This window comes from Achromobacter sp. GD03932, from assembly GCF_029839485.1.
Taxonomy (GTDB): Bacteria; Pseudomonadota; Gammaproteobacteria; order Burkholderiales; family Burkholderiaceae_B; genus Achromobacter; species Achromobacter bronchisepticus_A.
Genome location: NZ_JAOCAT010000012.1, coordinates 54,244 through 111,914, shown reverse-complemented (window position 1 = coordinate 111,914; position 57,671 = coordinate 54,244). Strand labels below are relative to the sequence as shown.

General features: G+C 67.4%; 23 protein-coding genes (2 of these 23 only partly in view). 13 read left to right on the top strand and 10 right to left on the bottom strand.

Annotated features, from left to right (window positions below; all coding sequences use genetic code 11):
• The 6 genes from N5C88_RS13510 to N5C88_RS13485 form a co-directional block, all read left to right on the top strand.
• Positions 1 to 371, top strand: partial view of a TolC family outer membrane protein gene (locus N5C88_RS13510; RefSeq protein ID WP_280015479.1) — the 3' portion only. The gene continues 1,291 nt to the left of window position 1, outside the view; 371 of the gene's 1,662 nt are visible here — the last part of the coding sequence; its start codon lies off the left edge, out of view; the stop codon is at positions 369 to 371.
• A gap of 147 nt (positions 372 to 518) precedes the next feature.
• Entirely contained in the window at positions 519 to 32,417 is a 31,899-nt protein-coding gene (locus tag N5C88_RS13505) for a DUF4347 domain-containing protein (RefSeq protein WP_280015478.1), read from the top strand.
• Positions 32,410 to 34,233, top strand: a complete 1,824-nt coding sequence (locus N5C88_RS13500) for an HlyD family efflux transporter periplasmic adaptor subunit (RefSeq protein WP_280015477.1) — start codon at positions 32,410 to 32,412, stop codon at positions 34,231 to 34,233. Before N5C88_RS13505 ends, N5C88_RS13500 begins: the two co-directional genes overlap by 8 nt.
• A gap of 10 nt (positions 34,234 to 34,243) precedes the next feature.
• Positions 34,244 to 36,397 (top strand): efflux RND transporter periplasmic adaptor subunit, encoded by a 2,154-nt coding sequence (locus N5C88_RS13495; RefSeq protein WP_059379580.1) that lies wholly within the window; start codon positions 34,244 to 34,246, stop codon positions 36,395 to 36,397.
• Position 36,398: 1 nt separating this feature from the next.
• Entirely contained in the window at positions 36,399 to 38,381 is a 1,983-nt protein-coding gene (locus tag N5C88_RS13490; protein ID WP_280015476.1) for a preprotein translocase subunit SecA, read from the top strand.
• 1 nt (position 38,382) lies between these two features.
• Positions 38,383 to 39,195 carry an efflux RND transporter periplasmic adaptor subunit gene (locus N5C88_RS13485; protein WP_280015475.1) on the top strand — a complete coding sequence of 271 codons (813 nt, stop codon included), beginning with the start codon at positions 38,383 to 38,385 and terminating at the stop codon, positions 39,193 to 39,195.
• Positions 39,196 to 39,201: 6 nt separating this feature from the next.
• Here N5C88_RS13485 and N5C88_RS13480 read toward each other — a convergent pair whose 3' ends face one another.
• The 10 genes from N5C88_RS13480 to N5C88_RS13435 form a co-directional block, all read right to left on the bottom strand.
• On the bottom strand, positions 39,202 to 41,643 hold the full coding sequence (locus tag N5C88_RS13480; protein WP_280015474.1) for a TonB-dependent siderophore receptor: 2,442 nt from the start codon (positions 41,641 to 41,643) through the stop codon (positions 39,202 to 39,204).
• A gap of 74 nt (positions 41,644 to 41,717) precedes the next feature.
• A complete protein-coding gene (locus N5C88_RS13475; protein ID WP_280015473.1) occupies positions 41,718 to 42,713 on the bottom strand; it encodes a FecR domain-containing protein in 996 nt (331 codons plus the stop codon).
• A gap of 24 nt (positions 42,714 to 42,737) precedes the next feature.
• Positions 42,738 to 43,241, bottom strand: a complete 504-nt coding sequence (locus N5C88_RS13470) for a sigma-70 family RNA polymerase sigma factor (RefSeq protein WP_251881185.1) — start codon at positions 43,239 to 43,241, stop codon at positions 42,738 to 42,740.
• A 109-nt stretch (positions 43,242 to 43,350) separates the two neighbouring features.
• Positions 43,351 to 44,001, bottom strand: coding sequence for an HD domain-containing protein (locus tag N5C88_RS13465; protein WP_280015472.1), 651 nt, complete (start codon positions 43,999 to 44,001; stop codon positions 43,351 to 43,353).
• Positions 44,002 to 44,091: 90 nt separating this feature from the next.
• Positions 44,092 to 45,423: an allantoin permease gene (locus tag N5C88_RS13460; RefSeq protein ID WP_280015471.1), complete on the bottom strand. Its 1,332-nt coding sequence runs from the start codon at positions 45,421 to 45,423 to the stop codon at positions 44,092 to 44,094.
• Positions 45,424 to 45,558: 135 nt separating this feature from the next.
• Positions 45,559 to 46,548 (bottom strand): biotin-dependent carboxyltransferase family protein, encoded by a 990-nt coding sequence (locus N5C88_RS13455; RefSeq protein WP_059379576.1) that lies wholly within the window; start codon positions 46,546 to 46,548, stop codon positions 45,559 to 45,561.
• Positions 46,541 to 47,413: a carboxyltransferase domain-containing protein gene (locus tag N5C88_RS13450; protein ID WP_118933711.1), complete on the bottom strand. Its 873-nt coding sequence runs from the start codon at positions 47,411 to 47,413 to the stop codon at positions 46,541 to 46,543. Before N5C88_RS13450 ends, N5C88_RS13455 begins: the two co-directional genes overlap by 8 nt.
• Positions 47,410 to 48,810, bottom strand: coding sequence for an acetyl-CoA carboxylase biotin carboxylase subunit (locus N5C88_RS13445; protein ID WP_280015470.1), 1,401 nt, complete (start codon positions 48,808 to 48,810; stop codon positions 47,410 to 47,412). The genes N5C88_RS13450 and N5C88_RS13445 overlap by 4 nt, the downstream gene beginning before the upstream one ends.
• An 8-nt stretch (positions 48,811 to 48,818) precedes the next feature.
• Positions 48,819 to 49,061 (bottom strand): acetyl-CoA carboxylase, encoded by a 243-nt coding sequence (locus N5C88_RS13440; RefSeq protein WP_013395528.1) that lies wholly within the window; start codon positions 49,059 to 49,061, stop codon positions 48,819 to 48,821.
• A gap of 38 nt (positions 49,062 to 49,099) precedes the next feature.
• A complete protein-coding gene (locus N5C88_RS13435; protein WP_280015469.1) occupies positions 49,100 to 49,876 on the bottom strand; it encodes a 5-oxoprolinase subunit PxpA in 777 nt (258 codons plus the stop codon).
• 262 nt (positions 49,877 to 50,138) lie between these two features.
• Here N5C88_RS13435 and N5C88_RS13430 point away from each other — a divergent pair, with 262 nt between their 5' ends.
• The 7 genes from N5C88_RS13430 to N5C88_RS13400 form a co-directional block, all read left to right on the top strand.
• Complete coding sequence (locus N5C88_RS13430; RefSeq protein ID WP_118933714.1) at positions 50,139 to 51,050, top strand: LysR family transcriptional regulator; 912 nt, start codon at positions 50,139 to 50,141, stop codon at positions 51,048 to 51,050.
• A 254-nt stretch (positions 51,051 to 51,304) separates the two neighbouring features.
• Positions 51,305 to 52,243 carry a VOC family protein gene (locus tag N5C88_RS13425; protein ID WP_280015468.1) on the top strand — a complete coding sequence of 313 codons (939 nt, stop codon included), beginning with the start codon at positions 51,305 to 51,307 and terminating at the stop codon, positions 52,241 to 52,243.
• A gap of 63 nt (positions 52,244 to 52,306) precedes the next feature.
• Positions 52,307 to 53,404 carry an ABC transporter substrate-binding protein gene (locus N5C88_RS13420; RefSeq protein WP_118933716.1) on the top strand — a complete coding sequence of 366 codons (1,098 nt, stop codon included), beginning with the start codon at positions 52,307 to 52,309 and terminating at the stop codon, positions 53,402 to 53,404.
• 18 nt (positions 53,405 to 53,422) lie between these two features.
• Complete coding sequence (locus tag N5C88_RS13415; protein ID WP_251881197.1) at positions 53,423 to 54,256, top strand: ABC transporter ATP-binding protein; 834 nt, start codon at positions 53,423 to 53,425, stop codon at positions 54,254 to 54,256.
• An 11-nt stretch (positions 54,257 to 54,267) separates the two neighbouring features.
• Positions 54,268 to 55,050 carry an ABC transporter permease gene (locus N5C88_RS13410; RefSeq protein WP_118933718.1) on the top strand — a complete coding sequence of 261 codons (783 nt, stop codon included), beginning with the start codon at positions 54,268 to 54,270 and terminating at the stop codon, positions 55,048 to 55,050.
• Positions 55,051 to 55,070: 20 nt separating this feature from the next.
• Positions 55,071 to 56,168, top strand: coding sequence for a M14 family metallopeptidase (locus N5C88_RS13405; protein ID WP_059379567.1), 1,098 nt, complete (start codon positions 55,071 to 55,073; stop codon positions 56,166 to 56,168).
• Positions 56,165 to 57,671, top strand: partial view of a class I adenylate-forming enzyme family protein gene (locus tag N5C88_RS13400; protein ID WP_280015467.1) — the 5' portion only. Its footprint extends 38 nt past the window's final position; only the first 1,507 of its 1,545 coding nucleotides appear in the window; it begins with the start codon at positions 56,165 to 56,167; the stop codon falls past the right edge of the window. Before N5C88_RS13405 ends, N5C88_RS13400 begins: the two co-directional genes overlap by 4 nt.

The following is a 57,671-nucleotide window of genomic DNA, read 5'->3' as shown; positions in this document are numbered from 1 at the left end:
CCTACGGCATGAGTCACGCGGCGGCCAGCCGCCTGAGCGCGGCCTCGTCCGACCTGAGCCTGACGCGGCGCAAGGTGCAGCGCCAGGTGTTCTCGTCGTTCCAGAACATCGTGATCGGCATGGACCGGATCAAGGCGCTGAACAGCTCGGTGGAGTCGTTCGAACTGGCATTGAAGCTCAAGGAAGAGGGCTTCCAGGCAGGGCTGAACGACATCGTCAGCGTGCTGGACGCGACGCGCAACCTGTACAACGCCAAGCGCCAGCAGGCCGAGGCTGGATACAACTTTTTGCTGGACGGCCTGAAGCTCAAGCAGGCCGCCGGCACGCTGAACGCGGCGGACATCGCGGCGATCAGCCAGCAGATGCTGTAGGACCGGAGGGGGCCTGCGCCACGACGCGCAGGCCGGGCAGTACGCAGGCAAGACCACAGCGGAGCTATCCGGCGATCAGCCGGATGGCTCGGAATCGTTTAAATCAGGGCGTTTCCAGCGCCCGCACAAGAAATGTCGAGCGACGATATGAGCATGAAGAAACTGGCGCGCAAACTCTGGACCGGCCGTTCCTCCCGCGAGGTGCAGCAGTCCCTGTTCCGCAGGCGGCCGCTCTTCGAGGCGCTGGAGCGCCGTTATCTCATGTCGGCCGAACTGCTGGTGCCGCCGCCGCCGCCCGCAAGCGATCAGGCTCCCGTGGTGGCGCCCGCCGATCCCGCCGCCGGTGCTCAAGGCAAGAAGCCCAGCGCGCCCGGCTCGCATCCGTACCTGGTGGAACGGGCGGCCTTCAAGGCCGTCACGCAGCACAGCGAGATGCTGACGCTGGAGCAGTACGCCAAGGCCAGCGCCACGCGCCAGGGCGACGCCAAGGCCTGGCTGCCCGGGCAGGAAGCCAGCCAGCCCAAGCCCGTCGCCAACATCCCCGGCTACACCACAAACTCTGAACAGACGCCGGTGCGCCAGATCATCTTCGTGGATCCGGCGGTGGACAATGCCGAGCAGATCGTCCAGGGCCTGTATGGCTTGATCAGCGGCAAGACCGAAGGCCTGGACGGGTTGGCCAGGCCCACAGGCGACGGCCCGCAATTGCAGGTGCTGCGCAGCCACGACACCGAGATCATTGTGCTGGACGGCCGCTACGACGGCGTGGACCAGATTACGCAGGTGCTGGGCCAGCACCAGGACCTGGCGGCGGTGCAGATCATGAGCCACGGCAGCGTGGGATCCCTGAAGCTGGGCACGGCCACCCTGGGTTCGGGCCAGCTGGATGCTTACAAGGACCAGCTGCGCGCCTGGGGCGACGCCATGTCGGAAGACGGCGACATCCTGCTCTATGGCTGCAACGTGGCGGCCGGCCGTGGCGGCATCGCCTTCGTCGATAGCCTCGCGGCGATTACGCGCGCCGACGTGGCGGCGGCCACCCATACCGTGGGCAGCGCCGCGCTGGGCGGCGACTGGGTGCTGGACTACCGTCAAGGCGCGATCGAGGCCGGCACGGTGACGGTCGCCAGCTGGAACGGCGTGATGGCCAGCGCCACCGGCCTGCAAAGCGGCGGTTCGACCCTGCAGGGCGTGGCGGTCAATGATCATTTGATCGGCTACGGCAGCAATAACACGTTTGTGTTCGACAACAATTCGACCGCGGCGGTGACGACGATCGAAGTGCGCCAGGGCATGAAGCTGGATAACGGCGTCTGGGTGCGCAACGAGGACGACGACAACAGCAACAACACGCTGGATTTCTCGGGCATCCGCGGCAACGTCACGGCCATCATCAGCAACAACGACGCCTATCAGATCACGTACTCGACGGTGGACGCCGGCAACAACTGGACCCAGCGCGTCGTCAACGTGGTGTTCAAGTCCGCCGACGGCTCGCAAAGCCTGAAGATCGGCGACAAGACCTTCAACCTGATCGGCACGGCGCAAAGCGGCAAGACCATACTGGACTACAGCGGCTACGCCACCGGCGTGACGGTGGACCTGTCCGGCCCCACGGCGGACGCCAATGGCGAAGAGATTCCGCCGCCGCCGCCGACCGGGTTCGGCTATGTGCGGGCGATCAGCGGCGTCAAGGGTTCCACGCAGGGCGGCAACAGGATCACGGTGGTGGGCGACACCACGGTCACGATCAACAGCTCGCAAGACATCATCAAGGGCAGCGGCGGCGGCAACACCTACATCGCCGCCGCCGGCACCCTCGGTTTCAACCTGACCCAGCAGGCCGGCCAGAGCGGCAACACACTGGACCTTTCCCAATTCGGCGCAGACGTCACGGCCCGCGTGCAGACAGGCGGGGGCATCAGCGTCTACATGGGCGCGGGCGTGGCGGCCGACGGCAGCATCAACGGCCTGGCGGCCGCGCTGGTCAGCAATCTCGACGTGCAGATGTTCTTCGGCGTGGCGGGCAGAACCACGCTGGATTACTCGGCCTATGAAGACAACGTCACCGTCAACCTGAACTTCCAGGACGGCAATACCGGCCTTTACGATGCCAGCGGCTTGGGCGGAGTGCTGAACATCAGCAACGTCATCGGCGCGGGCGGCGATTATGGCAACGACATCGTCGGCAGCCTGGGCGACAACATCATCACCGTGGCCAATAGCCGCGGACAGAACCGCATCAGCGGCGGCGGCGGCAACGATCTGGTGATCGGCAACCTGGCCGCGGGCGGCGCAACCGAATACATCGCGGGCGTGGAAAGCAACGCCTCGCTCAGTGGCGACAAGACCTCGGCCACGTTGACGAACACGCCTCTGGGCGCGGGCGCCGCAAGCACGGTGACCCTGCGCGGCGTGAACGCCGTGACCTTGCAGGACTATCGCACCATCGACGCCGCCGCTGCGGCGGGCAGCGCCTATCACGCCGCCACCAGCGTCATGCTGGACGGCACGAATTACCGCGGCGACCTGACCTTGATTGGCAGCGCGGGCGCCAACGTCCTGCTGGGCGGCCTGGGCCACAATACCTTTACCGGCTACCAGGGCGCGAACCAGCTGTGGGCGCAGGCGGGCGCGCAGAGCAACACGCTGGACGAAAACGGCCAGTGGAATTTCACGCTCACCAACAATCAGCTGTCGGCAAGCTACGCCTCCGACGGCACCCCCCTGGGCACCGGCGTGCCGGTCCCGACCCTGAGCAACACGCTCAATGGCGCTTTCAGCGACGCGCGCCTGAACGGCGGCCTGGGTTCCACCCTGATCGACGCCTCGGCCTTCAGCGGCAACACGGTGCTGGTCAGCGGGCTGATGGCGGGCGGCGTGATCCGCGCGGGCTCGGGCGACAACACCCGGCACCAGATCATGCTGCTGGGAGGCCGCTACAACCTCCATGGCGGCACGGGCGCCAATGCGGCCACCGAACTGGTGGTGGCGGCCGACGGCCTGACCGGCACGGACGGCGCAGGCTACCAGTCGCAGATGGCGGCCAGCGGCGGCGTGGGCTATGTGTCATTCCAGCAGACGGGCGCCACGGGCTGGATCCAGCGCACGGCCAACGAGACCCAGGCCACCGCTTCCACCTATGCCGGCATCTCCAGCGTGCGCGTGATCAGCGGCGAGTATGGCAACTGGATCGATACCTCTCGCTTTGCCGGGACGGCGGTGCTGGACGGCATTGCCGGCCTGTCCAACTATTTCATCATCAGCAATGCCTATGCCACCCAGGTGATCGGGTCCGCCGGGTCGAACACGATAGAGCTGTCCACGGGCGGCAAGAGCGTGGCGCTGGATAACAGCCAGGTGAAGATCGGTTCGGGCGGGGCGCAGATCAGCAGCGTCCACACCAACGTCAAGGACTTCCGCTTCGTGGTGGAGGGCAGCAGCGCCAATACCGTGGATACCACGGCCTACACGGGCGTGACCACGCGGACCTATCTGTCGGATCTGACCTCGGGCTACACGCCGGCGGAAGGGCCTGCGCTGGCGTTCGTGTTTCCCAATCACGGCAATGCGCGGGTCGATGTTGGCCTGGAAGGCGTGCGCACCATCCAGGATCTGCTGGACGCCATCGGCGCCGGCATCATGGTCAATGCGGCGGGCGAGCCGCTGCGCATTGCGGTCGGCGGCCCCAATGCCGGCAAGCTGATTCCGGCCAGCGACAGCACCACGCCCTGGGATTATCTCTATGCGTTGACGGCGAGCCTGGACGCGCAGGGCCGCCTGCAGATCCGGTACAGCCAGGACGCGATCGCGGCGGGCTATTCCGGCGCGTTCTCGCTGGCGCCCGGCATGCAGGCGGCGCTGAACGCCGACGGCACGGTGTCGAACTCCACGGTCAGCCTGTCGGATGCGGCCTATAAACTCGGCCTGATCGCGGCCGGACAGGTGCAAAGCAGCTCTGATGGCGCGGGCGTGCTGACCGGCGCGGCGCTGGCGATCGGCCATCAGACGCAGTTCGTGCTGGCGGGGTCCAACTCGACGATCCGCTCCGGCGGCGGCGACAACACCTTCGTCGTGAATTACGGCCAGGGCGGGCTGAACACCGGTGCAGGCAACAGCATCGCCGCGCAGGCCGGCGCGCGCAACAGCCTGGTGGTCAACACCAGCGTCGGCGCAGTGCTGTCGAATACCAACGTCCACTTCGTCAGCGGCGGCTCGGCCGCAAGCCAGGTGGCGCTCAACGGCGGCGTGTTCGCGGACGCCACCGTCATCTCCACCAGCTCCACCGGCGCGACCACGCTGGATGCCAGCGCCTGGACCCAGGCCGTCACCCTGGGCAGCAGCGGTGGTTACGACACGCTCAAGGGCAACACCAACAACGTTTCCTTCATGGTGACGCAACCGGCGGACACCGCCGGCGGCACCGTGACCGTAACGCTGGCGTCCAATAGCGGCAGCGGCAACAGCCTGCAGGTGATGGCGCTGGGCGGCAGCGCCGCCTTGTCCAACCTGATCTCCACCACCGGCACGATCGCCGGGGTGACGCTGGGCGCGAATACGAACAAGCTGGACTATGTGCTGGACATCGGCAGCGGCGCACTCGATCAGGCGTTGACGGTCAGCGGCCGCAACGTGATCATCCGCGGCCAGTCGTATTCGGTGCTGCACAACATCACGCTGGATGCGGGCTACGCCCTGCGTCTGGAAGGCGAGAAGATCACCGTCGGCGCCACGAGCGGCGCCAACATCGTGCTGGCCGCGGGAGCGGTCGAGCTGGCGGCGCAGCGCTACCGTCCGTGGCGTAGCGCGGTGGCCCAGATCTACAAGCTGGACGCCGCCATCACGATCAACAACGCGACCCTGTGGGCCAAGGACACGGGCGGATCCGGCGTCAGCCTGAGCAGCAAGATCGACAGCAAGGACTACGACCTGGATCCGCTGATCAAGAACGGCGCGAACCAGGGCGGCGTGCTGGGCACGCTGGCGGGCGGCGTGAACTCGGCCTTCGACGCCTTGATGAAGTTCCTGGACGGCGCCGGCGCCATGGCGGCCTGGGCCGGCATCGAATACAACTCGTCGATCAAGGTCGGCGCGCAGGCGCGCCTGGTGTCCAACGGCGACGTGACCATCACGTCCACCACGTCGGCCACGGTCAAGCTCAGTCCGCTGGTAGCCAAGATCGCCGGCATCGCCGTGGGCGTGCTGCAGAACAAGTCCACTATCGACGTGCAGGGCACGGTGATCGCGTCCCGCTCGATCACGATCAAGTCCGACCTCACCAACGAGATGGAGATCGCGTTGCTGCCGGGCCAAATTGGCGCGGTGCCGGCGGTGATAGGCGTGGGCGTGGCGGTGGTGATCAGCGAATCCAGCGTGCACATAGGCACGGGCGCGAGGCTGGAAACGGGGCTGCTGCATACCGCCAATCCGGATACCGGCACCGTCAGCGGCGTGGGCGGCGACGTCACGATCCAGGCGCTGACCAGCCACAAGAGCACGATTTCGATATCGGCCGCGGGCGCCATGGCCGAAAGCGACGACACCAAGCCGGTGACCGGGGCCGACGGCAAGATCGATCCGTCCAAGGAGACGGGCAAGTACAAGGCTGGCTACGCCAAGGTCGGCGTGGCGGTGGGATTCGCGTACAACCAGCTGACCACCGAGGCCTATATGGACGGCACGGTGGTGACGCGCAATGCGGGCAAGGTGACGGTCGAGGCAAAGGCGCAGGACGCCGGCAGCGCCATTGCCGTCAAGACCATCCTGGGCGGCCGCGCGGCTACCGGCAGCGATTTCTTGACGTCGGCGCAGACCGAAGCCAAGAACGCGGCCATCGCCAAGACCGTCAGCCCCATCGTGGGCGGCGCCCTGGGCGGCCTGGGGACGGGCGTTCAGTACGTCAAGAGTTTCTTCAGCGCGCTGGTGTCGGAAAGCCGGGGCGGCAAGTTCGGCGCCAAGATCAAGGAAATCAAGCAAGAGAAGGATTTCGAGGATCGCGCCAAGTACGATTCGGACATCCAGAAGGAAATCGACAATCCCTCCACCGAGTTCCAGGTGGGCGCGGCGCTGGGCATGGCGATGAACAACATCACCACGACCGCCCGCATCGGCAACGGCGTGGTGGCGGCCACGGTCAACACCGCGGGCGGCGACGTCACCGTCAAGGCACAGACGCAATACAACACCCGGCTCACCATCATGAGCGGGGTGGACGATCAGGCGATTGCGGACAAGCAGGCGTTCCTGAACAAGAAGAACAACCTGACGACCAATCAGCCCGAGCGCGCGCCCGGACCGGACGGTTCCGATTTTGGCGCGGCGGCGGCCGTGGTCATTGGCATCGACGACGTTGCGACGCGAGCGACCGTCAGCCAGCTGGCCGCGATCAACACCCAGGGCGGCGACGTGGCGGTTACCGCCAGCACCCTAAACCAGATCGACCCGATGAAGCTGTGGCTGGTCAATCTGTACGCGCCCTTCGACGGCATCAACGCCAAGTGGAATGACGCCGACGGCACCAAGGCCAAGGCCGAGGTTGCCGGCAAGGCGGCCGCGTCCTTCCTCAACAATCTGCAGGCCACGCTGACCAGCACGGGCGGCATCTCGTCCAGCTTCAGCAGCTGGGCCAGCGCCACGGCCAAGAGCAAGAAACTGGCCCTGTCGGGCGCATTCACGGTGCTGGTGCAGGACACCAAGACGCAGGCGCAGGTGGCGGGCAAGATCAATACGACCTTGTCCGGCGGCACGGCGGGCGATGTGACCGTCCAGGCGGAGAACTCCTCGCAGCGCCTGAACCTGGTGGGCAACATCATCCTGCCGTCGATTTCCCTGGGCGGCGCCAAGTCGCTCCAGCAGGCCGCGCCGCGCGGCGCGGCCGAGAGCCGCTACAGCTATGGCAAGGACCGGGTCAAGGGATTCCTGACGCCGAAATTCCAGGGCTTCGACTACGGCAGCAGCTCCAAGGAAGGCTCGGCCATCGGCGTGTCGGTGTACGTGAACGCGGCCAAGCACGATACGCGCGCCGTGGTCAGCGACACCGCCGAGATCAACTCGGGCAAGCTGACGGTCGATGCGGACAATGAACTGATCTCGGTCACGCTGGGCGCATCGGGCGGCCAGGCCAAGAGCCTGGCGCTCAACGGCGTGGTGCTGGTCAACTCCACCAGCGCGACCACCCTGGCCCAGGTCGGCCGGGGCGCGCGGATCGCGGCCGCGGGCGCGGCGGACATCCAGGCGACGGACGCGACCTGGGTCGGCACGGTGGCGGGCGCCGCCGCCGGATCGCAGGCGGTGGGCGTGGGCATGAGCGTGTCCATCAATGACGTCAACCGCTGGACGCAGGCGCTGATCGGCGACACGCTGCGCGTGGCCGATGGCGCACCCACCGGCTTGCCGGTAGGCTCGTTCTCGGCCGCTTCCTTGACGATCCGCGCAGAGAACAAGGGCTTCGTCGGCAATCTGGCCGTGGCGGGTTCGCGCGTGTCCAGCCCGGTGGCGGGCGCGGGCGGCGGCACCGGCGCGGGCGCCGGCGGCACGGGCGGCGCGGGAGGCACGGGCACCAGCATCGATGACATCAAGCTGCCCACCGGCCAGGGCGACGCGGCTCCGGGGGCGAACGATCCCGCGCCTGCGCCGGCCACGAGCCTGGGCTCCAAGCTGGAAGGCCTGAGCGGCCAAGCCACGCAACTGACCCAGGACGCGGGCGCGGCGCCAGGCAGTCCGGCTCCGGCAGGCGGCGCCAGCCAGCAGTCCAAGGCGGGCGTGGCGATTTCCGGCGCGGTGGCCGTGAACATGGTCAATGACTTCGCGCAGGGCTACATCAACGCGGCCGGCATGAATATCACGATCGGCGGCGACGCCAAGATCGAGGCGTTGAACGGCACCCACAGCCTGGCGCTGTCGGGCTCGGCCGCGCTGGCGCAATCGGATACGGCCAAGTCGAATGTGGCCGTGGCGGGCGCCTACAGCATGAACATGATGGGCGGCGAGGCGCGCGCCCAGGTGCTGGCCGTGGGCGAGCTGGTGGTGGCTGCGGATCTTGCGCTGGCGGCGCGGCGCACCGGCGTGGCCGTGACCATCGCCGCCGGCATGGCCGGCGCCAAGGGGCAGAAGGGCGTGGCGGTGGCCGGTTCGGCCGCCGTCGGCGTGGCGGACTACGCCAACATTGCCTTGCTGGGCAATGCGGCCAAGGTGAGCGCGCGCGACGTGACGCTGGAGGCCCGCGACCTGAGCGTGCTGGCCACCGTGGCGGGCGCGGTCGCCAGTTCCGACGGCAAGGCGGGGGTGGGCGCGGCGGTCGCGGTCAATGTCAGCAGCAGCAAGGTCGAGGCGGGCATCCGCCAGGTGACCGAGCTGCTGTATACGGGCCGTGTCGACGTGTCGGCGGAATCCACCCAGGTCGCGGTGGGCTTCGCGGGCGCGCTGGGCGCGGCGCGCGATGGGACGGGCGCAGGCGGATCGGTATCCGTCAATGTCATGTCCAACCGCATCGAAAGCTATCTGGTCAACAGCAAGATCGTCTACAACGGCGCCGCCAGCGGTAGCCACGACGTGACTGTGCGGGCGCAGGACAAGACCACGCTGGTTGCGGTGACCGGCGCCGCGGGCGTAGGCAAGAAGGCGGGCGTGGGCATCGCCGTCAGCTACAACGAGATCGGCAACGCCGTCATGGCCGGCATCCAGGGTTCGACCGTGGATACCGGCGGGCATGGCGCGGTCAAGGTCAGCGCCAAAGATACCTCGTCCCTGGGCGGCGGGGCGGTCGGCGTGGGCGTGGGCATGGGCGAGGCGAAGTTCGCGGGCGCGGGCTCGGTGCAGGTCAACCGCGTCGGCTCCGCGGTGGCGGCCTATGTGCTGCCCAGCCGCGACGGCAACGGCGCGGTCACGGCGCGCAGCCGCATCGACGCCACGTCGCTGACGGTCGAGGCGACAGAGAACAATACGCTGGTCGCGGTGACGGGCGGCGTCGCGGTTACGGCGGGCGGTTCGGTGGCCGTGGGCGCGTCGGTCAGCGTCAACGAATTCAGCTCGCGCACCAGCGCGCTGATCGAGTACGCGGATGTGGACGTTAGCGGCAAGGTGGACGTGTCGGCGCATTCGTCGCCGCTGCTGGTGTCGGTGGGGGCGGCGGGCGCGCTGTCCAAGAAGTTCGCGCTGGCCGGCGCGGTCAATGTCAACATGATGCGCGCGGCCACCGAGGCCCGCATCAGCGACAGCACCGTCAAGGCGGGCAGCCGGGCAGGCTTCACGGGCGACGCCGTGCGCGTCAATGCCTCGGACGCCTCGGCGCTCTATGCCATTACGGTGGCGGGCGCGATCGCGACCCAGGGCGCGGCGGTAGGACTGGCCGTGGCCGTCAACATCATGGGCGGCAACACGGCTTTCGACCGCAATCTGCTGGCCTTCGACAACACCACGCTGGCCGATTCGGGCGCGGCCGTCACCACGGTGGGCGTGGCCGACAACGGCGGCGCGGCCGCCAATCCCAAGGTCGCGGCTGCCATCCTGCGCAGCGACGTGCATGCGGTGCAGGGCAACGTCAACGTATTTGCCGGCCTGGTGGACCCGATGGCCGCGGGCGGCAATGCCCAGCTCAACGGCGGCAGCCAGTTGCCGGTGGGCGATGGCGACATCCGCGTGGACCAGGGCGGCAGCACGCTGACCTTCACGGGCGATGCGGCGGCTGTCATCAACGGCGCCAAGGACGACAGCGGCAACGCCGGCATGCCGGCGCAAACCGGCGCCGCGGGCGGCGAGTTTTCAGGCTGGCAGACCGGCGACGGCGTCTACCTGAGCTCGGGCGCGGGCAACATCACGCTGGCCGACGGCTCCGCCCTGCGCAACGACCGCGTGTATTACGTGATCCGGCGCGCGGCCCCCGACGGCCAGGCCATCATCCAGCTGGCGGATACCCAGGAAGACGCGCTGCGCGGCAAGGCGCTGCAATTCGGCAGCGTCGCCAACCTGGCGGCCATCGGCTTTGCGCATGTGCGCATGCAGGAGGCCACCAGCGTCAACCTGCAGCCCTTCCACGGCGTGGACGCCGGCGTGACGGTGAATGCCGCCACCCATACGCTGACCCTGACGCAGCCGTTCGCGGGCGTGCAGGAGGGCTCGGCCATCGTCTACAGCGGCTCTGTCGGCGGCAACGGCCAGATCGAGGACGTGCTGGCCAACCGCATCCTGGCCCAAGGCAAGGACGTGCTGAAGGTCGGCGTCACCTATTACGTGTTCAACCTGAGCGCCGACCAGCGCTCGTTCCAGCTGCGCGACGGCCAGGGCAATCTGGTCGACTTCAGCGGCGCGGCCGTGGGCGGCGCCTTGCAGCGCTTCAGCGTCAACAATCCCGCAGGCGCAGCCCTGAACCCGGACGGCAGCCTGACGCTGCCCAAGGCCCATGGCCTGGCCACGGGCGACAAGGTGGTCGTCAATCTGGCGGCAAACGGCGTGCTGACTGGCTTGTCCAATGACCACGTCTATGTGGTTGAAGTGGTCAACAGCACCACGCTGCGCTTCAAGGACGTGAACGGCACGCCGGTGGCGCTGGGGACGCTGGGCTACGTGTCGGAGTTCAATGCGGGCACCAAGCGCTACGAGTACTTCCTGGCGGACGCCAACGGCGTCAAGCTGCTGGACGCGCAGAACAAGCCGATCTCGGTCAACCCGGACGCGATGATCGCGTTCACGCAGGTTGCCTTGGTGCGCCAGACTTCGCAGACCTCGACCAGCACGGGCAGCGACGGCACCCAGAACACCAGCATCACCCAGGGTACGCCGACCGATGCGACGCTGTCGGCTTCGTCGGCCCAGAGCCAGGTCATCGGCGAAAACAGCTTCTCCTTCGCCAGCGATGCTGGCCTGGCGACGGGCGACGTGGTCATCTACCGCAGCCAGGGCGCGAACATCGCCGGCCTGGTGGACGGCCAGCGCTACTACGTGATCAACGCCTCGCAAGGCGGCGCCTTCCGCTACCAGCTGGCGAGCTCGCTGGACAACGCCCGCGACGGCATCGCCATGAAGCTGGGCGCGGCCACGGGTACGGGTGGCATCAGCCTGCAGAAGGCGGTGGACCGCATTACGTCCGGAGGGCTGATCTCGCTGGATATCGGTACGCTGACGCAAGGCCATGCGCTGAGCAACAGCATGTTGAGCATCACGGTGGCGGGCGCGGGCGGCAAGTCGCTGGGCGGCGCGGGCGCCGTCGGCGTGAATATCTCGCGTTCCGAGGTCAGCGCCATCATCGACAACACGAGTGCGGCGGCGGGACAGAAAGTGCGCGCCGAGGCCGGCGCGGTGTCGGTATCGGCACAGGATGCCAGCCGCATCGTGACGGCCACGGGGGCGCTGGGCATCTCCACTACCCAGGGCGCATCGGCCGCCATTGGCGCGTCCGTGAGCGTGGCGGACATGCGCAACGACGTGCGCGCGGCGATCGCGCAAGCGACCGTGGAGGCCCAGGCCGTGCAAGTGCGCGCCGAGGAGCGCGCCAGCATCTACAACGTGTCGGTCGGCCTGGCCGGCGGCGCGGGCGTGGCGGTGAGCGGATCGCTGGCCGTCAACACGATCAAGAACACGGTGCATGCGCAGATCCGCGATTCGTCGGTGACGGCGACCTCGGGCGATATCCGCATCGCCGCGCGCGACGTGGCCAGCATCGCGGCCTTGGCCGGCAATGTGGCGGTCTCCGTGGGCGGCCGCGTGGCCGCGGGCATGGCATTCGCGGTCAACCAGATATTCGACACGGTGTACGCGGGCGCATTGCGTTCGTCCCTGTCCGCCACGGGCGATATCGTGGTGCTGGCCAGTTTTGCCAAGCCCGATGACCTGTCGCCGGGGTTGAACGCGCAGATTTCGGCCATGGCGGTCAGCGGCGCGGTCGCGGCCGGCGGGTCTGGGGCCAATGTGGGCTTTGGTGGATCGGCAGTCCTGAACTGGATCGCCAACAGCATCAAGGCCGAGATCGGCGAGACCGCGGCCGGGCAGGACGTGACGGCGGGCGGCGATATCGTGGTCCGGGCCAGCGATGAATCCACGATCAACAGCCTGGCGGGCGCGGTGGCGCTGGGGCTGGGATCGCAGGGCGCGAGCGTCGCGGTGGGCGCCAGCCTGTCCTATAACTACCTGGGCGGCGCGCCCGCGGGCAACGCGCGCGAACACTCGATCTCGGCGCAGATCCGCGATACGCAGGGCGCCGTGCGCGGCGCGCACGTGCAGGTGGCTTCGCTCTTCAAGGGGCAGATTCATAACGTGACCGTGGCGGGCAGCGTGGCCGTGGGCACGGCGGCGGTGTCGGTGGGCGGTGCGGTGTCGGTGAACCGGCTGAACAGCAAGAACGAGGCCGGCATCCGCAACGCGCGCCTGGTCGAGGCGCTGTCGGCGGGCGGCGCGCCGGGCGTGGCCGTGCAGGCGCGCGACGACGGCTACGTGCTGGCCGTGGCGGGCGGGCTGGGTGTGGCGGTGTCGCCGGGCAGCGGTGCGGGCATTGCGGCCGGCGTGTCGGCCACCCACAACACCGTCAACAACCAGACCCGGGCCTATATCGACGGCAGCAGCGCCAGCAATGGCAGCCTGCGTACGGAGATCGGTTCGGCTAATGGCCTGGCGGTGGACGCGATCAATGACTCGCGCATCGTGTCGGTATCGATCGGCGTGGCGGCGGCGGTCGCGGTGGGGCAGGGCTTTGCCGGCGCGGGCGCCGGCGCGGGCAGCGGCAACACCATAGGCGGGTCGGTGGAAGCCACGTTGAAGAACGTGTCGCCGCTGAACAATGGCTATCTGGACGGCGATGTGCGCGTCAACGCCGAGAACACGGGAACCATCGTGACCGTGGCGGGCGCGCTGGCGGTGGCGGTATCCGCGGGCGGCATGGGCGCCGGCGCCTCGGTGGGCGTATCGGTGGCCATCAGCGAAATCAGCACGACGGTGCGCGCGCGGGTCGACGATTCCATCCTCCGCACGCGTGGCGGCAGCCAGGGCGTGACGGTGTCGGCGTCGGATCGCGCCGCCATTACCGCCATTGCGGTCGGCGGCGCGGTCAGCGTGCAGGCCGGCAGCGCCGGCGTGGCGATCGCGGTCGGCACCAGCGTCGCGGTCAACAAGGTTTTCAACACGGTGCAGGCCGAGATCCGGGGCGGGCGCATCGAGACTGGCGGCGCCAGGCTGTCGGTCAGCGCGATCCAGCAGGCCGACATCCTGTCGGTGGTGCTGGGCGCTTCGGTGGCGGTGTCGGTGGGCGATAGCGCCAACGCCGCCATTGGTGGCGGCGGCGCGCTGGCGCGCAACGTCATATCGGCCAGCGTGAAGGCGGGTATTGCCGATGCCGTCATCGATACGCGGGACGCGGGCGGGGCGCGCGGCGCGCTCGATGTGCGGGCGCTGGGCTTGTCGCAGATCGATGCGGTGGTGTTGGGCATGTCGGCGTCGGTCTCTGTCAGCCATTACGCGGCCGCTTCGGCATCCGTGGGCGTGGCCATGGCCGAGAACGTCATCGGCTACGACGTCAATAGCGCCGGCCAGGTGGTTGCGCTGGGCGCGGGCAGGCCGGTCAACGAGATCGCGGCGTCGATCGACCGCAGCGCCGTCATCGCGGGCGCGGTCACGGTGGATGCGAGCAATGTGAAATTCAAGGCCGACGGCAGCGTCGACCGGCAGCAAAGCATAGACGCCGTGGTGGTGGCGGGCACGGTGGCGGTGTCGGTGGCCTATGCGCCGCCCATCGTCGACGGCGCCAGCCTGGCGGTCTCGGGCGCCGGCGCCGGCGCCAGGGCGGTCAACAAGATCAAGACCTCCATCACCGCCAGCATTACGGACCAGGGCCAGGCACATGCCTGGGATGCGGGCAGCGTGTCCGTTACGGCGACAGACCAGTCACGCATAGACAGCACGATCGCCGCCGTGGCGATCTCGGTGGCGGTGTCGCTGGGTGCGACCGCGTCGCTGTCGGTGGCCGTATCGCTGGCGCAGAACGAAGTCGCCAACGACACGCTGGCCAAGGTGGATGGCGTGAACTTCACCGGTGCGCCGGTCATAACCGTCAAGGCCGACAGCAAGGCCGACATTCACACCGTGGCGGTGGCGGTGTCGATCGCGGCGGGCGTCAGCCTGGGCGGGGTTTCGCTGGCGGGCGGAGGCGCCGATGCGCGCAACGTGATCGGCTCGTCCGCGGTGGCGATCATGGAAAACTCGCGCGTCAGCGGCAACGGCGCCAACGCGCTGACGATAGACGCCGACATGAGCGGCACCATCAAGGCCACGGTAGTGGTCGCCAGCGTGGCCTTCACGGCCGCGGGCGGCTCGCTGGCCATCGGCGCCTCGCTGGCCGACAACGAGATTACGCAGGCGGCGGGCGCGCGCGCCAGCCTCGCCAATACGCAGGTGTCCAACCTGGGCGCCATCAACGTCACCGCCGATACCGTGCAGACGCTGGAAGCGGTGGTGGTGGCGGGCGCGGTGGGCATCGCCTACCAGGGGCTGGCGCTGGCGGCCGCCGGGTCGTCGGCCTACAACACCTCGCGCGCCGTCACGCGCGCCGAGGTCAACGGCCTGACGCAGATCGACCCCAATGTGCGGGGCGCGGCCAGCCTGAACATCAAGGCGTCGAATAAGTCCACGCTCAAGGCGACCGCCGCGGGCGCGAGTCTGGCGGGTACCTCCCAGGGGCTGGCGCTGTCGGTCGGCGTGGCCCTGGCCAGCAACAAGGCGCTGGGCGCGGTCGAGGCGGCGCTGTCGAACTCGGTGTTGAGCGCCGGCGCAGGCGTGCAGATGACGCGGGCGACGGTTACGGCCGAAGACACGACGACGCTGGAGGCCAAGGCCATCGGCGCGTCGCTGGCGTTCGCAATGCAGGGCGGATCCCTGTCCGTGGGCGCGTCGGTGGCGCGCAACGTGGCAGCCATGAGCGTGCAGTCGTCCGTGACCGGATCGACGCTGAACGTGTCGGACGCCGTGGCGGTGTCGGCCAAGGAAACCGCGACGCTGGACGGCGTGTCGGTCGCGGCCTCGGTTGCCGCGGGCTTTGGGGGCGTGGCGGTGTCGGGAGCGGGGGCGGAGAGCACGCAGACTGTCGCCAACGACGTGGGCGGCTACATCAGCGGCTCGACGGTCACGGCGGGTACCGGCGTGTCGGTCAAGGCGGACAATACCTCCAGCATCTCGGCCGTGGCTGGCGCGGTGTCGGTCAGCGCCACGGGCGCGGGCCTGGGCGCCAGCATTGGCGTGACAATCGCCAAGAACACGTTCGGCGTCCATTCGGACGACGGCGTCAACCGCGCCAACCGGGCGCTGGCCTATATCGACAACAGCACGATCTCGGTCGCCAAGGGCAATGTGGACGTGCTGGCCACGTCCAGCGAAACGCTTACCAGCGTCAACTTCGCCGGCAGCGTGGCGGTGGCGGGCTTCGGCGGGTCGGCCGCCGGATCCGGAGTGCAGGTCAACAACCGTTTTGCGACGGCCACCTCCGCCTACATCCAGGGCTCGGAAGCCATCGCCGGCATCATCGGCGGGGCGGGCTCGGTGAACGTGCGCGCCCAGGACAGCAGCACCATCCTGAAGTCCGGCGCCTATGGCGTGGCCGTGGCGGCGTCGCTGCCCGTGCCGGGGAATTTTGGATTGAATCTGGCCCTGGCCGTGACGCTGGTGGATAGCGTGGCGGCCAACGAGGTCAGCGCCTATATCAATACGGCCAACGGCAAGAACGTCGGCGCGCAGGATGCAGTCTCGGTCGTGGCGGTCGAGAAAACCGAATTCAAGGGTCTGGACGCGGTCACCGCCTCCGTGGCGGTCGGCGGCGGTATCGCGGCGTCGGGCGCGGGAGTGCGCGTGACCAACAACACCCGCAATGCCGTCAGCGCCCGGGTCTCGGGCGCGGGCAAGGTGGGGGCGCTGGGCAAGGTAGAGGTCAAGGCCGATACCCAGGTCCGCGCCGATATAGACCTGACGCAAGTCAGCGTGGCGGTGGGCATGGTGGGCGCGGCGATCGGCGTGGGCATTGCCGAAAACATCGCGCGCGACACGACCACGGCGACCGTGGACGCCACGACCGTCAGCGCGCCGCTGGTGGACCTGAACGCGCTGGTCAGCGTGGACTTCAGCCAGACCCAGACGGCCGGCGTAGCGGCCACCACCGGGCTGGCCGTCAACGTGAACAAGGCGCTGGTGGACATTGCCACGACGACGCTGGCCGAAGCGCGCAACGGCGCGGTCTTGCAGGGCCTGTCGGTTACCACGCCGGGCCTGGGCGAAACCCCGGGCATGGTCAATATCAATGCCCAGGGCACGTACTACGGCCGGGCCTATTCGAAGGCGATCACCGGCGGCGTGATCGGCGTGGGCGTGATGAACGCCGAAACCCGCCTGGGCGGCTCGCTCAAGGCGTCGGTGGACAACGCGACGCTGCAGGGCGCCATCATCGGCGTGACCGCGAAGGGAACCACGGAGCGCAATGGCGAGGCCGGCCTGCTGGCCGAGGCCCGTTCGCTGGAAGTGGGCGGCGTGACGGTATCGATAGATAGCGCCTCGCTGACGACCTCGCTGGACACGCGCGTACAGATCGGCAACAGCGCCCGCATCGACGGCACCCTGCTGAGCATCACGGCGGACCAGGTGCAGTCCGTGGACGTCAAGATGGACGCCGGCACGATCGCGCTGGTGGCGGGACGGCAAGGCAAGATAGACGTCGATCTGGGCGGCAAGTCCGCCATCGAGATCGGCGGCGGCGCGCACGTGATCGGGAACAAGCTGGATATCCGCAGCAACAATACCGTGCGCGGCACCTCTACCCTGAGCGGCTATTCGGTCAGGGTGGCGGGCGCCGACGTCAGCAAGCACACGGTCACGATCAAGCCGGAGTCGAGCATCACCGTTACCGGCGCGCGGCAGGCCAACAGCACCCTCGATACGGCCGGCATGACCGTGGTGCAGGCGCGGGGCAATTTCGATACGCCGGGCATGCTGGACCTGGTCGCGACCAACGACATCATCTACACCCAGCGCAATAAGATCACCGGCGTGGCGGGCGTGTCGGTGACGCTGTCGACCAACAAGCTCAGCACCGACGGCGCGCTGGCCCAGGTCAAGGTGAACGGCGCGTTCCTGCGCAATGCCTTCGGCGACGTGGTCATGGCCGCCAACACGCGCGGCGTGACGACCACGATCAGCGATCTGCTGGTGGTTTCCGTGTCGAGCTTCAGCAAGTCGGACAGCAACAACAACCTGACGGTGCGCAACGCCATCCAGATCGACAACGCCTCGATCGAAGGCGACAACATCCTGGCGCTGGCGGGCAACGGCAAGGCGACCGATCCTTTGTCGACCGGTTATCTGCTGGCCAACGACAACGTGTCGTTCACCCTGGTGGGCATCGCCCAGGTGCCGGCGGTGGACAGCGGCGCCAAGGCGCGCCAGATCAACACCGTGCTGATCGACGGTGTGGCGGCCAACGGTTCGGTGCTCAAGGCGCAGCGCAACGTGCGGCTGGAGACCAATCCGTCGAAGCTGGACCAGGCGCGCGTGAACGGTTCGGTGCAGGTGATCGGCCTGAACCTGAATCCCACGGTCAAGCTGGCCGAGGGCGTGGTGGATACCACGTCGAGCAAGGTGGCCACGGGCGCCGCCACGCGCATCATCGCGGGCGTGAACAATGCGGCCAACCTGTTCGTCATCCCGGCCGAACTGCTGGAGGAACTGGGCTACACCAGCGCCACGCTGCCCGCTGCGGGAGCGCCGCTGCGGTTCGACTCGAACTCACCCGCGGTCAGGGCGATCCTGGAGAAGCTGCTGGGCGCGGGCAAGACCAGCCTGGACGGAGCGCCAGGCACGGTCAACATCGACGTGCGCTATGAACTGACCGCGTTCAGCGCCAGCGACATCAAGGTCAACGTCACGGCCGGGATGATCATTGAGCACAACGGCAGCTACTACCGCTACAACAGTCCCAACAGCCGCGACCTGGACCTGGCGGCGGAGGACTACGCCAACAGCAGCTATTGGATGTACTTGAGCAATCCGACGGCCGCCCAGGTCGGCGATGCCATGAAGTCGAACTTCGGGAGCTTTGCCGCCGGCAACGTCGGCAAGCTGTACTTCGTACTGAAGACGGTGGACATTGCCCAGCCTACGCTGCGCTATGCCAGCCAGCAGAACGTCATCAGCGAGCAGATCCGCACGTTGACGCGGATGCAGGCCGAGCATGCGTCGAATCCGCAGGCCGTGGCGCGCTATCAGGCCAATATCGCCGCCTTGCAGCAGCAGCTGCAAAGCATCCAGATGGGCGTGAAGCTGCAGAATGGCCAGATCCGCTACCTGGATTCCTTCAGTACCTTCTTCATCGACATGCCGGACATGTACGCGTCCGGCGGCTCGGTCTATGTGAACGCGACCGATACCGGCGGCGTGTACCGGTCGGGCATCGATGCCCGCGCCAACACCCAGATCAATATCGTCAACGATTCGCCGATGCTGATGAACGTCCGGGACGCGGTGGTGCTGGACGGCACCATCATCCGCCCGGGATCCGACGGCCAGCTCAAGGTCTTCAAGACCGGACACCTGTACGTCAACGACGTGTCCGTGAAGGGCGCGTCGGGCGCCGACACGGCCGAGGTCAGCATCAGCCAGATCAAGAACGGCTGGGCCGCGGACCCGTTCGGCGGCGCCTTGAACGACCCAGACGATCCGACCAACAGCGTGGCGAAGATGATTGCGAACGCGCCGGTCGACCTGAGCCTGATGGGCGCGGTGGTCAACCCGCTGGGCAAGGTGTCGGTGATCAACGCGCTGGGCAGCATCAATGTGTCGGGAACCATCCAGGCGCTCAGCCTGGACATCGTGGCCAAGGGCAACTTCAGCCTGCAGAGCGAGGGCTGGTACAACTCGGGCGCCGATCCCACCTTCCTGAACGACAAGTGGCAGAACGTCATCAACGCGCTGAAGAACAGCGGCGCCAGCACCGGCATCGACGACACGATGCAGAACGTGCTGCTGAAGTGGGGCTATACCAAGCTCGAGCCTTTCTCGAAGTATTTGAACGACAACCCGGCGGCGCGGGATTCGCGCATTTTCGCCCTGGGCGCGATCAGCATTTCGGCCTTGACGCTGAACATCGACGGCAAGATCCAGAGCGGTGTCACGGATGCCTACATCAAGATCGACAGCTCTTTCCGCGGCGATCAGGACAAGGCCTTGCAGGATGGCAACGGCTACGCCATCAACGGCGTGTCGTTCAGCGCGGACGGTTCCCTGAACCGCTATGGCGCCATCACGGGCCGTTTCGATTACGCCACGCAGACCATCATCCTGGATCCGGTCAGGCTGGCGGGCGGCAGCATTTCGCTGACCGGGCAGATCGTGTCGGTGGGCAACGGCAACCTGGTCGTGGCCAACGGCTACGCCTCGGTCCATATCGACAACCAGACCACCTACGCGCTGGTGACGCACGATATCGACGTCAGCACCTATCGCCGCGGCCGCATCGAAATCATCGATACGTCGCGCGGGCAGAAGGACTTGTATGAACTGCAGGGCCTGAACAATGTCGTGCACACGGTCTGGAACAAGTTCGTGCAGGTCACGCCGGACCCGGCGGATCCGCTGGCGCTGAGCTGGATCTGGGTCTACGAGAACGCCGCCGGCCAGCGCGATGCTGGCGGATTGAGCAATTCCGCCGGCACGCTGCAGGACGGCCGCACGCTGACCCTTTCATACAAGCCGCAGACCGGCCAGATGATGGTGTGGGTCATGGGCTGGACCTCGGGAGAGACCACCACCACGGTCTACACCACCAAGCGCTTCAACCTGTTCGGGGATTGGGATCCGCTGGGCTGGCTGACCGACAACGACACCACCAAGTCCGGCCCCGTGACGGTCTACGAGACGCCGCGCCCGGTGCTGGTGTCCACGGTGCTTGCCTACGACGGCATCAATTCGGTGCCGGACGCGCTCAAGCAGCAGCTGGCGGCCAGCGGCAAGCTGAACGAAGCGCTGCTGCCGTCCACGATCGAGGGCAGCGGCACGCAGAGCCTGGTCGAGGACGCCAACGGCGACATAGTCGGCCCCGACGGCAAGCACTACCGCCTGGAATCGTCGGGCGGCACGGCGCTGGACACGTCCGCGTTCAGCGTGGCCTACCGCAAGTTCAATACCGGCGTGATCGTGCGCAACGACGGCCCGCACACCAGCGGGGGCGGCTGGCTGCGCACCAAGACCACCACGCTCACGCAAGTGGTCGAGAAGAAGCAGCAGGAACTGTTCACCTTCTATGTGCCGGCATCGCAGGAGATCACGCTGAGCTTCATGGGCTCCAGCAACAGCGATAACGCCATCTACATCCGCAGCAACGGCAACGTGACGCTGGCTGGCAACCTGATCGTCGGCAATGGCAAGACCGTGCGTATCGAGGCCGTGTCGGCCTCCACGCCGACCTCCATCACGATGCAGGGCGAGGTCGGCATCATGGCGCGCGATGCCAACGGCCAGATGCCGTCCGGCGCATCCGCCGTGGTCAATGTCGACGCCATCGCGCTGGGTGGCGCGATCAACCTGAACATCATGGGTTCCAGCGGCTACACCCGGGCCGAGGCGCGCAACGACATCCGCCTGAACTACTTCTCGGATGGCGGCGCCAGCTCCTGGGCTTCCTTGAAGAAGGTCGCCTCGTCCGCTGGCACGGTCTACATCGAAGCGCTCAACGGCATCTTCAGCCACGCGTCCGCGGGCAACGACACGGTGGTCTCGGGCAACCGGATCGAGCTGAACGCCGGCTACGGCGCCATTGGCACGGCGTCCAAGGCGCTGGTCATCCATGCGCGCCAGGGCTTCGCGGCCCAGGCGGGCCTGGCGGGCGGACCCGCCGGCGCCGACAAGAGCATCTATCTGGCGCAGAACGTCCTGAACGCCGACCTGACCCTGGTCAAGCCGGTGAACTGGAGCAACCCGCAGGCCGCCGTGTACGCGGAATTGGGCGGCGTGCACATCAGCCTGAACGGCGGTTCGCTGCTGGACGGTGAACTGGCCGACACGCGCACCGCGACGGAAAAGGCCTACCCCACGGTCACGGCCAAGATCCTGGCCGAACTGAGCGCGCAACTGGCGCAGTACGACAGTTATTGGTCGGGAGTGCGCTCGCTGCAAACCGCCACCGTGACGCTGGGCGGCGCGGGCACCTACCTGAGCACGCAGGCCGAGGGCGGCCAGTACCTGGCGATCGGCATGACGGCCGATGAGTATGCCGCGGTCTTGCAGGCGGCGGTCGACGGCCATCGCCTGGTGCGCCTGGCGTACAACAACAGCCTGAACGGCAACGCCCGCACCGAGATCCTGGGATATCTGGGGCTGGTGGCGGGTAGCGGCGCGAATGGCGTCTATCGGTTCAGCTTCACGCTGTACGATCCGTCCAACCCGGGCGCGGGCCCGGTGTCGCTGGCCTCGCTGGGCTATACCGCCGGCAGCCAGGGCGTGCTGTACGGACCGTCGTATGCGCTTGCGGGCGCAACGGAGCAGTCCAACGCCAATCTGCCGATCAGCTTCACGCTGCCCACGGGCGCCCTGACCACGCAGCAGGGTTCCGATACGCTGCGCCTGCAGCTCACCGCCGATCAGATGACGCAGTTCGCCGCCAAGGCGGATCCGTCCATCGTCGACTACGCCCAGCGCGTGCTGGCGGGAATGCGCAGCTACACCAGCATACTGGTGGGCGGGCAGGTGCTGGCGATCGATCAGATCCTGCCCACGGAATCGTGGTGGGGGTCGAACAGCTTCGATACCGTCCTCATCCGGCTCAAGTCGCCGTATGTGGGCGATCTGACCACCGCCGATCCCAATGGCCATCGCGAACTGAACATCGTGCTGAGCAATGGCGCCGATACGGCCGGGGCCGCCAGTTACACCGGAACCACCGACACGGTGCGGCCCGCTGTGCCGGCCGCGGGCGCCGTGGGCACGCCGCAAGCGGGCGATCAGGACATCAGCTCGGCCATCGTCAACGCGATCCTGCAGCACAACCTGGCGAACCCGAACGACCAGATCGCCACGGGCGCGGGCTCGCTGTACGCGAACCTGACCTCCACCGCGCCGAATAGCGCATGGTCCGTCATCGAACGCTCCGTTGTCTCCAATCAGCTGCTGCTTTCCGGCACGCAGCTGGGCTGGAGCATGCCAGGCGGCGTCTCCTCGGTGGCAGCCTACAACCAGTGGATGAACAATGCCGGCAACGGGCTGATCGGCAGCGAGATCACCTTCACGATAGACGGCGTGAGCTACACGCGCCGCATCGAGTCCCTGAGCCTGGTCCAGGCGGACGGCTCGCCCGCCACCAGCCTGTACAACTCGCAGAACCACGTGTCCGTGACTTTCTCGGGCGCGGCGGTGGAGACGAAGAACTATTACATCCGCAACGGCGCGGGTACGGTGGTTTCGACCCGCTTGCCGACGGAACTGGCATACGGCTTGACCGGCCTGGGCAAGGGCGCGAGTTCGGGCGCGGCTACGCTGGCCGTGGCCTACACGGTGCAGCGCGGCTTCGGCGCGTCGGCGCTCAAGCAGGGCGTGCTGACGTCGGATACCCCCACGTCCTACTGGGGCTGGTACGGCAGCAACCTGTTGCCCTTCCACACCTACACGGAGAAGTCGGGCGTCGGCGCGGGCTACGCCGAGTACGTGGACATGGGCAACAGCTTCAGCTGGGATCTGACCGGCGCGGGCTTGAGCGACAGCGCGCGCACGCAGCTGGCCAACAGCATCAAGGCGCTGTTGCAGAGCGGGCAATCGATCTCGCTGGCGGGCCTGGAGCTGTACATGACGAACCAGAACGGCGCCTTGCAGGGCCATGAGCTGGGCGTCTACGACAACGGCACGCTGCACATCCTGACCATCGTCGATGCCAACGGCAATCCGCTGACGGCCGCCAGCTCCGACAGCGACTGGCTGACCGGCCGCATCACCTTCAGCGGCAAGGTCTACGCGCAGAAGTCGCAATTGATGGACCTGGACGTCTACAAGAACACCAACGTCCACGACCCGGTTGCCACCGGCGCCTATACGCCGACCTTGCAGGGCAAGACCGTCAACGCCGGCATCCGCCTGGTCGACTCGGGCTTCGCGCAACAGTCCCTGACGCAGTTCGGCGTGGCCACGCTGACATTGCCGGGCACCGACCGCCTGGTGCAGGGCCAGCGCATCGAGCTGAGCTTCGCGAATTCGACGCAGACGGTCATCTATTACGTGCAAAGCGTGAACGGCCGCGTGGTGACCCTGTCCGACAGCGTGGACGGCGCCTTCAATGGCGGCGACCCCGTCACCGTCGGCAAAATCCTTGCGCTCGCGGGCAATTCTCCTGGAGCGGTCACCGTCAGGCTGCTGGACGCAGCCGCCAGCGGCGCTTCGGTACAGGCCGACAACGTCATTACGCTGACCGACATGAACATCGTGCCGGTCACTGACGCAAGCGGCCAGGTGACGGGCTATCGCGCCTTGCAGGACTTCGACCGCGTGTACCTGAACGACGTGCGCCTGCAGACGGGCAAGGTGTCCAGCCTGCAGACCAACGTGGCCTACTACGTGCTGGTCGGCGCCAACAATACGATCCAGCTGTTCGCCTCCAAGGAACAGGCGGTGCTGTACCAGCAGATCCAGGCGCTGAACCAGACGGCGGAGGGACAGGCGCTGGCCAAGGCGCTGTTCACGGATGCCGGCATCACCGGCGAACTGCTGCGCGGCTTCGCGGCGGCGGACGTGCGCGGCATGTTCACCGTCTCCACGCACCTGTTCCAGACGCAGGCGGCGGGCTCCACCGAAGGCTTGAGCGCCCAGCTGCAAGCGTTGCATGAACAGTTGCGCAACCAGGGCTTCGACCCCAACTACCTGCCAGCCGCGCTGAACATCGCCGCGGCCAAGGACCTGGTCAAGTCGACGCGCAACCAGGTCGTCTACGACTACGTGGTCGACAAGGAATTGGCGCAGACGGCCGAGTATCACAACTACTGGCGCGATAGGCTGGAATCCGTTGCCGGAATCGCGGTGTCCGGATTGACGGCCGTGGCCGATGGCAGTTTCAAGCTGGCCGACATGAACATCGTCGACGACGGCAGCGGGCAATTGCGCGCCTTGCGCACCGGCGACGAGATCTACTTCCGGCACTCCGTGGGCGACGTGCGGGCCGATACGGCCTACTACGCCATCGTGGGCGCGGACGGCACGATCCGGTTGGCGGCATCGCTGGCCGACGCCATGCTCTACCAGACCGGCGCAGGGCAGAATGACGGCTTGCTGGCCCTGTACCCGAACCTGGGCCAGGCCATCACGCTGGCGTTCGACGCGTCCAGCCTGAATGGGGCAGGGGTGGAGGCGTATACGCGCGTCTACTCGGTGCGCGCCGACGCGCCGCCGCAGACCGCGCAGGAGATCGCCCTGTACGGCCAGACCTATGATGCGGGCCATTTCTTCTACTTCTCGACGGCGACGCTGCGCAATATCGAGAACAACCTGCTGTATCCGGTGTCGGCGGCCATCAACGAACAGGTCTTCGACCTGGAGGTCAGCGGCGAGGGCGCGCCGCCCGCCGACCGCTTCCTGAACGTGAAGGCGGGCGCGGACATCGTGCTGCGAACTTCCGGCCAGGGCTCGATCGGCGCCGAACTCGGCGACTACACCTTGCAGTTGCCCAACCTGGGCGGATTGTCGGAAGCCGACCGCGCCAACGTGTTCGACTCGCTGCCGGAGGCCGACAAGGCCATCCTGTCGCGCGCCAACGCGGTCAACCTGGCGGGTGTATACCACACGCTTTACCGCTACATCGGCCCGGCCGGCACCATGCCGCTGGACCGCGCCAGCGTCGATTTCTCCGATACGTCGCTGTGGCAGCGCTTTGAACCGCTGTTCTCCAACGATGCCTCGTTGATGCTGGGCAGGACGCTGGCGGCCAACAGCGCCGTGCAGTTCCTGTTTGCCGAGCGTTTCGACCTGTACCAGAACAGCCGCGACGTCTTCATCTACAACAGCAAGATGCTGGAAGGCGCAACGGCGGGCCAGCGCAGCCAGCTGCAGGCCAATATCGATGCCGCGCGCGCCAGCGGCGTGCAGGTGGTGGATATCGGCAGCGGCTTCCTGGATCCGGTCTGGAGCCAGATCAGCGTGCCGTACATGGCGCAGGATGGCGCCAGCCCGCAGGCGCTGAGCGCCGGCATGCTGGTGGGCGATATGCGCGACCCGCGCTATCTGACGTTGAAACTGACGCGCTCGCTCGCGGTGCAGGCTGTCAACGGCGTGGTGTCCGCATACAGCGACACCACGGTGGGCCTGGACTCGCCGCAGGGCAGCATCCGCCTGGGCGACATCCATGCCAAGGAAGGCATCACCATCACGGTCAGCGCGCAGGGCGGCTCCATCATCGGCACCGACGCCGGCACGCTGGAGAGCGCCGGCCAGGTCAGCCTGGTGGCGGACAAGGACGTCGTGGGCAGCACGCGCGACGCCAACGGCATCTATCAATACGATGGCGCCAAGCACCTGCAGCTGAATCTCGCCGCGGGCCATTCCCTGTACGTGGAAGCGGGCGGCGTGGCGCGGGTGTCGCAGGTGGGCGCGCAGGACCTGAACTTGGTCCTGGCGCACACCAAGGGCACGGCGGCAGGAGGTTCGTCCTACCAGGCGGACGCCAATCTGCTGGTCGGCCAGGTGGTGTCGGCCGGCAGCGTGACGCTGCAGGCGGGGCAATCGATCCTGAACGCCACGGCCCAAGGGCAGCGGCAGTATGCGAACGTGGTGCTGTCGGATCTGGGCGCGGCGGACCTCGCCGCCTTGGGCTACACGCGGGAGGTGGTCCTGATCGCCGGCCAGTCCGTGGGCCAGTTGGGCGCGGACCTGTCGCAGCAGGGCACGCCGCTGCTGATCAGCATCTCGCAGGGCGACGCGCAAGCGCTGGTGCGCGCCTCGGCGGCGCAAGGCGTCAATCTGTACGGCATGCACAGCCTGCGCCTGGGCGGCATCGACGTGGTCGATGCCAACGGGGTCCGCGGGGATGCGCGCATCTATGCGCTGGATTCGATCCTGAACGGCACGCCGTCCGGCCAGGCCGCCATCACGGCGCGCAACGTGTGGCTGGAAACCCTGTCCGGCACGATAGGCGAGCTGGGCTCGCCGCTGTTGACGGACCTGTCCGGCCATCTGGTGGCCTCGGCTCAAGGCTCGATATCGCTCAGTCAGTTGGGCGTCCATGACTTGACGCTGTCTCGTGTGGAGTCGCGCTCGCGCGATGAGGTGCATCTGGCCAGCCAGGCCAGCATCGTCAACGACAAGACGGCGCATCCGGGAGTTTCCAGCGGCCGGACGGACGCGGTCGTGACGGGCGGCAGCCTGTACTTCACGGCGGGCGGCTCGGTTGGCGGCTATGCGCAGTCCGACGTCGCCGGCGTGCAGGTCAACGATGCCCTGATCGTGGCGGCAGTCGGGCCGCAGGCGACGATCAACGCCCTGGCGGGCGGCGACGTGGCGCTGGTGCAGGCGGGTGCTGCCACTGACGCGCAAGGCGTGTCGCAGGCGTTGTCCATGAACATCGGCCGCATCGAGGCGAACAACGCATGGCTGGTGGCGCGCCACGAAGGCGGACAGACGGCGGCCTCGGGCGACATCGTCCTGGCGGCGGACTCCGTGATCAGCGTCATGGGCGCGCTCAGCCTGCTGGCGGGCAACAACCTGTCGGTGGCGGGCCGCAGCGGCCTCATGCCGGGCGCGCTGATCCAGGCGGGCCAGCGTATGAATCTGCGCGTGGACCGCGATGACCGTGGCCAGGCGGGCTACGGCAAAGCCGCGGTGGCGGACATCAATGGACGCCTGCTGGCGCCGCAGGTGCATGTCTACGGCAGTGCAACGGGCGACAACGCCATCACGTTCGGCGCCAGCGCCGAGATCGGCGGCGGGGTGGATGGCAATGGGGCCTTGGTCCAAGGCCTCTTGCTGGACGTCACCGGCGGTTCTGGCCGGGACCGCGTAACGCTGCGGGCGCAGTTGATCGACCAGCAGGACACCGTCGTGCGCACCCTGGATGGCGACGACGCGGTGGTGTTCGATGCATCCGATCTGCGCGGCAATGCCCTGGTGCAGACCGGGTTGGGCGACGATGCAGTGTCTGTGTTGAATACGCGGATCGCGGGCGCGTTGACCGTGCTGGCAGACGAAGGCGACAACACGGTGCTGCTGGAAGCGGCAGCCGTGGGCGGCGATACCGTCATCACGACCGGTTCTGGTTTTGATCAGATCACCGTGCTGGCCAGCGGCTTGGCCGGCGCACTGACGGTGGACGCAGGCGATGGCGGCAACGTCGTTGTGCTGGACCGCGCGACCGTGGGCGGTAACACCGTCATTACGACCGGTTCCAGCGTCGACCAGATCACCGTCCTGGCCAGCGGTCTGGCCGGCGCACTGACGGTGGACGCAGGCGATGGCGGCAACATCGTTCTGCTGGACCGCGCGACCGTGGGCGGCGATACCGTCATCACGACCGGTTCCGGCGTTGACCAGATCACCGTGCTGGCCAGCGGCTTGGCCGGCGCGCTGACGGTGGACGCAGGCGATGGCGGCAACAGCGTTCTGCTGGACCGCGCGACCGTGGGCGGCGATACCGTCATCACGACCGGTTCCAGCGTCGACCAGATCACCGTGCTGGCCAGCGGCTTGACCGGCGCACTGACGGTGGACGCAGGCGATGGCGGCAACATCGTTCTGCTGGACCGCGCGACCGTGGGCGGCAATACCGTCATCACGACTGGTTCCGGCTTTGATCAAATCACCGTGCTGGCCAGCGGCTTGGCCGGCGCACTGACGGTGGACGCGGGCGATGGCGGCAACATCGTTCTGCTGGACGGCGCGATCGTGGGCGGAAATACCGTCATCACGACCGGTTCCGGTGCCGACCTGATTACCCTATCGGAGTCGGATTTCCTCGGCCATCTGGCCGTGGATGCCGGCGCGGGCGACGACAAGATCTGGATGTCCCGCATCCTGCTGGCGCGGGGCGCCGCCGTGCTGGGCGGAGAGGGCGACGACTACATCTACCTGTCGGCGCGCGCGCTGGCGGGCGGGATTTCGCTGCGCGGCAACGACGGCAACGATCTCATCGTGCTGGATCAACTGCCTTCCTTGACCAGCCAGCAAGGCTCGCCAGGCGTGACGGACCGGGTGGACGTGGATGGGGGCCGCGGCGCCGATCACATCGTCGTGAACCTGAACGCGGCGCTGACCTCCATCATCGTCAACGTTCACGATTCCGACGACCACGGCCGCGAAAACCTGGCCGACGTCAACAAGCTGACTATCAACGGCACGACGCAGGACGAGAGCTTCCTGGTCCGCGCCAACCATGTCGCCAAGATCACGCCGCAAGGCGCGGGCTATGCCGATTCGGTCCAGCGCGTGAACTACGACCGCAGCATGACGGGCGGACTGCGCCTGAATGCGGTGGATGGCGGCAACCGCTTCTATATCGACGACACCGGCACCCACGTGGTCATCGACGGCGGCCTGGGCAGCGATCCGGCCAAGCACAACGAGTACCAGGTCGGACAACTGTACGCGCTGGACCGTCAGCTGCCGCAAGTGGCTGCCGGCGACCAGATCGGCACGGTGCTGACGACGCAGGGCTATCTGTCGCGCGGCAACAGCTACGGCATGACGCTGTACGGCGCGGAGAACAGCAGCAACGTGTTCCGCGTCTACAGCAACGCCGCGCCGCTGGCCCTGCATGGCGGCAAGCGCGACGACGAGTTCATGGTCTATGCCTTCAAGCAAGCGCAGGCGCAGGCCGACGGCGGGCGCGGTTATGTCGTGAACGGGCCGGTTGCCATCGACGGCGGTGCGGGCCTGAATACCTACACCATGCTGGGTTCCGAGGACGCCGACGCGTTTGCGCTGACGCAGGAAGGCATACGCGGCGCGGGGCTGAACACCAGCTACCAGAACATCCAGCGCGTCAATCTGGATGCGCGCGAAGGCAATGACCACATCTACGTGTTGTCGACCCGCAGCAACGTCATCACGACGCTGATCGGCGGCAGCGGCAGCGATACCTTCGATCTGTCGGGAGATGTGGCGGGCAATACCATCGTCACGGGCCGCGGCGGTTCGCGCGACGTGTTCGATGGCGCGCAGCCGGTCAGCATCACGGCGCAGCCGGGCGAACTGGACGCCGATGGCGGCAATACCCTGTCGTTGTCGGTGAGCCTGGACGCCAGCGTGCTGCCGCGTCCGGCATCCGGCCAGGCCTACGTTTCCCTGAGCAGCGCCATGGTGGCATCCGCGCTGTACGGGTCGGTGTCGCAGGGCGCGGGCCTGTCTTCTGCGGATGCGCTGGCTGCGGCCATGCAAGGTCTGCAAGGGCGCGGCGTGCTGCTGTCGACCGACGGCGGCCAGACCTGGCATCAGAGCGTGGTGCTGGCCTTCGACGCCAATGGCGCAGGCGCGCACGCCTGGGGCGCGGCGCAGCAAGTGTTGATCAAGGTCGAGGGCGGAGCCGGCGTCGGCCTGCCGCCCGTGAGCCTGGCCGGCCTGGACCTGCATCTGTCGGCCTCGCTTTTCACCACCCTGCCGGGGTTGCAGGATGTGGCGCTGCCGCCCATCCTGGTGCGGGTGGCGGATCCGGCCTATGCCAGCGCGGCCAACGAGCCGGGCAAGGTCCGCAGCCCGCGGGCCACCGATCAGCCCGTCATTACGGTGGATCCGGCCACGGGCGTCAGCTACGCCAACTATGGCGATCAGCCGCACGACGTATCGGGCATCCAGGGCAGCTTGCTGATTGAAGGCGCAACCTTGGACCGCCCGGGCTACGACAGTGCGTTGCACGCGGGTGTGGGCCTGCCGAGCGAGTCGGATGGCGTCCTGGGCGCGCGCGATCAGGGGGCGGTCTCGACGGCGCCCGTCAATGACCGCATTCGGATCTTCGACGACGGCGCCACGGCGGGCCAGACCGGCATGCAGGACCAGGTGGACAACCTGAGCGGACTGGGCCGTCTGTACGGCAACGCGCAGGCGGCCGATTTCGGCCGCATCACCGGGCTGGGCATGACGCCGGGACTGGGCGGCGCGGGCGGCACGGTGTCGCTTTCCGGCCAGGCCGGCACTCACGTGTACGACCGCGGCGTCATTTTCCATGGCGTGCAGTCGGTCAACACCATGCTGGGCCAGGGCGACGACACCTACACGGTGCGTCACGCCACGGTCGGCACGGTGACGCTGGTGCAGGGCGGCGGCGGCAACAATCTGCTGGTGGCCGAGGGCGGCACGGTGGGCGGCGCCGACCGTCCGGTGCTGCTGTTCGGCTCGACCAGCCAGGACGACTCCTACTACACCGCGCTGCCCGGCCAGCGCCATGCGGGCCAGGCGCTGCATTTCGGCGCGGCCGGCAACAACGTGCTGGATGCGCGCACGACCACGCAGGGTGTCATCCTGTACGGCGGCGCGGGCAATGACCGCATCCTGGGCGGCCTGGGCAACGACCTGATCGCGGGCGGCGGCGGCAGCAATGTCATCGACGCGGGCCAGGGCAACAACATCGTGTTCGGCAATGCCGGCATGAACATAGACCTGGGCGCGCCGATGGACATGGGCGCCGCGGCGCGGGCGGATCTGCAATCGCTGGCGGCGCTGACCTTGGTGCTGACGCCGCAGCAGGCCGCAGGCCTGGCCGTGGGTGGGTCGGCGGACAGGCTGGCGGCAGGCGGCAACACGATCATGGCAGGCGACGGCAACAACATCGTGTTCGCCAACTTTGGCCGCATCGTGACCGTGGATCCGGTGAACTACCTGCGCGATCGCGGCGACTTCATCGATACGGCGGCGCCGAGCGCCGGTGCGCGCTATCTGGCGGGCGCCGGACTGCGGATGCTGGAGACGATCAACCTGCCGGCGGGCGGGCTGAATACCATCACCGTGGGCGCGGGCCGCAATGCCTTGTTCGGCGGCATGGGCGAGGACGTCATCCGCGCGACGGGCGCAGGCGGCTTCAATCTGATCGCCGGTGACGGCGCGCGGGCGCTGTACACCGCCGCCGGGCGCATCGCCATGTTCGAAACCTCGTACCCGTCGACGGGCGGCCGGGACAGCCTCTACAACAATGGCGAGGGCGTGATGCTGGGCGGGATGGGCGCGGACCAGCTGGAAAGCGGCGCGGGCAACAACGTCATGCTGGGCGACAACGGCCGCGTGGCCTTCGTCAACGACCGCGTCAGCCTGATCGAAACCACCGACATCGCTTTCGGCGGCGACGACATCCTGCTGGCGGGGACCGGCAGCAACTACATGCTGGGCGGCCTGGGCGCCGACAAGTTCCGCGGCGACTTCTCCAAGGATGTGATGGTGGGCGACTTCGCGGCGATCTACATCGACCCGGCGAGCGGCCGCGTCATCAACCTGACCCGCTTCGGCCAGGGCGGCAATACGCCCGACCTGATCACGCGCGCCATGGAGAACCTGTTCTCCTGGAACGGCAACTTTGGCGATTGGCCGCGGCCCGCGTTCGGTGCGCTGGCCGGCTGGGGAGCGGCGGATGGCCAGACGGATGCGCAGGGGCATGCTTTGGCCGCCCGCGTCAGCCTGGGCGTGGCTCGGCCCGACATCGTAATCGAGCGCCACGACGGCGGGCTTTCCGATTATGCTTCGTCGGCCGCGCCGCACCAGGTGTCGATGCGCACGGATCAGACGGTGCAGGACGGGGGCCAAGGCTATGCCGGCGGCGCCCAGGCTGCGTCGCCGACGTCGGCGCCGGTCGAGGATGCCGTGCCGCCGGACGCGGCGCCGGCAGCCGAGGGCGCGGCGCAAGCCGAGCAGCCGGACGCCAGGGCGGATGCGCAAGCGCCGCTGTCCGGTTCATCAGCGGCCGAGCGGGTGGCACTGGCCGCAGGGGTGGGCTTGCTGGGCTTGAGCGGGGCGTTGGGCGCGGCCTCCAAGGGTACGGTCGTGTTCAATTCGAAGACCAACACGTGGGAACCCAAGGCAGCCCGCAAGCGCGGACTGAGCGTGCGCCGCCGGGAACCCGAGCTGACGGAGACTGGAAGCGAGGATGAATGATGCAGTCGTGCCCGCGCAGGTGAAGCGCGCGGACCTGGCCTGGTGGTCGGCGCTGTCGGCCGCCAGCGACCGCCAGTCCTTCCTGGACGCCTGGCTGGCCTTGCAGGCCGGCCAGTTGACGGGTGTGCGTCATGCGGCGCTGATCCTGGGTGAACCGGATGCCGGCCCCTTCGAGGCGGCGTCCCAGTACCCGCCGGGCAGCCGGGCCGGCGCGGCGTTCTATGGCGCAGTCGACGAATCGCTGCAGGGACGGGAGGTCGCGGTGTCGGCCGACGCGCTCGGACTGGTGGTTGCCTATCCCATCGTGCTCGATGGGCGCATCCATGGCGTGGCCGCATTCGAGACCGCCATGCAGGCGCCTGAGCCGCTGGTGCAGGCGTTGCGCTGGGGCGCGGGCGTGCTGGAGCTCTGGCTGTTGCAGCGGCAGGAAGCCGACAGCGCGCAGACGGTCGAGCGGCTGATGGTGGTGATCAACAGCGTGGCGCGAGCGCTCAAGGAAGGGCAGTTCAAGGATGTGGCGCTGACGCTGGTCACGGATTTGGCGACCCGCCTGGAGTGCGACCGCGTCAGCATCGGCTTTCGGCAGGACGGCCGCTCCAAGGTGTATGCGCTGTCGCACAGCAGCCGGCTGGTGCAGAACATGAATCTGATGCGCGCCGTGGCCGAGGCCATGGACGAGGCCATCGACCAGAACACCACGCTGTGCCTGCCGCAAGACGAAGCGCGCACGATCCAGCTGCGCGCGCATCAGAAGCTGGCGCGCGAGTTTGGCAACGGCAATGTGCTGACCGTGCCGTTCGCACCCGAGGACGAGGCGCGCGGCGCCCTGGTGTTCGAACGGCCGGACAAGCAGCCCTTCGACCGGCAAAGCGTCGAGCTATGCCAGAGCGTGGTGCTGCTGGCCGGCCGCGTGCTGTACCAGCGCCTGCGGCAGGAGCGCCCCTTCTGGCGCAAGTGGCGCGATGGCGCGCTGCGCGAAGCGGTCCGTCTGCTGGGGCCGCGCTACATCGGGCGGAAATTGGCCGCGCTGGCGCTGGTGACCGTTGTAGCGCTGGGCGTGTTTGCGCACGGGCCGTACCGCATCAGCGCGACCGCCACCGTGCAGGGCGTGGTGCAGCGCGTGCTGGCGGCCCCGTTCGACGGCTACATCAGCGATGCGACGCGCCGCGCTGGCGACGAGGTGAAGCAGGGCGACGCCCTGGCCGCCCTGGACACGCGCGAAACCGAGCTGGAGCTGCTGCGCGCGGGCAATCTGGAGGTGCAGTACCGCCGCCAGGCCGAAGAAGCCTCGGCGCGCGGCGATAGCGCGGCGGCCGCGATTGCGCAGGCGCAGGCGCGCCAGGCCATGGCGCAGATGCAGTTCCATCGTGAACAGATCCAGCGCTCGACGCTGCGTGCGCCGTTCGATGGCACGATAGTCAGCGGCGACCTGAGCCAACAGTTGGGCGAAGCCGTCAAGCGCGGGCAGGAGCTGTTCAAGCTGTCGCCGCCGGACGGCTACCGGCTGTGGCTCGACGTGGAAGACCGGCTGATCGATGACGTGGCAGTTGGCCAGACGGGGCGGGTGGCTCTTGCCGCCATGCCCGACCGGCAGATTCCTTTCACGGTCACGCGCATCGTGCCGCTGGCCCAGGTGCAGGAGGGCAAGACGGTGTTCCGGCTGGAGGCCAGCCTGGATGAGAAGGCGGCGCCCGCGCTGCGGCCAGGCATGGAAGGCGTGGGCCGCATCGATATCGACGAGCGCCGCTACGCCTGGATCTGGACGCACGGGTTTTTCGATTGGCTCCGCCTGAAATGGTGGGCCTGGTTCGGCTGAAGAGCAGAAGATGTCTGGTACCGCGCTCTATAGCAATTCCTGGCACCGGGTCAGCGCGCTGCGCCCGCGGCTGCGCTCGCACATCCATATCCATCGCCACGTCTACCGGGGGCAGGTCTGGTATGTGATGCAGGACCAGAGCAATGGCGAGTTCCACCGCTATACGCCCGAGGCCAATCTGATGATCAGCCTGATGGACGGGCGCCGCACGGTGCAGGAGATCTGGGAGATCGCCTGCGGCCAGCTGGAGGGCGACGCCATGCCGCAGGACGAGGTCATCCGCCTGATGGCCCAGCTGCACCGGGCCGATGTGCTGACCACCGACCGCGCGCCGGACGTGCGCGACCTGGTCGAGCGCCGCAAGCGCCAGCGCATGCAGAAGATCAAGCAGTACATCGGCAATCCCAGCGCGCTGAAGATGCCGCTGCTGGATCCGGACCGCTGGCTGACGCGGGCGCTGCCGTATTACCGCTGGCTGTTCACCTGGCTGGGCGCCTTGCTCTGGCTGGGCGTGGTGGGCGCGGGCGCGGCGCTGGGCGCCATGCATTGGCAGGCCTTGACCCACAATATCTGGGACCAGGTGTTCTCCACGGGCAATGTGCTGGCGATGGCGCTGGTCTATCCGGTGGTGAAGGCCATCCACGAACTCGGCCACGCCTGCGCCGTGAAGGCGCGCGGCGGCGAGGTGCACGAGATCGGCCTGATGTTCCTGCTGCTGGTGCCCATTCCCTACGTGGATGCCTCGGCGGCCTCGGCCTTTGCCGACAAGCGCTGGCGCATGCTGGCGGGCGGGGCGGGCATCCTGGTCGAGTTGTTCCTGGCAGCCGTGGCGATGATCGTCTGGACCCAGCTGGATCCCGGGCTGGGGCGTTCGCTGGCCTATACCGTCATCGTCCTGTGCGGCGTTTCCACGCTGTTCATGAACGGCAATCCGCTGCTGCGCTATGACGGCTACTACGTCTTGTCGGACGCCATCGAGATACCCAACCTGGGCCAGCGGGCCAACGGCTATCTGGGCTATCTGTTCAAGCGCTATGCGCTGGGCCTGCGCGGCGTGGAAGCGCCGCGCGCTACGCCGGGCGAACGCGCCTGGTTCGCGAGCTACGCCGTGCTGTCCTTCTGCTACCGCATGTTCATCATGTTCCTGGCCATCTTCATCATGGCGGGGCAGTTTTTCTTCTTCGGCGTGCTGCTGGCCATGTGGGCGCTGTTCAACACCATCGTCATGCCGCTGTGGCGCCTGGGCCGGCAGTTCTATGCCGACCCGCAGATCCAGGCGCACCGCTTGCGCTCCTATCTGATCTGCGGGCTGTGCGTGCTGGGCGCGGTTGGCCTGGCGGGCGCGCTGCCGCTGCCCTCGTCCACCGATACGGAGGGCGTGGTCTGGGTGCCGCCTTCCGCCCAGGTCAGGGCGCCGGTGGCCGGCTTCGTGCGTGCGCGGCAGGCGGCCGACGATGCGCCGGTGGGGCAGGGCGCGCCGCTGCTGACGCTGGAAAACGACGAGCTGCTGCGCCGCGATGCCATGCTGGCCGCCCAGGTCGACGAGTACCAGGCGCGCTACGTGCAGGCCTATGCGCAGAACCAGGTGCAGGCGGCCATCATGCGTCATCAATGGACCAGCCTGCAGACCGAGCGGCGGGCGATCCAGGAACAGGTCCAGGCGCAGCAGGTGCGCAGCCCGCACGCCGGACGCTACGTGCCGGCGCAGCCGGAGGACATGACGGGCCGCTATGTGCAGCGCGGCGAACTGTTGGGCTATGTGTTGACCGACGCCGAAACCGTGCGCGTGGTGGTGCCGCAATCCAGCCTGGAGCGCATCCACCGCTCGCTCAGGAACGTGCGCGTGCGGCTGGTGCAGGACAGCGGCGAGGAGTTCAAGGCGGTGATCTCGCGCGAGGTGCCGGCCGCTACCGATGAACTGCCCAGCCTGGCGCTCAGCCTGCAGGGCGGGGGCAGCATAGGCGTGGATCCCCGCAAGTCGCAGGAAGGGCGCGCCAAATCCGCGGAGAACCTGTTCGTGATGGACCTGGCGCTGCCCCAGGACGCGCCGCGCGCCTATCTTGGCGCCCGGGTCTACGTGAAGTTCTCGCACGAGCCCAGGCCGCTGGCGTTGCAGGCCTACGACGCGGTGCGGCAGATGGTGCTGCGCCAGTTCCGCCTCTGACATGCGCGCCTTCGACGCTCTCCACCCCGACCCGCTCTATCCTGAAAAGGAGAGCGAGCGCCATGCCAACAAGCTGGAGGCATGGGGCACGGCTGCGCTGCGCTGGCTGAGCCGCAAGCGCCGCCAGCCCCTGTGGCGTACCCGCCGCATCCTGGCGCGGGTGCGGCGCGAAACGCAGGCGCTGGGCGACATCGACCTGGCGGGCGTGCGCCGGCGGGCCGACGAGATCGCGTTCGACCTGCGCGCCAACGGCATCAACCAGGAAAGCGCGGCGCGCGCCTTTGCGCTGATCCGCCAGGCGGGCCGGCTGGCGCTGGGCAAGGCGCATTTCGACGTCCAGCTGCTGGGCGGCTGGGCCATGCTGCAAGGCATGGTGGCGGAGATGAACACGGGCGAAGGCAAGACGCTGACGGCGACCTTGCCGGCCGCCACGGTCGCCATGGCCGGCCTGCCGGTGCATGTCATCACCACCAATGACTACCTGGTCGAGCGCGATGCGCAGATCATGGGGCCCATCTACGAAGCGCTGGGCCTGTCGGTGGCCTGGGTCAGCATGGAAATGGACATACCCGCGCGGCGCAAGGCCTATCAGGCGGACGTGGTGTACTGCTCCAACAAGACCCTGGTGTTCGACTACCTGCGCGACCTGATCGTGCTGGACAGCGACAAGGACGAAGACGCCTTGCGCCTGGAACGGCTGCGGGGGGAGCAGGGCAGGCTATCCCAGCTGTACCTGCGCGGCCTGTGCTACGCGATCGTGGACGAGGCCGACAGCGTGCTGGTCGACGAGGCGCGCACGCCGCTCATCATTTCCGGCGTGCAGGAGGACGACACCGCCGACGTGACGCGCCAGGCCATGGAACTGGCCGCAAGCTTGACGCCCGAACACTACCGCCTGCACCGCGGCGAACGCCGCGCGATCCTGACCGAGCTGGGGCGCGAGCATCTGCGCGGATTGTGCGCCGCGCTGCCGGCGCCGTGGAGCATCCCGTTCCGGCGCGAAGAGCTGATGCTCAGCGCCTTGACCGTGTTGCATCTGTACCGGCTGGATGAGCAATACATCATCCGCGACGGCAAGATCATGGTGGTCGATGAGTTCACCGGACGTGTGATGCCGGACCGGTCCTGGGGCCAGGGCCTGCACCAGATGCTGGAACACAAAGAGGGGCTGGAACTGAGCGAACCGCGCGCCACCCTCAAGAGCATCAGCTACCAGCGCTTCTTCAAGCACTATCTGCTGCTGTCCGGCATGACGGGCACGGCCGCGGAAATCCGCGCCGAGCTGGGCCGCGTTTACGACCTGCCGGTGGTCCGCATTCCCACCCATCGCAAGTCGCGGCGGCGACATGCGCCGGATGTCGTGTACCCCACTCTGGAAGAAAAGTGGGCCGCCGTGCGCGACCGCACGCGCGCCCTGCATCGGCAAGGGGTGCCCATCCTGATTGGCACGCGTTCGGTCGCCGCGTCCGAGCAGGTGGCCCAGGTGCTGGCCCAGGCCGGCCTGCCCGCTGTGGTGCTCAATGCCAAGCAGGACGCCGACGAGGCCGATATGATCGCGCGCGCTGGTGAATTGGGCAGCATCATGATCGCCACCAACATGGCTGGCCGGGGTACGGATATCCCCTTGTCGGAGGCCGCGCGCGAGGCCGGCGGCCTGCACGTCATCCTGACCGAGCGGCATGAATCCGCCCGCATCGACCGCCAATTGGAAGGACGCAGCGGCCGCCAGGGCGATCCTGGCCATGTCGAAGCCATCCTGTCGCTGGAAGACTCCGTGCTGGACAGTGTCGCCAGCGGCGTCTGGGCCGCCCTTTCGCGGCTGCTGCGCGCACGGCGCGGGCAGGACCGCAACGGGTTGGCGGCGCGCTGGCTGCGTTTCGCCCAGGCCCGCACCGAACGAAAACTGGCCCGCGAGCGCCGCCAGATGGTGGCCGCGGATGAAGAACTTGAGAATTCCCTGTCCTTCTCGGGGCAGGGCGACTGACATGCAAAGACCCGACCCCATGACGACCCGCCATCGCTTTGTCCGCCCGGCCCTGTTGGCCTGCCTGTTCGCCACTGCCGCAGGCGCGCAGGGGCTGCCGCCCGATGCCCGCCTGCCGGTGCTGGCCGAGCCCGCGCTGTCCGCGCAGGCCGGCAATCTGCATGCGCCCATGGCCTGCCTGATGGAACCCTTCCAGGTGTCCGAATTGGGCAGCGCGTCGGCCGGCGTGCTGAGCAGCGTGCTGGTGCAGCGCGGCGACGTGGTCAAGAAAGGCCAGGTGGTGGCCGAACTGAACACCAGCGTCGACGAGGCCACGCTGGGGCTGCGCCGCGCCGAGGCGGCCTACCTGAGCCGCGTCGTCGACCGCAACACCGATCTGTTCAAGCGCCAGCTGCTGCCTGCGGGGGATTACGACGAAATGACCTCGCGCAGCCGCCAGGCGCAGCTACAGGTGGCGCTGCAGCAGGCGATTCTGGCCGAACGCAGCATCAAGAGCCCCTTCGACGGCGTCGTCGCCGAGCGCTATGCCGGTCCGGGCGACCGCGTCAATGACAACAAGATCGTCAAGCTGGCGCAGATCAATCCCTTGCTGGTGCGGGTGGTGGTGCCGGAAGGCCTGTATGGCCAGATCAAGGCCGATGCGCAGGCGCAGGTCAGCGTCAATCAGGCGATCACCGACAAGCCGCTGCAAGCCAAGGTCTGGCGCATCGACCGGGTGATGGACGCGGCCAGCGGCACCTTTACCGTGCTGCTGCAGATGCCCAACGAAGGTAATGCAATTCCGTCGGGCATCCGCTGTTCGGTGAAGTTCTGAGCCTGCCTACCAGCGATAGCTCACCGTCCCGATCACCCGCCTGGGCTCGCCGTAGAAGCATCCATAGGTGCAATTCCCGATATAGGTCTTGTCCGCCAGGTTGGTGCCATTGAGCGCAAAGCGCCACGGGCCGGTGCTGTAGCTGATCATGGCGTCGAACAGCGTGAAGGCCGGCACTTCGGCGTTGGTCTGGCTGCGCGTGCTGCCCACATAGCGCATGCCGGCGCCCGCCTTCAGACCGGGCAGCCCGAGACTGCCGAAACTGTAGTCGGCCCAGAGCGAGAGCTGGTTGTACGGCACGCCGGGAGTGCGCATGCCTTCCTGTTCGGGTTGCAAGGGGCTGGCTTGCGTGGTGCGGGCGTCGGTATAGGCGTAGGCGGCGATGAGGTTGATGTCGCGGGTGAGAGCCGAACGGACTTCCAGTTCGAAGCCGCGCGAGCGCACCTCGCCAGCCTGTATCGAGTACGTCATCGACGGATCGGAGGGATCGGCGACCAGCACATTCTTGCGGGTTATCTGGTAAACGGCCGCCGACACCATGGTGTGGGAGCCCGGCGGTTGATAGCGCAGGCCGGCTTCGTATTGCTGACCGGTGGTGGGCTTGAAGCGGCCGCCGCTGCGGTCATTGCCCTCGGTCGGTTCGAAGGACTCGCTGTAGCTCAGGAAGGGGGCGAGGCCGTTGGGGGCGAGGTAGACCAGGCCCGCCCGGCCGGTAAAGGCTTTGTTCTTTTCATTGTCCGCGGTCTTTTCGCCGGTGAAGAAGTTACCCGAGTCGAACCGTACCCAATCCTGCCGTCCGCCCAGCAGCACGACCCAGCGGTCGGCAATCTTCATCTGATCCTGGAGGTATAGGCCCAGCCGCTTGGTATCGCTTTTCCAGGAGTAGGGGTTTTGCGTCTCGATGCCGCCTATCGGACTGCCATAGACGGGGTTGTAGATATCGATGTTGCCGAGTTCGCGCTGGTAGCGTTCGGATTCGTGGTGGGCGACGGAATAGTCCAGACCGGCAAGAAAGGTGTGTTCCACCGGACCCGTGCGCAACTGGTATTGCAGCGAGGTGTCCGAGACGACGCCTGAAGAGCGGTCCCAACGCGGCGCCGCGCCGCGATAGGCGGTCGTGCGGCCGTCATCCTGCAGTCCGCTGATCCAGACCGAGCGGTATTCGTTGCTGGCATGCATGTAGCGCAGGCTGTTGCGCAGCTTCACCTGGTCGTTGAAGGCATGTTCGAACAAATAGCCGACCGAGTAGCGCTCCAGGTCGAACTTGTCGTAACCGGGTTCGCCGGTAAAGCGTTCGCGGGGAATTCTGCCGTTGGGGTTGGGCAGGATCGTGCCGCTTTCGGGCAGGCCGTAGACATAGCCTGTCCTGTCTTTCTGATAATCGGCGAGCAAGGTCAGGGAAGTGGCTGCGCTGGGCCGCCAGGTCATCGCGGGCGCCACGTAGGCGCGCCGGTCAGGAATGTGGTCGATGAAGGTGTCCGCATCGCGGCCGAGAAAGGTAAGCCGGTATGACCAGACGCCTTCCTCGTCCAGCGGCCCGCCGAAATCGCCTGATACCTGCTTGCGGTCGAAGCTGCCGGTTTCGACGTTCAGCTCGCGCAGGGCCGCGGCCGGGGGCCGCTTGCTGATGGTGTTGATGATGCCGCCGGGCGCGGCGGCGCCATAGAGCACAGAGGATGCGCCTTTGAGGACTTCGATGCGTTCCAGGCCATAGGGTTCCTGCTGGCCGTTGAAGATATTGACTGTGTACTTGGTGCCGTCGCGGTACTGGTTGCCGTTGCCATCGAGCTGAAAACCCCGGACGATCAAGGTGTCCGAGGTCCGGTCCAGTCCTTCCGAGCGGTTGACCCCGGCGACATAGCCCAGCGCGTCCTGCAGGTTCTGCGGCTTGAGCATTTCGATTTCCTCGGCGCCGACGATGCTGATCGACTGCGGCGTTTCAATCAGGGCGGTGTCCGTCTTGGTGCCAGTGGCGCTGCGCGTGGCGGCATAGCCGTAGAGAGGGCCGGTGGCGGTCTCGTGCGCGCCGACCACCTCGACGGGAGCGAGCTGCTGAGTGCTGCCAGGCCGCAGTACATAGCCGCCGCTGGGCCGCAGGGCGGCCTCGAAGCCGGTACCCGCCAGCAATGCTTGCAAGCCCTCCTGCGCCGTGTAGCGGCCTTGGATTCCCTTGCTCTGGAGACCGTTGGTCTGCTCGGTCGAGAAAGACACCATCAGGCCGGACTCACGACCGTAGCGGTTGAGCGCGGCGGTCAACGGACCGGCGGGAATGTCGTAGTACCGTGCTTCCTCCGCGGCCTGCGCATGCGCCATTGGGGCGCACACGGCTAGCGGGACGATGGCGGCGCAACCCCGCAGGCCGCGCATGGCCATGCTGGCCAGGGCGTGCAGGCGCAGGCGGCCGGCCGCTGGAATGGAAGTCGTTGGTTTCGGGCGGTTTAAACCCATATGCAGTTCCCCGGAGCAAGAATGAAGGCAATGTGTGGTCCTACTCTTCTTGCCCCGCGAAAAACGAAAAGGGATCAACCGTTGCGGAATTTTTCTGTAGTCCGGGCCGGACGGGGCCGCAGCGTGACCCAATAGCGCGTGAGGTAGCTCACCGTGACGGGCAGGGTGTCGGCGAGCATGTCCAGGACGCGGTCGGTATCGGCGGTGGGATAGGTGCCCGTGACCTTGAGGTGCGCCACCGCTTCGTCCCAGGCCAGGCGGCCGGGGCGATAGCGCGCAAGCTCGGCCAGGAATGCCGGCAGAGGCATGTCCTGGGCGACTATGATGCCTTGGGTCCAGGCCAGCGCATCTTCGTTGGCGGAACCCGCCGCGGTAGCAGCATGACGTCCCAGCCAGCCTTGCTGCCCGGCCCGCAGCAGGGCTGGCGCGCCGCTGGCGGGAGCCAGCTCGACGGCGCCCTCGAAGACGGCGACCAGGCTTTCGGCGCTGCTGCGTCCGTCCAGGTCGCGTACGGAAAAACGCGTGCCCAGGGCGCGGATGCTGCCTTGGCCGGTGCGCACGAGGAAGGGGCGAGGCGGGTCCGCCGCGGGATCCGGCGCGGTGGTGATCAGCAGTTCGCCGCTGATGAGGCGCAGCGCGCGTTCCGTCTGCGTGAATTGGATGTCGATGGCGGTGCCGGCATTGAGCGCGACCTGGGTGCCGTCTGGCAGCAGGCGGTTCAAAAGTTCGCCCGCGCCGGTCCGGCTGTCGGCAGTCCAGCGCCGCCAGGCGCGCTGCTCGTCCAGCATCGAGGCCGCGCCGCCCGCGAAGACGGCAAGCGCCAGCGCCTTGACGAGCCTGCGGCGCGCGGGAGAATCGGGAACGGTGAGCGTTGCGCGCGCCAGGGGCGCGGGCACGCCCTGCAGCTTGGCCTGGAAGCCCTCGATATGCTGCCACGCGCGTTCGTGTTCAGGATCCGCTGCGCGCCATTCGCGCCAGCGCCGAAGCGTGTCGCTGGCCACGCTGTCACCTTGCAGTTCGACCAGCCAATGCGCTGCCTGAAGACGGACGCTGGAGGCGATGGGGGGCATCGGGCCGGGTTCCAGGTAATCGGGTTACGCGAAGCAGCAGTGCGCCAAAGCCTTGGCGATGTAGCGTTTGACCGTGGGCACCGACACGCCAAGCTCGACTGCGATCTCGCTTTGGCGCTTGCCATCGATCTGGGATAGCAGAAAAGCTTGTCTCATCAAGCGGGGCAGGGCGTCGAGCAGGCGATCGATCTCGAACAGGGTTTCGAGCAGGATGGCCTGGGTTTCCGGCGAAGGCGTCTGAGGCTCCGGCAGGAGCGCCAGCGCCTCCAGGTAAGCCTGTTCCAGACGCTGGCGCCGACGCAGATTCAGTACCAGCCCATGTGCGATGGTCGTCAGCAGCGCGCGCGGCTCGCGTATTTCGGGCAGGGCATCCTTTGTGAGCAGGCGCACGAACGTGTCATGCGCCAGGTCGGCGGCGCTGCAGGCATCGCCGAGCTTGCGCCGCAGCCAGCCTTTCAGCCAACCGCCATGGTCGATGTACAGGCCTTCGATGTCCTGCTGCGGTAACGCGAATTTATTGGCCGGCACGGCAAGCCCCCCCACCGCGCATCGGGCCTGGATTCGGCCGGCATCAGTGTTTATGAGAATGGTTCTTATTATATAGCATGAACACCGGCCGATCGAAGATAGCGCCGTTTCAGGCCGCCCAATCCGCCACGAAGTCGTCGCGGAACCGCCGTATCCAGTCCAGCCGCGTGGCTGCAAGCACGCGGCCGCCTTCCGTCTGCATGGTTTGCGCGATGCGCGCGAGCTTCAATTCGATGTGATCCAGCGTATAGACGCCATCGTCCAGTTGCCGATGCTCGCCCATGGGGTCGGTGGGGTGCGCCAGCGCCCGCCCCAACTGCCCGCCGACGTGGAACATGCGGGCCAGTCCCACCGGTCCGAGCGCATCCAGGCGGTCGGCATCCTGCACGATGCGGGCCTCGATGGTGCGCGGCGGGATGTTGGCGGAGTAGCTATGGGCTTCGATGGCGTGATGGACGGCAGCGAGCTTGGCTGGCGGATAGCCGATGGCCTGCAGCTCGCGCACGGCCTGGTCAGCCGCCATGCTCGAGGCGCGCGCCCGGTCGGGATGGTTCTTGGGCAGGTTTACCAAGTCATGCAGGTAACTGGCGGCCATGACCACCACGGCGTCGGCTTCGGGGTGGTGCGCAAGCATGCTGGCGGCGGCCTTCCATACGCGTTCCAGATGGCTCAGGTCATGCGCGGCGTCGCCGGTGTCCGCGCCCTGGGCGATCTGTATGAGCTGCGGCCGCAATGCCGCCAAATCTACGCGTACGTTCATTTCTTTCCACCAGCTTCGGGACCAGCGGAAAGTGTACACAGGGCGCTTCGGGCCGGGCCGCGCATCCCGCCGCGCGGCCCGCGCGCGGCGTCAACCGCCCTGCGCCTGCATCCGTCCCGCCGCCGTGGAGCAGATCCGGTACACCAGCGCCGACACCACGAAGCTGGCCGGCGCGGCGAGCGTCGCCGCGAAGCCGGCGGTATGCATCAGCGCCAGGCCGCAGATCGCGCCGGCGAACCAGCCGGCCAGGCCGGCGCGGTTGAAGGCCGCGCCGCCGCCGTGCTGCGGCGCGGATTCCTGGCCGCCCAGGATGTGGACCAGCGCCACCGCCACCCAGGACACCACGAATATGCCCTGGTAGGCGAGCGCCTGCAGCAGGTACGAGAACACGTCCAGCAGCATCAGTGCATAGGTCACCGCACCCACGATGACCGCCCACATCGCCTTGGGCCAGCGCATGCCCGGCCAGCGCGCGAAGAACGCCTGCATGTTGATGGTGGCCAGGTAGTAGTTGGCGGTGTTGATGCGGGTCTGCGTGATCCAGACGAACAGCAAGCCGCCCAGGCCCATCAGCTTGAGCAGCGCCAGCACCACCGACACTTCCGACAGCGCGGCGTCGCTGGGAATCGTGCTGACCAGATAGATGCCGGCCACGCCGTTGAGCAGGAAGGTCACCAGGTAGAACGGCATGCCGAAGTTGTAGCGGCTATGGTAGGTCTGGTCCTCGCGCTTGCCGAAGCGGGCGTAGTCGAAGGTGAACATCATCAGGACCCACACGCCCATGTAGTACACGAAGGCGTCCCACCAGCCGCCCGGGACGGGCCCTTCGGGCGGGCCGAACGACAGCCAGGCGTCGCTGTAGCCGTATTCCTGCGTCGCCATCACCACGGCCAGCAGCAGGCCCAGCAGATAGAACGGCAGCAGCACGCCGTTGAACTTGTCGAGCCATCTTTGCACGCTGCCGAAGATCAGCAGCACGCTGTAGATGACCACCACCAGCGCCACCAGCCAGTACGGCACGGCCGGATAGAGATGATGCGCCGCGACCGACATCACCGCGCCTTCGAACACTGCGTAGTAGATGGCGGTGGCGAAGAAGATCAGCGTGGCCAGCGCCGCGCCCGAGGTGCCGAAGAGCCGGCGCGAGAACAGCGCCACCGACAGGCCGCTGCGGATCGCATAGCGACTGATGACGCCGTTGATCAGCCCGTAGCTGATCACCGACAGCACCATGCCGATGATGGCGTTGCGGGCGCCGTATTTCAGCGCGAGCGTGGCGCCGACGACGATGTAGAAGACGGCGCTGCACACGGCCCACCAGGCCATGGTGAGGGCGTAGCGGGGCATGCGGTCGCTGTCGGCGACGGCGTGCAGCGAGTTGTCCGTCTCATCGGACGGTTTGCGTGAGGTCATGTTGGCCATGTCGGATCTCCTGGCGGGATCGGATGCTGCGGTTCGACTGCGGAACGGGCGCGCCTCGCCCACCGGCCTTGCCAGTGGGCGAGGCCGGAATACACGAAAACGGGGGAAGGGCGCGGCCTGGCCGCGCCCCGGGTGTCAGCCGCTGAGCGCCTGATGCAGCCGCTCGAAGCGGGCGCGGTAGTCGCGCCTTGCGGCCACCGCCTGCTCCAGCGTCACCCGCTCGAAATGGGCGCTCTGGTTGGGCTGCATCTGGCCGACCTTGTCCAGGTCGGCGCTGATGACCGTGCCTATCATGGCGTAGCCGCCGCCGGACACCGCGTCGCGGTGCAGGATGATGGGCTCCACGCCAGCAGGCACCTGGATGGAGCCGATGGGATAGCAGGCGTCGACGATGTTCGACGGGTCGGCGCCCGCGCCGAAAGGCTGTTCGCGGGCGCGAAAGCGCAGCGGGCGGCCCTGCTTGTAGCGGTAGCCGATGCGGTCGGCTTCCGAGGTCACGGTCCAGACGTCTTCATAGAAGGCGGCGGCGGACTCGGGCTCCAGCCGGTGGTCGTACAGGCCCGGCAGCACGCGCAGCGTTTGCGTCTTGGGCGGAGCCTCGGCCAGCGCAGCCGGCAGTTCGCGGCCCACGCGCGTGCGGATGGAGGCCCGGCCCACTGCCAGCCGGTCGCCGGCCTGCAGCTTGCGGCCTTCATGGCCGCCGATGGCGCCCAGCGCATAGGTCGAGCGGCTGCCCAGGACCACAGGCACGTCGATGCCGCCGGCGACCGCGAGGCAGGCGCGGGCGCCGGCCTGCACGAAGTCGAACGACAGCCGGCTGCCGGCCTGCACCGCCAGCGCCACGTTGCAGGCCTGCGCCACGCCGTCGATCTTGGGGATCATGCTGGCGCCCGTCACGGCGATTACGGCGGCGCGGTGGAACATCAATTCGGGGCCGAGCAGCGTGCATTCCAGCACGGCGGCGTCGGCGGCGTTGCCCACCAGCAGGTTGGCGGCCGCCAGCGCGTACTGGTCGAGCGCGCCGGACGGCGGTATGCCCAGGTGGTAGTAGCCCTGGCGGCCCGTGTCCTGCACCGAAGTGGCCAGGCCGGGCTTGATGACTTCGATGATGGGATCGTTAGGCATGGAGCGTCTCCAGCAGTTGGGCGTTGCAGGCATCGGGGGCGCGCTGGAACTCGGCCAGCGAGAACGACACGGGCCGGATGCGCAGCGCGAAGCTGCCAGCCTCGACCTGCGCCGCGGCCTGGTCGTACTCGTCGCGGGTGATGGGCTTGAACTTCACGATGTCGCCCGGGCGGAAGAACACCATGGAATCGCGCAGATGCGCCTGGCGCTGGGCCGGCTCGAAGATCGGCGCGGGCGTGACGCCGAACATCTGGTAGCCGCCCGCGCCGCGCACCGAGTAGATGCAGCCGAAGCAGCCGCCGTGTCCCACCGTGTGCTTGGGCGTGTCGGTGCGGGGGCGCAGGTACTTCGGAACTTGCAGCTGGCGCTCGCGCTCCACCATCTGGTACATGAAGGGCAGCCCGGCCACGAAGCCCACCATGGACACGAACCAGGGCGAGCCGGAATGGGCGTCGATGAAGCCCTGCACCGAGTCGTGGCCGTTGATGCGGGCCGCGTATTCCAGATCGGTGGACGCCGGATCCTGATGCCTTTCGCGAAACCGCATCAGGGTCTCGTGGGTCCAGGGATCGTTGTAATACACCGGCACTTCGATGATGCGGGTCGCCAGCGTCAGGTTGGCCAGGTCCATGCCCGCCTCCAGTTCGCGCAGCAAGGCCAGCAGGGCGTCCGGCGCGATGCGGTCGGGGTCGTACCGCACCTGGTAGGACGCATTGGCCGGGCAGATCTCGGTCACGCCGTCGACCGCGCGTTCGCGCAGCGCCCGCGTGATCGCCATGCCCTTGAAAAAGGATTCCAGCGACATGTCCTCGCTGATCTCGACGAAGATGAACTCGTCGCCGCCGTGGGTGTAGCGCAAGCTCATTGGTTGTCCTCCCGGTCCCTTTGCATCCAGGCCTCAAGATAATTGGTGTGGTAGCGGCCCGCCAGCACGTCCGCATCCTCCAGCAGCTCGCGGTGCAGCGCCAGCGTCGAATGCACGCCGGCGAGTTCGACTTCGTCGAGCGCGCGCGCCATGCGCGCCAGCGCCGCCGCGCGGTCCTCGTCCCAGACGATCAGCTTGGCCAGCAGCGAGTCATAGTAGGGCGGCACGGCGCAGCCCGGATACAGCATCGAGTCCACGCGCACGCCGGGGCCGCCGGGCCAGCGCACGTGTTCGACCCGGCCCGGGCTGGGCGCGAAGTTGCGCGTGGGGTCTTCGGCGTTGATGCGGCATTCGATCGCCGCGCCGCGGATGGCGATGTCCTGCTGGCGCCAGCGCAGCGGCTCGCCGTCGGCGATGCGCAGCATTTCGCGCACCAGGTCCACGCCCGTGATGGCTTCGGTGATGGGGTGCTCGACCTGGATGCGGGTATTCATCTCGATGAAATAGAACTCGCCCGCGCCGCGGCTGTCGTCATACAGATACTCCAGCGTGCCTGCGCCACGGTATCCGACCGAGCGCGCCAGTTGCGCCGCCGATTCGCACAGTTTCTGCCGGGTGGCGGGGGCCAGGGCGGGCGAGGGCGCTTCTTCCAGCACCTTCTGCCGGCGCCGTTGCAGGGAGCATTCGCGTTCGTACAGGTGGACGGCGTTGCTGCCGTCGCCCAGGACCTGAACTTCGATGTGGCGGGCGCGCGGCAGATAGCGTTCCAGGTACACGCCGGCTTCGCCGAAGGCCGCCTGTGCCTCGGCCTGGGCCTGCGGCATCTGCGCGCGCAGTTCGGCTTCGTCGCGCACCACGCGGATGCCGCGTCCGCCGCCGCCCGCGGCCGCCTTGATCATGAGCGGGTAGCCGATGACGGCGGCATGGGTCAGGGCTTCATCCAGCGACGACAGCACGCCCTCGCTGCCCGGTACCGTCGGCACGCCGGCCTTCTGGGCGCAGGCGCGCGCTGCAGCCTTGTCGCCCATCGTGCGGATGGTGGCGGCATCGGGCCCGACGAAGATCAGGCCGGCGTCGCTCACGGCCTGCGCGAATGCCGCGTTTTCCGACAGGAAGCCGTAGCCGGGATGTACCGCCTGGGCGCCGGTGCTGCGGGCGGCGTCCAGCAGCGCTTCGGTATTCAGATAGCTGCGCGTCGCGTGCGAGGGGCCGATGAGTACCGCCTCGTCGGCCATGCGCGTGGCCAACGCGTCGCGGTCCGCCTCGCTGTACACGGCGACGGTGCGCATGCCCAGTTCGCGGGCGGCGCGGATGATGCGCAAGGCGATTTCGCCGCGGTTGGCGACCAGCACCTTGTGGAGGTGGCGCGGCCGGTAGGGGAGATGGATATCGGACATGGCGCGGCCTATCCCTCGATGCGCAGCAGGGGCTGCCCGGCTTCCACCGGTTCGCCGTCTTCGACGAGGATTTCCGCCACCACGCCGCCGGTGGGCGTTTCGATCTGGTTGAACTGCTTCATGACTTCGACGATGCCGATCACGGCGCCGGCGGCGACCGTGGCGCCAGGCTCCACGAAGGGGGCCGCGTCGGGGCTGGGGCGGCGATAGAAGGTTCCGGGCAGGGGGCTGGGAATATCGTGCAACGGCATGGGTTTCTCCTTGGAATGTTGTTTGGGCGGCAGGCGGTTCAGGGGCCGGTCACGCTGGGCGGCGCGATCCGGATGCCGTGGGTTTCCAGCTTCTCGCGGGTGGCGCGCACCAGGGACAGGGCGCCGGGCGTGTCGCTGTGTATGCAGACAGAATCGAAGTCGATGGCGATGTCCTTGCCTTCGACCGTGCGCACGCGTCCCTCGGTGCAGGCGCGCAGCACCTTTTCGGCGACCAGGGCGGGGTCCAGCGGCTGGGTGTAGCGGGTGAAGACGATGGAGCCGCCGGCGTCGTAGTCGCGGTCGGCGTAGAACTCGCGCACCACGGGCTGGTTCAGTTCGCGCGCCAGGCGGTAGGTGACCGAGCTTTCCATGCAGTACAGCGCCAGCGTGGGCTCCAGTTCCTGCAGCGTTTCGATCAGGCGGCGCGACAGGGCTTCGTCGCGGGCGGCCTGCATGTACAGCGCGCCATGCGGTTTGACGTGTTGCAGGCGCAGTCCGTGCAGCCGGGCGAATTCGCGCAGCGCGCCCAGCTGATAGACGATGTCGTGCACCAGCGCTTCGGCGCTTTCGCGCATGTCGCGCCGGCCGAAGCCGACCAGGTCGCGAAAACCGGGATGGGCGCCGATGCAGACGCCGTGTTCGCGGGCCTGCAGCACCGTGCGGTTCATGATCCGCGGGTCGCCGGCATGGAAGCCCGTGGCGATGTTGGCCGAACTGATCAAGGGCATGATCGCTTCGTCCACGTCGTCCCCGATGGTCCATGGGCCAAATCCTTCCCCCATGTCCGAGTTGAGGTCGATGCTGCGCTTGCTCATTGCGGGAGGCTCCTTCTTGTCGCTCGCCGCATCCGGCGCGGCGTGTGACGTGAACATTAGCCAAGCCTCAAGGGGATAAAAAGATCTTTTTATTGATCTGTGGATATCTGTTTTTTAGATAAGCGTCCGTCCCGTTGGCGGCCGCGTTTCGAAGATTTCTCTATGAAAAATAAGGGATACCCCTGATGGGGCGGATGGGGATGCGCAAAGAATATGCAGATATCCTGAGGGGAAGATATCGATTAAACAGATAAGGCTAGACATGTCGATTACCCTACGCCAGCTCAAATACTTCATCGCCGCGGCCGAACTGGGCCAGATTTCGCAGGCGGCGATCCAGCTGGCGATATCCCAGTCGGCCATCACCAGCGCCATCCGCGAACTGGAGGAAACGGTGGGCACGGCGCTGTTCCAGCGCGGCGCCCACGGCGTGACGCTGACCCACAGCGGCCGCACCTTCCTGAACCACGCCTACAACATCCTGTCCTCGGTCGACGAAGCCCTGCGCATGCCGGCGGCGGCGGAAGAGGTCTCGGGCCGCCTGCTGCTGGCGGCGTCCTATACGGTGATCGGCTACTTCCTGCCGTATCACCTGCAGCGGCTGTCGCAGCTGTATCCCCGTTTGGACATCCAGCTGCACGAACTGAACCGCAGCGCCATCGAGGAAGGCCTGATCGCGAACCGCTATGACATGGCGGTGCTGTTGACCTCCAACGTCGCTAACCCGGATCTGGCGGTGGAGCATTTCTTCGGCTCGCCGCGACGCCTCTGGCTGCCGGCCAGGCATCCCTTGCTGGCGGCGGACGCCGTGACCCTGGAGGACGTTTCGCGCGAGCCCTTCATCATGCTGACCGTGGACGAGGCGGCCTACACCGCCTTGCGCTACTGGAACGAAACCCCTTTCAAGCCCGACGTGAGGCTGCGCACCTCATCCGTCGAGGCGGTGCGCAGCATGGTGGCCAACGGCAGCGGCGTGGCCCTGCTGTCGGACATGGTCTACCGGCCCTGGTCGCTGGAAGGCCGGCGCATAGAAACGGTCCAGCTGAAGGACCCGATTCCGCCGATGAACGTGGGGCTGGCCTGGCGCCGGGGCGCGGAAGTATCGCCCGCGATGCAGGCGGTGCGGGACTATTTCCGGCATGCGTACATGGCGCAGCGGGGCGGGGCGGGCTGAGCCCACGCCAACGGTTCGAACCATCTTCCAAATCGATCCGCCAGGCCGTCGGCGCCTCGCGGCAGGGGCTGCGCATGCCTGCGCGACCCCGTGAAATCCCTCATGCGGATAGGCCGTAAAACGATTGCCGTTTGAATATTCACTGATGTATATATCAATGTATGCATTGATGTGAACAGAAGTCGGGCCTGCCCGTGCCGCTTCTTGCCTTCCCGAGTTGGTTCCCGCCCATTCAGAGAGAAGAAGGAATATCCATGACGCAGCTCCACGGCGCCCGCATCCGGGCGAACGCGGAATCGGCAGGCCCGGATCCGGTCGGACTGGATCACGTGGGGCTGTACGCGCACGACATGGGGGCGGCCGCCGCCTTGTACGAACGGCTGGGGTTTCAGCTGACGCCGCTGTCACAGCACTCCGGCACCCACGCCGTCACGCGCGAAGTGGTCAAGGCCGGCATCGCCAACCGTTGCGCCATGCTCGGCCACGGCTACATCGAGTTGGTCGCGGTGGTGGACCCGGCGCTGGACTTGCGCGGTATTCCCGACGGTTTGGCCCGCTATGCGGGCATGCACATCATCGCCTTCGATACTGCCCAGCCCGAGCAGCGCATCGCCGCGCTGCGCGAGGCCGGCTTTGCGGCCGAACCCGGCGTGCTGCAACGCTACATAGGCACGCCGCAAGGCCCCAAACTGGCGCGGTTCAGCCAGGTGCGCACGTCGCGCGACGCGATGCCTGAAGGCCTGATCCTGACCCTGCGCCACGAGACTCCCGAACTGCTCTGGCAGGAACGCTACCTGTCCCATCCCAACGGCGCCCGCGCGCTGGCGGCGGCCATCGTCGCGGTGGAGGATCTGGACGAGGCGGCGGCGCGCTATGAGCGCTATCTGGGCGTGGCCAGCACGCGGCGCGAGGGCGAGGCCTGGTTCCGACTGCATTCGGGATGGTTGGGGCTGACAACACGCGACGCTCTGCGGTCGCGCCTGCCGGGATGCGAGATTCCGGTGCTGCCGCGCCCGGCCGCGCTTGCCGTGGAAGTGGCCGACCTGTCCCGCACCGCTGCCGTGCTCGAGGCCAATCGCCTTCCCTACCTCCGCGCCAACGATCAATTGCGGGTGGCGGCCGAACATGCGGGCGGCGCAAGCCTCATTTTCTGCGCCGGCGCGGCCTTGCCCTGGGATTGCGCGGAGCGCTGATCCGGCGGGCAGTCTGCAGTACCGATATCCAGCTAGTACTTCAAATAAAACAGGAGCAGCAGCATGATAGGTATCGCAAATCCGAAGCGCCGCGTCCGGCGGGGGATCCTGGCAGCCGCAGCGCTGGTGACGCTGAGCGCCGCTGGCGGCGCGGCGAACGCGGCGGAGAAAGTCACGTTCGCCTACGGCACCAACATTTCGCTTTCCAACGCTCCCACGCTGATGGCGGTGGGCATGGGCTACTTCAAGGAAGCGGGCCTGGACGTACAGGCGACCTTCTTTCAGGGGGCCGCGGTGATGCTGCCGCAGGTCACGCAGAAGCACATCACTTTCGGCTGGATCACGCCGGATCCGCTGGTGATCTCGCGCCAGCCGGGCCGCGATCCCCTGCCGGTCAAGATGTTCTACAACGGCATCTACCTGTCGCCGTTCGACGTCGTCGTCACCAAGAACAGTCCGGTCCAGTCGCTTGCCGACCTCAAAGGCAAGAAGATCGGCGTGGGCGCCATGTCCTGGGGCAACCTGGCGGTCACCAAGGCGATGATGAAGAAGATCGGGCTGGAACTGCAGCGCGACTATGAGTTCGTGCCCGTGGGCGTGGGCGCGACGGCGTTGCGCGCGGTCAGCGATGACAAGGTGCAGGCGCTGAATCTGTTCGATACGTTCCACGTGCAGATCGAACAGATGGGCGTCGAGCTGCGCCGCCTGCCCATGGGCCAGAACTATCGCGAACTGTTCTCCAGCGGCTGGATCGCGCACGAGGATACCCTGCGCGACAAGCCGCAACTGGTAGTGGCGTTCGCGCGCGCCGCGGCCAAGGGCGTGGTCGCCTGCAACGCCAATCCGGAAGCCTGCGTGAAGAACTTCTGGACCCTGTATCCGGCCACCAAGCCGGCCGAGGGGAGCGAGGAGAAAAAGCTGGCGGACGCCGTGCAGATCCTGAAGGTGCGCCTGGCCACCATGCTGCCGGAACAGGGCGCCGGGAAGATGGGCTACTACACCGAGCAGTCCTGGAAGGACTATGTAGAGGTTTTGCACGAAGGCGGACAGCTGAGCACCGGCAACGTGGACGTCAAGCCGCTCTACACCAACGAGTTCGTCAAGGACATCAATGATTTCGACGCCGCGGCCGTGGTGGCAGCGGCCCAGCAGCTCAAGTAGATGCGAGCCGGAATCCCTATGAACTCCCTGAATCTATCCCTGGTGGAAGGCGGGCGCTCGCCAGCGCGTCCGGACGCCGCCGGCCGCCCCTTGCTGACGGCCGACAATGTGAGCGTGGTCTACCGCAGCAGCAAAGGACCGATCACCGCCGTCGACAATCTGTCGCTGCAGTTGGGCGCTGGTGAATTCGTGTCGGTGCTGGGGCCGTCTGGTTGCGGCAAGTCCACGCTGGTCAAGGTGTTCAGCGGTCTGCTGACGCCTTCCAGCGGCAAGGCCTTGCTCAGCGGCACGCCTATCGACAAGCCGCGCGGCGACGTCGGCATCGTGTTTCAACAACCCACGCTGCTGCCCTGGAAAACGGTGCTGGACAACGTGCTGGTGCCGATCCGCGCCTTGCGCAAGGATACCGAGGCCGGCACCGCCCGGGCGCTGGAACTGTTGCGGCTGGTGGGCCTGGAAAAGTTCGCGAGCAACTACCCCAGCGAGCTGTCGGGCGGCATGCAGCAGCGCGTCGGCATCGCCCGCGGCCTGGTGCATGACCCGGCGCTGCTGCTGATGGACGAGCCGTTCTCCGCGCTGGACACCATGACCCGCGACCGCATGAGCATAGAGCTGCAGCGCATCTGGATGGCCACGCGCAAGTCGGCCTTGTTCATCACGCACAGCATTGCCGAAGCGGTGTTCCTGTCGGACCGGATCGTGGTGATGTCGGCGCGCCCGGGGCGCATCATCCGCGAGATTTCCGTGAACCTGCCGCGGCCGCGGACGCTGGCGACGCTCAACGACCCCGAGTTCACGCGCCTGTGCGCCGAACTGCGGGAACTGTTCGATCAGTTGGTGAAGTTCGACTAGCGGAGACGTTCGTGTCCCGATCCATCAAATCCATACTCTATCCCTTGATCACCGGGGTGCTGCTGGTGATCCTGTGGTTCGTCAGCATCCGCGTGTTCTCGGTGCCCAACTACCTGCTGCCCGCGCCCGAATCCGTTTTGCAGGCGCTCAAGACCGGCTATATCGACGGCCAATACTGGCCGCACTTTCTGTTCACGCTGCAAAGCACCGTGTACGGCTACCTGATAGGTTGCGGGCTGGCTCTGGTGGTGGGAACCATCCTGGCCGAGTCCGAGACCTTCGAGCAGTTCATCTATCCCTACATCATCGCCCTGCAGTCCACGCCGAAAGTGGCGATCGCGCCCTTGCTGCTGGTCTGGTTCGGCTTCGGCATGGCCTCCAAGGTCGTGATGGTGGCCTTGATGAGCTTTTTCCCGATGTTCATCAACACGGTGGTGGGCATACGCCAGGCCGACCCGGCCATGCTGGATCTGATGAAGGCCTTTGGCGCCTCGCGCAGCCACGTGTTCTTCCACGTCAAGCTGCCCGCGGCCTCGGGTCACATTTTCGCCGGCCTGCAGATCTCGGTGGTTCTCAGCCTGATCGGCGCGGTGGTGTCGGAGTTCATCTCGTCCAGCAAGGGGCTCGGCTATCTGATCCAGTCGGCCTCGGTCAACATGGACGTTGCCACCATGTTCGCCTGCCTGTTCAGCCTGGTGTTCATCGGCCTGACGGGCACCAACCTGATCCGCTACCTGCACCGCAAGCTGGTGTTCTGGGACAAATCGACCTCGGCCACCGTGCAGGCCGAGTAGGCGCACAGGAGAACTCATCCATGGAATTCCATCAATGCTACGCGCTCGACTATGGCCGGGCGCGCGACAAGTTCCGGGCGGCAGCCGCGGGCGCAGGCGGACGCCTGGCCGAGTACACGCACGCCGGCGCGCGGGCGCCGGGCGGCACGGCGCTGGTGACCGACGTGGCCTGCTTCGGCCGCGCCGACGCGCCGCGCCGCCTGCTGGTGATCAGCGGCACGCACGGACTCGAGGGCTTCTTCGGCTCGGCCGCGCAGATCGCGTGGATGCTGGGCGGCGGCCCCGCGGCGCTCGACCCGGACGTGGCGGTGGTCATGGTGCATGCCATCAACCCCTGGGGCTTCGCGCACCTGAGCCGCACCACTGAAAACAACGTGGACCTGAATCGAAACTTCATCGGACATGAGGGAGCGCCGCCCGCCAACCCCGACTATGCGCTGCTGCATCCGCTGCTGCTGCGCGACGAATGGAGCCGCGCGGAGGTTGCGGCCGCGCAGCAGGCCATGGAGGATTTCGCGGCCAGCCATGGCGAGGATCGCTTGTACGACACGCTGGCGCGCGGCCAGTACTCCCATCCGGACGGCCTGAACTACGGCGGCAAGGGACGGGAATGGTCCAACCTGACGCTGGAGCGCATTGTCCGCGACCACCTGGCCGGCGCGGGCAAGGTCGCCCTGATCGATTGGCATACGGGCATAGGCGGATACGGCGAGCCGTTCTTCCTGTGCTTCAACGAGGAGGGCGGGCCGCTGCATGACCTGGCGGTGCAGTGGTGGGGCAAGGAGCGCATCGTCGGCCAGCGGCCGCACGGCAAGTCGCGCCCGAATTATCAAGGCCTGTTGTTCTATGGCGTGCAATCCTTCCTGGGCGACGTGCCGATGTGCGGCGCCGTGATCGAGTTCGGCACGCGCGGCTGGCACATGCGCCGCTTGCTGCGTCTGGACCTGTGGCTGAAATTCAAGGCGGACCCGGAGAGCGAGCGCTACGAGATGCTGCGCGCGGACCTGCTGGACTCGTTCTGCCCGGTGGACCAAATCTGGCGCGAAGGGACGCTGCGCCACTCGCAGGAGATCACGCGGCAGGCGGTGGAGGGGCTGACGGGCTGGAAGGATGCATGATGGCCGCATCCGCCAACCTGGGCGTGCTGTTTTCGCCGGACCACGACGCGAGCGCCGTCGCCCTGATCGACCTGGGCGGCGAGGCCGGACCGCGCACTTATACCTATGGCGAGCTTGATGCGCAGGCCGACGGCGTGGCGCGCGGGCTGCGGGCGCGCGGTTTGGCCCCGGGCGCGCGGGTGGCGATCCTGTCGGCCAATCGCATGGAGTTCCTGGCCGCCTATCTGGGAATCATGCGCGCCGGCTTGGTCGCGGTGCCGGTGAACCACCGGCTGCCAGCGGCAGGCATCGAGTTCATCCTGCAGGATTGCGGCGCCAGCCTGGTGTTCTGCGACGCGTTGCGGCGCGGACTCTGCACGGCGCAATTGCCGATGGTCGAGTTCGGGGCGGACGGCCCTGAAGGCTATGCCGCGTTCCTTGTTCCCGGCCCCTGGGAGGCAGAGCCCGTGGTCCCGGGGCAGGCCGCCTTGTTCCTTTACACGTCCGGGTCCACCGGTCGTCCCAAGGGCGTGATGCTGTCGCACGCTGGCTACCTCTGGACGGTGCGCCAGCGCATCGCGGCGACGGATTACTCAGGCCACCGCTTCCTGGTGGCGGCGCCCCTGTATCACATGAATGCGCTCAACACCGTCAAGCTGGCGCTCGCGGGCCGGGGCAGCCTGGTGCTGATGCCGCAGTTCGAACCCGCGGGCTATCTGGACGCGATACCGCGCTACCGCTGCACCTGGCTGACCGCGATACCCACCATGATCGCGTTGCTGGCCCGCGAGACCGCGCTGGCGGCGCAGACGGACCTGTCCTCGGTGGTCATGGTGCGGCTGGGGTCCGAGCCGCTCACGCAACGCATCGCCGACAGCGCGCGCGCCATGTTTCCGCGCGCGGCCATCGGCAACGGCTACGGCGCGACCGAAACCGGCGCGCTGGTGTTCGGCCCGCATCCCGACGGGCTGGCGCAGCCGGTGTTGTCCGTCGGGTATCCGCACCCGGCGGTGCAGGTGAGGCTGGTCGACGGCGACAACCTCGACGCCGCGGCAGGCGTGCTGCAAGTCCGCTCCGCGGCCCTGATGCTGGGCTATCACGCCTTGCCGCAGCAGACCGCGGCGGCCATGACGGAGGACGGCTTCTATATCACCGGCGACGTGATGCGTCGCGACGAGAACGGCTTCCATTACTTCGTGGGCCGGGCCGATGACATGTTCGTTTGCGGCGGCGAAAACATCTATCCCGGCGAGGTCGAGAAGATGCTGGAGCGTCATCCCGCCATTTTCCAGGCTTGCGTCGTGCCGCTGCCCGATGCGCTCAAGGGCATGAAGCCGGTTGCGCTGGTGGTGCTGCGTCCCGATGCGGTCTTGTCCGAACGGGAGGTCAAGGACCACGCGCTGGCTCATGGGCCGGCCTATCAGCACCCGCGGGCGGTGCGCTTTGTCGACGAGATGCCCGTCAGCAGCACGGGCAAGGTCAACCGCAAGGCGGCCGCGCGGCTGGCCGCCGAGCTGATGTTCA

Excerpts from the sequence above, each read along its gene's own strand:
- N5C88_RS13415 (WP_251881197.1), top strand. The coding sequence starts at position 53,423 with ATGAACTCCCTGAATCTATCCCTGGTGGAAGGCGGGCGCTCGCCAGCG.
- N5C88_RS13455 (WP_059379576.1), bottom strand. The coding sequence starts at position 46,548 with ATGCCTAACGATCCCATCATCGAAGTCATCAAGCCCGGCCTGGCCACT.
- N5C88_RS13420 (WP_118933716.1), top strand. The coding sequence starts at position 52,307 with ATGATAGGTATCGCAAATCCGAAGCGCCGCGTCCGGCGGGGGATCCTG.
- N5C88_RS13490 (WP_280015476.1), top strand. The coding sequence starts at position 36,399 with ATGCGCGCCTTCGACGCTCTCCACCCCGACCCGCTCTATCCTGAAAAG.
- N5C88_RS13445 (WP_280015470.1), bottom strand. The coding sequence starts at position 48,810 with ATGTCCGATATCCATCTCCCCTACCGGCCGCGCCACCTCCACAAGGTG.
- N5C88_RS13465 (WP_280015472.1), bottom strand. The coding sequence starts at position 44,001 with ATGAACGTACGCGTAGATTTGGCGGCATTGCGGCCGCAGCTCATACAG.
- N5C88_RS13435 (WP_280015469.1), bottom strand. The coding sequence starts at position 49,876 with ATGAGCAAGCGCAGCATCGACCTCAACTCGGACATGGGGGAAGGATTT.
- N5C88_RS13500 (WP_280015477.1), top strand. The coding sequence starts at position 32,410 with ATGAATGATGCAGTCGTGCCCGCGCAGGTGAAGCGCGCGGACCTGGCC.
- N5C88_RS13405 (WP_059379567.1), top strand. The coding sequence starts at position 55,071 with ATGGAATTCCATCAATGCTACGCGCTCGACTATGGCCGGGCGCGCGAC.
- N5C88_RS13460 (WP_280015471.1), bottom strand. The coding sequence starts at position 45,423 with ATGGCCAACATGACCTCACGCAAACCGTCCGATGAGACGGACAACTCG.
- N5C88_RS13480 (WP_280015474.1), bottom strand. The coding sequence starts at position 41,643 with ATGGGTTTAAACCGCCCGAAACCAACGACTTCCATTCCAGCGGCCGGC.
- N5C88_RS13450 (WP_118933711.1), bottom strand. The coding sequence starts at position 47,413 with ATGAGCTTGCGCTACACCCACGGCGGCGACGAGTTCATCTTCGTCGAG.
- N5C88_RS13440 (WP_013395528.1), bottom strand. The coding sequence starts at position 49,061 with ATGCCGTTGCACGATATTCCCAGCCCCCTGCCCGGAACCTTCTATCGC.
- N5C88_RS13430 (WP_118933714.1), top strand. The coding sequence starts at position 50,139 with ATGTCGATTACCCTACGCCAGCTCAAATACTTCATCGCCGCGGCCGAA.
- N5C88_RS13485 (WP_280015475.1), top strand. The coding sequence starts at position 38,383 with ATGCAAAGACCCGACCCCATGACGACCCGCCATCGCTTTGTCCGCCCG.
- N5C88_RS13495 (WP_059379580.1), top strand. The coding sequence starts at position 34,244 with ATGTCTGGTACCGCGCTCTATAGCAATTCCTGGCACCGGGTCAGCGCG.
- N5C88_RS13425 (WP_280015468.1), top strand. The coding sequence starts at position 51,305 with ATGACGCAGCTCCACGGCGCCCGCATCCGGGCGAACGCGGAATCGGCA.
- N5C88_RS13475 (WP_280015473.1), bottom strand. The coding sequence starts at position 42,713 with ATGCCCCCCATCGCCTCCAGCGTCCGTCTTCAGGCAGCGCATTGGCTG.
- N5C88_RS13505 (WP_280015478.1), top strand. The coding sequence starts at position 519 with ATGAGCATGAAGAAACTGGCGCGCAAACTCTGGACCGGCCGTTCCTCC.